Raw genomic sequence first — 57,046 nt, 5'->3', positions numbered from 1 at the left:
TGGAGCAGCTTGCCCCACTCCGCAAACTGGGTGAAAATCAGCGCGCGATCGCCCTCCGAGAAGACTTCCTCCAGCATTTCTTCGAGGCGCTGGAGCTTGCCCGATCGCTGGGTCGAGCTGAGCTGGGGGTGCTTGAGGAAGTGGGCCGGGTGATTGCAGATCTGCTTGAGCTTGGTCAGCAGCGCCAGAATGATGCCGCGCCGCTGAATCCCTTCCGCCGCGTCGATTTCCAGCAGCGACTGGTCTACCGTGTGCTGGTACAGACTGGCCTGCTCCGCCGACAATCCGCAAAAGACCGTCATTTCCTGCTTGTCGGGCAGGTCCTGGATGATTTCGCGATCGGTCTTCAGGCGGCGCAGGATGAAGGGCTGAACGAGCGATCGCAGCGTCCGCAGCGAATCCGTGTCGCCGTAGCGCTCGATGGGCACCGCAAAGCGCCGCTGAAAGAATTTGCGCGGCCCCAAATAGTTGGGATTCAAAAAGTCCAGAATTGACCACAGCTCCGCCAGGCGGTTCTCCACCGGCGTCCCCGTCAGGGCGATGCGAAACTGGGCCTCTAGCTGCCGCACCGCCTGGGACTGCTTGGAATCAGCGTTTTTGATGTTTTGGGCCTCATCCAGGACCACCCCGCGCCAGCGGACCTCCTGCAAGGTTTTGAGATCGCGGGGAATCAGGGCATAGCTGGTGATGACCAGCTGGTGACGGGCTGCTTCCTTGGCGAAGGCTTTGGCCTTCAGGCGTTTGTCGCCGTGGTGGACCCAGGCCTTGAGGCTCGGACCAAACCGCTGCACCTCGCGCTCCCAGTTCCCCAAAACCGACGTGGGACACACCAGCAGGGTCGGCCCCTGGAGATCGCCGCGCTCCTGAAGGTGCAGCAAAAAGGCAATCAGCTCAATGGTTTTGCCCAGACCCATGTCATCGGCCAGGCAGGCCCCCAGATTCCAGCGCTCCAAAAAGGCCAGCCAGCCCACCCCGCGAGCCTGGTAGGGCCGCAGCTGCCCCTGGAAGCCCGCTGGCGTGGTCGCCGTTTCGAGGGAGCGGCGGCCGGTTAGGGTGGTGACCAGTTCCTGGAGCGCCCCCGTCGCCTCGAAGCTGACCACGGGCAGGCGGCCAATGGTTTGGGAGTCGCCGGTGCTGATGCGCAGCGCGTCTTCTAGGGACAGGGTGGCTTTGTCCTTGCGGTTGGCAAAGAATTCTTGAGCGGCGCGAATGTCACTGTCTCGCAGCTCCACCCACTCGCCGTTGATTTCGACCAGGGGCGTTTTGAGGGCGACGAGGCGATCGAACTCTCGCTTGGAGAGGGTTTGGCCGCCGATGGACAGCTCCCAGGCCAGATTGAGCAGGCTCTGGAGCCCGAGGCGGCCATTGGCCTGGGGGTCTGGGGTTTGGGCCTGGATCTTGAGGCCGAGGCGGTTGGCAAAGCCATTGCGGTTGGTCAGGCTGGGGGGCAGCACCACGCCAAATCCGCTGTCCTGGAGCCGGAAGCTGGCGGTTTTGATGAAGTCGTAGGCTTCGAGGGGCGAGAGGACACAGTGGCTGGGGTGGGGCTGATCGAGGCTGGCCTCTAGGGGCACAAACAGGCGCGACGCCAGCCCCAGCCCCCGCAGCAGGGTTTCCTGGGGCTGGGCGATCGCCCGTCCCCGCTCGATCAGGGTCTCCACGGGGTGGTTCCAGATCTCCTCCGCCTCGACCCGAAAGTCTGGGTCATTCACCGCCTGGAGGCCGTAGGTCAGCAGCCAGCGATCGCTCGCTTCTGTGGGCGCGTGCAGCTGAAAGCAGGCCTGAAACGCTTGGTGGCCCGCCAGATGGTGCTGAATCGGGGCCATCCAGGTGGCCAGGGCGCTCTCGAGGGGGGCGATCGCCTCCGCAGACGCCTCCACCTGGACTGTCGGCTGCCCCAAGGCCGCTAGCCAAGCCCCCATCGGGACCACCGTTTCCGGCACCCCGCGATCGGTCTGAGCCGGGGCCAAGGAACGCACCTGGGCATCGAGCAGCGCTGCCAAAAAATGCTGGAGCAGGGGTCGTGGCTCGGCCAAAAACACCGCCGGAGCGCCCTTTTCAGCGCCGTCTGGGCCATAGCAGCGGCTCGCTGGGGGCATGTGGCGCACAAAGTGCTCCAGGCGGGCCTGATCGACCGCGCTGTCTAGCAGGGGCTGCCAGCGGGCCTGATAGGCGCTCTCTGTCGGCAAGAGGCGCGGCACAAACTTGGAGCGGGCCAAAATGTCCAGGCACCAGCGGGCGCCATGGGACCAGTAGCGCAAGTCGTCGCCCAGCAAGGACATATGGCCATTGACCAGGCCGAGGGGCAGCGACTGCAAAAAGGCCCAGGTCTGCGCGGCGCTCAGGCGAATCCCGGGCACCTGCCACGGGTGCAGCAGGAGCGATCGCCCGTCACCAAGGGCTGGGCTGTCTGGCCCTGGGGCAGCGCCCGACAGCCGGGGCAGCGCCGTCACCGGGGCCCCGTCAGACCAGTCTGTGGGCAAGGCCACCACCTGAATTTCTTGGACCGCCGAAGTCAGGCGATCGCCCTTCCAGAGCTCCGGCGGCAAGCTCACGCCATCGCGAGCCCCCCCACGCAGCCACGCCGCCAGTTCGCCGTGGGTCATCGCCAGAGGATGCACCAAAATCCCGGATTCAGGAGCGATCGCCGGAGCGCTCAAGCTGCGCCACGTTTCTCCCCAGAGAAAAAAGTAACCGCCTTGGTCAGAGGGTTGCCAGCTACCGTGTAGGATTGCCATGCAGACTTCGCAAACTCAATCGGTCTTAGACTCGAACGGTTGCCCCTGCCACGGCAGCGCCAACCCCATGTTTTTTGGTCGATCTCGCCTGAAGCGGCTCGCGGCGAATCGCGTGAGGAAGCAGCACCCAGGGGCGATCGCAGCTTGATAGGGCACCCTTGCCACAAGCAAAACCCAGCGGCCCGCCCCACCTAGCAGGACTCGGGCTGCGTTGCCCGTCAATAGTTTCCTATTTTAGAGAGAAACTTTAGGCGTGGCCGCTCCCAGTTGCGCAATATCACTCACCCGACCGGGTGAAAAAGCACCTCTTCAGTCGTCATCTTGCGGAAGGATGAGATTTGACACTGATTCAGGTTTTTAGTCCTCTCCCACAGCCCTAAGTTGCACATTTTGTCCTGGGGGCCATCAAGAAGGCACCTATCACTTCACCCTGAATTCTGGAGTTCCCCGCATGTCTCGTTCCCTCAGCTTCGCCGCGCTCCTGGGCCTGTTGACCGTTAGCAGCCTGAGCCTCCTGGCCCCTGCCACCCAAGCCGCCCCCGCCCCGACCACCCTCGCCCAAAATACCCGAGCCGTGCGCGTCTACTTCCCCAAAGAGCCCCGCAGCTTCAGCTCCGACCTGAGCTACGTGGAAGGGGTGACCCGCTACACCAGCTCTACCAGCGTGGCCAGCTACGCCGTCCAGCAGCTAATCGCCGGTCCCAACAGCCAAGAGCAGCGCCAAGGCCTGCGCAAGGCCGTCACGCTCCAAGGCAACTCCAACTGCGGCGCTGACTTTAGTCTCAGAATTCGCAATAGCGTTGCTCAGTTGCGCTTCTGCCGCACTGTCGCTTCTGCCGGTGTGGGGGATGACGCCCGGACCCTCAGCGCCCTCAACGCCACCCTCAAGCAGTTTCCCACCGTGAAGTACACCGTCATTCTCGACCAGAACGGCAACTGCCTCGGAGATATGAGCGGCGAAAATAACTGCTTCATTCCCTACTAGGGCTTAAGGGGCGATCGCGGTCTGTCTAGCCCCCACTCGGGCAAGCGGCGATCGCCCTTTCACTCCCCCTCGCGACCTTTCCCCTAGCTACTTAGTTTCCATCCAGTTTTGGCCCGCGTGCACCTCCGCCACCAGGGGCACCTTCAGCTCCACGGCGCTCTCCATGGTCTGGCGAATCTGGGGCGCCAGGGCGTCCCACTCCTCCGGCGGCACCTCAAAGACCAGTTCATCGTGCACCTGGAGCAGCAGGCGAGCCTGGTAAGGCTGCATCACCTCAGCCAGCTTCACCATGGCCCGCTTGATAATGTCGGCGCTCGACCCCTGAATCGGGGCATTGGCAGCGGCCCGCAGAAGCCCCGCGTCGTTGCGCCCCAGCTTGAGGCTTTCGAGGTCGATGGTGTCCGGATCGCGATCGCGCAGCGCCTTCAGCTCCGAGCTCTCGAACTGGAAGTAGCGCCGCCGTCCCAAAATCGTCTCGACATAGCCCCGGGCGATCGCCTCCTGCTCCATCCGCCGCAAATAGGCAAACACGCGCGGATAGCGTTCGTTGAAGCGCTCGATAAACACCTTGGCATCCTTCGACGACACCCCCGTTTCCCGGGCAAAGCGCTGCGCCCCCATGCCGTAGATCACGCCGAAGTTGATCACCTTGCCCAAGCGACGCTCCTCCGGCGTGATGGCCTCTTTTTCGAGCAGCAGGCGAGCCGTCAGGGCGTGGACATCTTCATTGTTGCGGTAGGTCTCCAGGAGCACCGGCTCCTCGCTCAGGTGCGCCAAAATTCGCAGCTCGATCTGGGAGTAGTCCGCCGCCGCCAATTGCCACCCCTCCTGCGGCAAAAAGGCCTTGCGGATCTGGCGGCTAAAGGCCGTGCGAATCGGAATATTTTGCAGATTTGGATTGGACGAAGACAGCCGCCCCGTCGCCGTGATCGCCTGATTAAAGTCCGTGTGAATGCGCTGATGCTCATCGGCCAGCAGCGGCAGCGCGTCCACATAGGTCGACTTCAGCTTGGCCAAGGAGCGATATTCCACGATCGCGTCCACCACCGGGTGATCGCCCTGGAGCTTCTCCAGCACCGCCGCGTCGGTGGAGTAGCCGGTCTTGGTCTTGCGAGATTTCTTGACGCTGAGGCCCAGCTTGTCAAAGAGAAGTTCGCTGAGCTGCTTGGGCGACCCCAGGTTAAAGGTTTCGCCCGCCGACGCATAGGCCCGCGCTTCGATGGCCTGGAGATCTTGCTCAAGCTGAGCCGAAAAGTTCTGCAAATAGGCCGGGTCGATCCGGATACCGCAAAATTCCATCTCGGCCAGCACAGGCTCCAGGGGAACCTCCACCGACTGGAACAAAGCCAACAGTCGCGGCTCCTGGGCCAAAGCCTGCGCCAAGATCGGCACCAGGCAATAAACGCCGTAGGCGTCCATCCCGCAGTAGTCCGCCACCACGGCAATGTCGAGGTCCTCGATGGATTTGCCCTTGGGGACAAGGTCGCTATAGCTCAGGGGCTGAATGCTCAGGTGGCGCACACTAAGATCGCCCAGGTTGTGGCGATCGTCTGGGTTGAGCACATAGCTGGCCAGCATGGTGTCAAAGACGACTCCCTGGAGCCGAACGCCCTGATGGCGCAGGACCAGGCGATCGAACTTGGTGTTTTGCAGGGCCTTGGGGTAGGCGGGATCCTCGAGAATCGGCCGCAGGGCGTCGAGGACCGTGGCGGTCGGCAGGGTGGTGCCCACCTTGTGGCGCAGGGGAATGTAGGCGACGTCCGATTTGCCGCTGCCCCAGCAGCAGCCGATCCCGACCAGCTCAGCCTTCAGGGGGTCTAGGGCCGTGGTTTCAGTGTCCCAGGCCACGGGGGCAGCGGGGTCCGTGTGGCGGCGCAGCTCGGCGACTAGGGCCGCGAGCTTCTCCGGCGTATCGACGATCTGGGGCTCGATCACGACGCTGGGCATGGCTTGGGCGGCTTCCGTTTCTTCTGCCGAGAAGAAGTCAACGCTGTCGTCGCTGTATTCTGGCAGCGGGGCTGCGGGAGCGGACGTCGGGGTGGGGGTCGCCTCGGGGGCGATCGCCTCTCCGCCCAAGGCTACCTGGATTTTGGACACCTGGCGCACAAAGGATTTTAGCTCCAGCTCCTCCAAGAGAGGCATCAGCGCCGTTTGGTTAAAGCCCCGAAGCTTGCAGTCCTCTAGCGCGACGTCCAGGGGCACATTTAGGGCAATCTGAGCCAAATACTGGGAATGCAGGGCCGCCTCGCGCCCTTCCTCGAGTTTTTTGCGCGTTGCGCCCTTGATCTCCTCCAGAGAGTTATAGATCGCCTCCAGGGAGCCGTAGGTGGTCAGGAGCTGCACAGCGGTTTTGGGACCGATGCCCCGCACCCCGGGAATGTTGTCGGAGGTGTCGCCGCACAGGGCCTTGTAGTCCACGACCTGGCTGGGCAGGATGCCGAGCTTGGCCTGGACCTCCTGGGGGCCGAATTCGCGGGAGGTGTCGTCCCCGCGTCGGGCATAGGCGCTGCCCAGATGCAGCACCGTGACGCCTTGGTCGGGGTCAACCAGCTGGAATAGGTCTTGGTCACCGCTGAGGATCTTGACGCGGTAGCCGGCGGTGCTGGCGCGGCGGGCCAGGGTGCCGATTACGTCGTCCGCTTCGTAGCCCGGCGCGGTCAGCACTGGCAGGTTGCAGGCCGCCAGTAGCTTCTGGAGATTTTGGATATCAGGAATGAAGTCTTCGGGAGTGTCGGGGCGGCCATCCTTGTAGGTTTCGTCGGCCTCGTGACGAAACGTGGGCAGCCCCAAGTCAAAGGCGATCGCCACGTACTGGGGATTTTCGCGCCCGATCATCTCCAGCATGGCCTTGAGGAAGCCAAAGCAAACGCTGGTGGGAATGCCTGTGGAGGTGCGCAGCCCCCCATCGCGCCCCTTCGAATACGCAAAGTAGGACCGAAACGCCAAGGAGTGCCCGTCGATCAGGACGAACACAGGCCGATGTTCTAGGGAGGTTTCAGGGGCAACGATCAAGGTCAGTCTACGGAGCGCATCGTCTTAATTTTAGCGGTCCGGCCAGTGGGCGAAGTCCTGGGTGAAGGCCGAGAGCGGCAGCAGGGTGATGGCGTCGGTTTGTTGGGCGCGCCGGCGATCGCCCTCGGTGTTGTAGCCCCAGTCCGCCAAAAAGAGCCGCACCATGCCCAGGTCCGGCTGCTGACGCACCGAATCGAGGGTTTTCAGCCGATCTTCGATGAACCAGACACAGGTCTCGGCCTCCTGGGCCACCACCAGCTCCCGCAGGGTCTGGTGCTTGGGCTGCTTGACCTCCTTGCCGAAGATCCGCTCCTCCGGCCAGTGAATGCCCTCCGCCGCCAGGAGTCGCTGAACAAAGCGGCCTTCCTTGGTGGTGATGATGTAGGGCGTGACCGCCGCCTCCAGAGCGCGCAGGCGATCGCCCACCCCCGGATAAAAGCGATGCTGGGCCAGCCAGCCCTCCAGGTCCCGCGCGATCCAGGCATCGCGCACGCTGTCTACGGCCACCGCCAGATCGGCGGGGCTGCGGGCTTCTTGGGTCACCAGCTGGTGGGCGATCGCCCACCAATCCGCCAAAATCTCCGCCTCACCCATTCCCTGCATCAGCGCGTGCAGCAGCACCGGCATCTCCCAGCCCGTCTCCACCACCGGCCGCAGCCGATAGAACTTCAGCGCCAAATCCGGCGGCGGCGTCGCTGGTCCCCCCGGCCAAATGCGCTGATAGGCCAGCCACGCCGTCTGAAAATACTCCACTAGCCCGTCACAAATCACCCCGTCAAAATCGAGCGCCAGGATCGTCGGCCTCTGCATGGCCATCTCCCCTCTCTCCTTCACCACCCACAACGCCTCTGATCCTACGCTGTCGCCCCAGCGAAACAACAAAGAAACCCCTCCCAATCAAGCCGGGAGGGGCAACCTCATGAGAGGTTTAGTAAGGCAGGCAAGTTGATTGATCTCGTTTGACTACATCGAGGTCGCAGGCTTGGGCGGCAGGATCGGGGACTCCGTTCCCTCGACCTCCGGCACCGCGTGGGGGCTCCGGAAGGTCTTCTGGGCGTCAGGCCGCTGACAAGCCACCATGGTCTTGACGTGCTCCATCTCGTCATCCCGGATATTCACGAACACATCATAGAGATGGCGAATCTCGGGGCGGCGAGTCTCTGGTTTCGAGCCCGTCTGGAACTCATCAAACATGTACAGGTCGCCTTCTCGGTAATAGTTGACTGCCACCGCTGGCGCAGGCTCAGCTTTTAGGGCAGCTTCATTCTCTTGCAAGAAGACATCGTAGGTGTGATAGGCGTGCTGCTCGACCAGCTCCATGAAGTGATAGGCCGATCGCGGCGAGAACAGGTACAGCAGCACCACCAGCCAGTAGTAGGCGAGGGCCGCATGGCGAGCGACAAAGCGGTCAACCCAGCGATCATTTCCGCCCAGGGATTCCATGATCAGCAGGTGGTGGAGCTCATTCCAGGATTCGGCAAAGTGCACTTTGAGCCAGTCAGCCTTGCGCCACAGGCCCAGGCTTTCGTAGAGGTGCAGCACCGACATGTAGGCAAAGTACGGAACGCGGGCAACGGTCTCCAGAACGTAGAAGCGAGGGTAGGGGCGATCGCGGTAGAGGGTATTGATCACAAACACCAAAATACCCACAAGAATTCGAGTCATAGGGGCTTCCCCTTGGAAAATCCGCGAGAACGATTAGAAGAGCCAGAAATCCAACGAGGCGAAGATTTCTAGGACTTCGCTTTCAATCCTAGCGATCCCTCTTCCAGGTTCTAGCGTGAAATCCACGAGGTTTTAGGTTGCAAAAATTGATGATCTGCCAGAGCTATTAAAACCAAGGATTTCAACTCTTTTAAGAGAAAAGAAAATTTTGTGAACCGTTGCGTTTTATGAAAAGCGTTTCGCGTGAAGTTTGAGTCTAGAGCTGAAAAAGAAGCGGTATCGCGTTCAGGAACTAGCCGAGCACCCAGGGCCCGGCCAGTCGAGGATTATCCTTCGGGGGAGCGATCGGTTGTGCCGCTGATTCCCAAGGCTTTTTTGCTGCGCTTGAGCTGCTTCCAGAGCTGCTTGATTTGGTCGTAGGCTTCCTGGGGAGACAGCTTGCCGCCATTTTCCAAGGCGCAGATATAGCCAACACGCTGGTTGAATTCCTGCAAATTGGCATCAAAGGCCATGTATTCCGGTTTGAAGGCTCCGTGATAACGGGCATGGGGATACAGAAAATTGCGCTTACTCGCTTGTTGTAAAGACTCCATCGTCACGCTCCAGTTAGTGAATGGAAGATGAATTAACCTAACCTTAACCTTTGGGCTGATAGTTAGCACGTATCTATTGGCACAGTTGGGGCTCTAGGCGCATGGCCTGAGCAAGGGATGGCAGAACTCCAAAATTGAGAGGATTAGGAGAAAAATCGCTCTCAATCTGGAATTCTCGGAATAGATCGAGGCTGAAATATCCGCAAAGGTTTCCCAGGGCCTTAAAAACTTTAGAAATCACTAGCCTCCCAGGATAGATTGTGAGCACAGAAATCTAAAGATTTTCTGGGGACGCCAGAAATTCTTGCTGCTCGGCGAGAGATTAGGTCAGAACGCTGATGGCGAGAGGATTGGAGGGTCGATCGCCCGTTGAGATCTCCAGCCTGCTGCATCAATCACATCACGAGTCGGACAGCCCAGATCCTGGATTGCCCGACGAAGCGTTGGCGGGGAAGGGTTCGATCAGTGTGCGTGACCGGGACTACCCCCTACATCGGTGCAAGTGCCGAGCTTCAAAGACGCAGCCAGAGGCGATCGCGCGGTTTTCCGGAGAGACAGTGCCCTAGGGGCGATCGAGCTGAAGGGCGATCGCGCTGTGGTGCAGCCCAGCTTCGCTGCCGTAGGTGCTGACGGTGAGGGCATGCAAGTGCTCAAACAGCGGTCCTGCGGCTAGTTCAGCCACGCGCAGGAGGGGCCATTGATCCTCGATCCAGGTCTGTCCCTGGGGCCAGTCGAGGTAGAGATAGCCGCCGTTGGGGGTGGGCAAGGGAGCGATCGCCCGCTGGAACTGGGGCTGATCGGCGAGGGCTTTGCCCTGGGAGGCCTGGAGCGATCGCTCCAGAGCAGCAGCGGAGGTCGCAAAGATTTCGTAGTTGCCCAGGGTGGTGTGGACACCCCGCACCTGGGCCTGGAGCTGGGGTTCAGTCGTCTCAGCGCTTTGGGCCGACGATTCGTCCGCTAGCTCGGTCCAGGCGGAGACGCTTTGCTTGCCGAGGGTGAGGGGGCCGACGCTGTAGCCCTGGGCCTGGGCGATGGTGTCTAGGCGAGCCAGACCCTCGCTCACAGCCAGAGGACTGGTGCGCTCTGCCACAAAGACCCAGTCTGGCGCAGCCTCAGGCGTCGTCGGCAGGAGGGCCAGGGCATACTCGCCCTGGACCCAGGGGAACACATCGGTCGCCAGATCCAGTCCCCACTGCTGCTGCAGCTGGTCTAGGGGCTGCCGAAGCTGGGTGGCGATCGCCCCACCGCGCTCTAGGCCCTGCTCCAGGCTGCGCCAAAGCGCGTGCATATCTCGTCCCGTTGCGACCAAGGGGCTACCGACCGGGATGTATTTCAGGGCGCGGGGCACCGCCGTGATCTGAGGCCGCCCGGACTGGGAGGTTTCGGTGGCGGTCAGCAGCGCCGTATCGGCCACGATGCCTTGGCGCTCGAGGGCCAGGGCGATCGCCCCCTGGGTGTAGGGCAGGGTCGTCGCAGAAGCGGGCTGCGGGTTGAGCCACTGCGTCAAGGCCGGCACATTCGAGTAGATCAGGCCAATGCGCTTGGGCGTCAGCGTGTCCAGGGCCGTCTGGTAGGCCTCGCTGTGCAGCAGGTTCAGCTCCGGAGCCTGGACATTACTGATGGCATCCTTGAGGACGGCTGGCCCATTGGCAAACAGCACAAAGCGATCGCCCACCAGCGCCGTCGCCTGGGTTACCGCTGCATTGTCTGTGTCGCCATAGATCAGCTGCGTGCCCTTATAGGCCTCAAAGGTCGGCAGTTTGCCCGCAGAGGCCTGCTTTTGCCAAAAAGCCTGCAAAAATTCTCGGCTGCGGACCGGATCGCGCGTGCTGAGGGCCAGCAGATACCCAGGCTGCAAGCCATTACTGGGATCGCGGTCTTGATCCGCCGTGGTCACCGCCCACGTCGCCTCGTCACCGAGCCACGGCCGCACATCCTGCTGATAGCTCAGGCCAGTCCCCGCCAGCAGGCTCTGGATCACTCGCTGCACCTCCTGGCGCGATTGCCGGCGATCGCCCGGCTGCGCCAGCACCTGGCGAAACGCTTCGAGCTTGGTCGGGTTGGTCAACAGCGAGGCCACCAGCGGCGCCTGGGGCGGCACAAACATCGCGGCCTGGGGACTGGCGATCGCCCCACCCTGCAACAGCGCCAAGGGACTCTGGGCCAAAATCCAGGCCAGCCCCCCAGCTCCAATCAAGAGGAGGGCAGCGGCGACGCTAGCCAGCACGGTGAAGAACGAACGGCGTTTCATGAAAGTCTCTTGACGCTGCAATGCTGCACACCCCGACGATAACGGATGGCAGCACTATTATCGAAGAAATTTGCCCATCGGCGTCAATTCGGCGACAGGGTAAGGGGCAGGGCAAGGGGGCGATCGCCTGGTTAAGAACGATTCAGCCAGGGTGCGCAGCAAAAACCCCTCTCCCGGACAGCACAATCTGGCGATGAGCAGGGCATCCTAGAACCAGAGAGATGGCGTGTCGGCGCATTTGTCACTAGCGCCTCGTTTGGGCGATCGCCCGCCCCTCTCCATCACCCGCCCGGAGCGTTCATGTCTTCTCCTCCTGAAAATCCCGCGACTGAGCAGTCCACCTCTCGCCCACCGTGGGCCGAGGAAGAGGTCCAAAACCTCAACGAGCAGCGGCTGAACCAAGAATTCGATCGGTGGATCACCGCCCTCCAAGAGTCCGATCGGGCCTTCTACAAGCTGATGGCCATTGAAGTGTGGTCCATTGCCAAAACCATGGACGGCATTTTGCCGGGCTTCTGGAGCCGCTTCATGGCCAATCGCCAAGTAGCCATGAAAAATTTTTTGACCCACAAGCACACCACCAAAGGCACCGAAGACGAAGAGCCCTCTTCGCATCAGCCTTGAGCCCCTTGAGGCGATCGCCCTTGGCCAGTCGCTCTGCGGACTTTGGCAGGACCAAACGGGGGCAAGATATGATGAAGTTAAGGTTTCTTGATTTCTTGGGGCTCGGGCCTGTTTGGCTCGGGAAACAGCGTCCTCACGCGGCGCAGATCAAGGGCGATCGCCCTTCCCCTCTCAGGCTGCATCCCATTCACTTCACAGTTTTGGCCCCCGCTACAGGCCAGTTCACTTGCGTTTTTGGCACCAGACCCTGAGGCGTCTGAATGATCCCTTTGACGCATTGTGTCGAATAATTTTTCTGTCTAAATTAAAATCGGGCTTTTTTGCATCCACTGGGGCAACACCACTATGCTGCGACGACTCTCTCTGTTTGTGGGCACGATGCTGTTGCTGGCCGCTTGCGGCTCGGGAGAACCGGAGGAGGAAGCGATCGCACCTCAGCCGTCTCCTAGCGCTCCAGCTTCCCCGGCCGCCCCACCGGCCACCCCGTCTTTTGCCAATCCCACCGTGCCCCCGGCCGCGGGCAGCACTGCTCTGATTCAGCCAACCAACTCGGGAGAGCGCGTTCGCCAGCTGCAGGCGAGCGCAGGGCGCGCGGATCCCTTCCGTACCATTTCCGTGACGCCGGTGATCGAGCGTGAACCGACCGCCGCTGGCGGGGGCGCTGCGGGCACACCGGCCCAGTCCCAAAGCACCGGGGGCAGCCAGCCAGGACGGCGTTTGGCTGCTCCAGCGGGTGTACCTGCCCGCATTCCCAACATTGCAGGTCAGCGCACCGCCACGGGGGGAAGCACTGCCACGGGAGGACGCACCGCCAGCGCCGGGGGCACGCAGGGGCGCACCAGCGGCGGCCAAGCAGGCCGACCCGGTACCGCTGGATCGGCCACAAAGCCTGGTTCTGGCTCCACCGACACAGCAGGCTCTGCAAGTCCCGGCGGTGGCACCACCGCCAAGCCTCCAGCGATCGCGGCCTTGCCGCCGCGCCCCTCAACGGCGATCGCCGATAGCGTTGCCGTCCTCGGCGTCATCGACTTCAGCAGCACCAGTCCCCGCGCCATCATTCAGGCCCCCAACGAGGCTTCGAGCCGCTACGTCGCCCCTGGGCAGCGCATTGCGGGCGGCACTGTCTTGGTCAAGCGCATCGAAATGGCTGGCAAAACCCCACAAGTCATCCTGCAAGAAAACGGTGTTGAAGTGGCTCGGGGCGTCGGCGAAGCACCTGCGGGCGCTGCGGCCACGACCTCCGGCGGCCCTGCCGCTCCTGGCCCCTCTGCTGCGGTCCCCACTACCCCTGCTGTCGTGAATCTGGCCGTCGCGAGCGATCGCGCCCCGTCGCTGAGCAACTAATCAAACTCCAACCACTCAAACTCACCAAAATCCCCGAGAAAAGTCTTTCTCGGGGATTTTTTGTCCAAGGGGGATTTGATTTTCCTTCAGGGCTCCGCCACCCTGGAGCAGTTAGAACTTCAGGCGCTGGCGGTGGTTGGCCACCGACTCCACAATGCCCAAGGCGATAAAGTTCTTCAGCATGGCCGATCGGCCGTAGCTCAGCCACGGCAGCGGAATGCCGGTGACCGGCGCCAAACCAATGGTCATGCCAATATTAACGACCACCTGGAAGACCAGCATCGACAAAACGCCGATCGCCAGCAGCGATCCAAAATTGTCCTTGGCATTTTGGGCAATGATCACCAGCCGGAAGCAGATCAGCCAAAACACCAGCAGGACCACCACCGCACCCACAAAGCCCAGCTCTTCGCCGATCGCCGAGAAAATGAAGTCCGTGTGCTGCTCCGGGATAAAGTCCAGCTGGGTTTGAGTCCCGTGGCCCAGGCCGCGGCCCCATAGCTCCCCAGCCCCGATGGCAATGCGCGACTGAATCAGGTGATAGCCACCCCCCAGCGGGTCCTTATCCGGATCCAAAAAGAGGATGATTCGGTCTTTTTGGTAATCGTGGAGGATATTCCACAGCACCTTACCCAGGATCCCTGAGAGCAAGTTGACCACCAGAGCACCGAAGGCCCCCAGCCGAGCCCAGGGCAAGGTTCGCCAACCAATAATGGTCATCAGGGCAACCCAGACAAACCATCCCGGCAGCAGGACGCTAAACAAAATGGCCGAGATGATCGGCGAGATCATCAACAGCAGCCAGCCAGGGTTGGTATTGGCCCAGTAGAGCATGCCAATGGTAACCGCGCCAAAGACTAGCGAGGTTCCCAAGTCCGGCTGCACAAAGACCAAGGCCCAAGGCACCCCCGTAATCAGCAGGGTCCGGCCAATGGACGGGAGCGTTGCGGATTGGTTGTGCAGCAGGGCCGCCAGGGTAATGATGACGCCAATCTTGGCAAACTCTGAGGGCTGCACGTTGAATCCCCCGATGGTGATCCAGCGCTGGGCACCCAGCGCTGTCACCCCCAAGAATTTGACGGCCAGCAGCGAGACAATGGTGGCACCGTAGATGATCCACTGCCACTGCAGCAGGTTTTCGTAGCGCGATCGCGCGATGCCCAGGGCCAGCACTAGGCCAATACCACCCACCAGCCAGTGCTGCCACCAGTCGGTGAGGCCCATGTTCATCTCAACGCTGCGAATCGTGACGCCCCCCAAGATGGTCAATCCAACCGGCAGCGCCAAGAGCAGCCAGTCCATTTCTTGCCAGGGCTGGATGAGTGACTGCCAGCGGATTCGCCAAAACGACTTTTGTAACATAGGCTCCTAGAGAGAGAAGGACGGCTGATCACCCCGAAGGCCGAGAAACCCTGCGTGTTTCCAGCCTTCTTGTCAGGCTTTACGGTCAGGTCAGAGCGGCGACCGAAACTTTTGCGGCGACTTGCTGGGCGATCTGGGTCAGGGCTTTGGCGGAGGCAGATTCTGGGTCGGCCAGCACGATGGGCACCCCGCGATCGCCCCCTTGGCGCAGCGACATCTCTAGGGGCACACAGCCCAGCAGGGGAATCCCCAGTTCTTCGGAGGTCTTTTGGCCACCCCCCGACCCGAAGATGTCGTACTGCTTCTCCGGCATATCGGGCGGGATAAAGTAGCTCATGTTTTCTACGATGCCCAGGACCGGCACGCCCATCTGCTGGAACATCTTCAGGCCTCGCCGAGAGTCGATCAGGGCGACGGTCTGGGGCGTGGTCACGATCACGGCACCGGCCATGGGCACGGCCTGAGCCAGGGTCAACTGAGCATCCCCAGTTCCTGGGGGCAGGTCCACGATCAGATAGTCCAGCTCGCCCCAGGCCACCTGGTAGAGAAACTGGCGAATGATGCCGTTGAGCATGGGGCCTCGCCAAATAACGGGCTGATCGGGATCGATCAAGAAGCCCATGGACACGAGCTTGACGCCGTGATTGAACACCGGTTGCAGGATGTCGCCCTGATCGCTTTTTTGCACGCTCACCTGGGCCTCTGTCAGGCCCAGCATGGTGGGCGCGTTGGGGCCGTAGATGTCGGCGTCGATCAGGCCGACTTTGGAGCCCGCTTTGGCCAGAGCAACGGCCAGGTTGACGGCGACGGTGCTTTTACCGACGCCCCCTTTGCCGCTGGAGACAGCGATGATGTTTTTGATGCCGTCGATGCCTTGGCGATCGGGCAAGGCTTTTTGCTGGGGCGTTTCGGCTGTCACTTCTACCGCCACATCCACGACGCCGGGAAGCTGCTGCACGGCTTTTTTGCAGTCCTCGACGATGAACTCCCGCAGGGGGCAGGAGGGCGTGGTCAGGACGAGGGTAAAGCGCACCTGTCCGTTGTTGGTCTGGACATTGCGGATCATGTTGAGCTCGACCAAGCTTTTGCGCAGCTCGGGGTCCTGCACAGGACGCAAAACCTCTAGAACGGCGGACGGGGTTAGGCTTTCAGACATGAGTTGATGATTGATTGTGCAGCGGGCAAGTGAACGCGGGCCGGGAGTAGCGGCTGTCTTTGACTGGGCGCGCGTGGGGTTCAGTTTGGAGAATCCTGCTCGATCTTACCGCCGAGCTTCCTGCCGTGGACGGGGGCGATCGCAGGTTCTGGGCGCAGCCCCGCCGTCCCTAAAACGGAAACTCCTCGCGGGGATGGGGTTTCGGCCCGTCCTGCTTCTCTTGCTCGGCGGCCTGGGCCAGCTGCGCGGCCACGCGCGCTGCGTAGTGGCGCAGCACCGACCACACCAGAGGAGCGAGCCAGCCCTTGAGGGCCACCGAGTAGGAAACGCGCGTCCCGTCGAGGGTAGATTCGATCCGGTAGATCACCCGCTCTTCGATGCCCAGGATCGCCAGGATGCGGATGCTCATCATTTCCATGGGCCGCACCCCCTCAACAAAGATGCGCACCGGCAGCAAAAAGCGCGTGACGGCTTGGTAAATCAGGCCGGGCTTGACGACTAGGCCCCGGGGCACGTTTGTTTTTACCAGCAGCGGATGCCAGGACACATCCGCCAGGTCAACGATTTTTTGCCACAGGTCTTCGACCGAGGCCGTACTGATGATGTGATAGGTTTTGGCCAGAGACCCTCGCATTCCGCGATCGCCGGATTGGACAAACTCCGAAGAAAATTCGCTCAAGGTCACCCTCCCTATCGACGCAAATCAGCTCGCTGGGACACAGCATTTTCTCTCTAAATTGGCAGCAAGCAACCAAAACCGATTGCGTCTGCCCTAGGCGATCGCCCGACTGTCAAAAGTTTTGCCTAACCCTATCAATATCGGTCTTTTGACCGAGGGTTTATTTCAAATTGATCGAGACCTTAAGGTCCTGGCGACGGATTTTTACGCGCCCGAAAAAAGCCCAATTTTTGGGCTTAAGTTTTCTATTTTAGCGACGGAGATCGCGTTACATTTCTTTATGCATTTTTTGTTTTCCGAGGCAGCCCTGCACTTCGCCTCAAAGCGCGCTTGCCTATGCACCAAGAGCGCGTTTTTCCCGAACGACTTTTTGATAAGATTGGCCATGGCTCAGGTCATCATCTGCGGCTCAGCCTCGCTCCATCACGCCAGCGTGAACCGCGAACGGGCGGGGCTCAAGATAGAAACACCAACGTGGTAGCGATCGCACGCTAAACAGCTCAGCACTCCGAACAGACTGCGATCCTCAAAGCATTTGAACCGCAGCATCTCCGGAACCCCCTCTCCAGCCCCAGTGCCCCCTTCCTTCTCGAAGATTTGGGTCTCTGGATTTTGTCAAACCATTTGACTAACTGGCGCAGCGGGTGCTGTTCATTTTTTGATTTCGCCTTTCAAAAGCGTTTTTGAGTTGATTGCAACGGGAATATGACAACGTCCTCGACCCCCCAGGTATCCACCACTAACACGCTGCCTCCCTCCGACTCTCGGGAGCGGGTCAGCCAGTTTATGCGATCGCTCCAGGACAAGATTTGCCAAGGCCTCGAAGCCCTCGAAGGCGGCGCCACCTTCCGCGAAGACTCCTGGGAGCGGGAAGACGGGGGTGGCGGGCGATCGCGCGTCCTCCAAAACGGGCGCATCCTCGAGCAAGGCGGCGTCAACTTCTCCGAAGTCTGGGGCAACACCCTGCCTCCCTCCATCCTGTCTCAGCGCCCCGAAGCCCAGGGGCACGGCTTCTACGCCACCGGCACCTCCATGGTGCTGCACCCCCGCAACCCCTACATCCCCACCGTCCACCTCAACTATCGCTACTTTGAGGCTGGCCCCGTGTGGTGGTTCGGCGGCGGCGCAGACCTCACCCCCTACTACCCCTTCGCCGAAGACGCGGCCCACTTCCACCGCACCTTCAAGGCAGCCTGCGACGCTCACCACGCCGAGTACTACCCCGTCTTCAAGCGGTGGTGCGACGAATACTTTTACCTCAAGCACCGCGGCGAAACCCGGGGCGTTGGCGGCATCTTCTTTGATTACCAAGATGCCAGCGGCAAGCTCTACAACGGTCCGAGCCCCACGGGCCCCGCTGCCCAGTACAGCGATCAGGTCGGCGGCATCGGTACGCGCAGCTGGGAAGACATCTTCGCCTTCGTCCAAGAGTGCGGCGACGCCTTCTTGCCGGCCTACACGCCGATCATCGAGCGGCGTCAAGGCATGGAGTACGGCGATCGCGAGCGCAACTTCCAGCTCTATCGCCGCGGCCGCTACGTCGAATTCAACCTGGTTTATGACCGGGGCACCATTTTCGGCCTCCAAACCAACGGGCGCACCGAATCAATCTTGATGTCGTTACCGCCCCTGGTTCGTTGGGAATACTGCTACCAGCCTGAACCCAACTCCCCCGAAGCCGAACTGTATGAGACGTTCCTCAAGCCCCAGGACTGGGCCAACTGGTCGCCGAGCCACGTCTAGCCTGATTTTGCACGGGCTTTTTCAGACCGTGACCCACTGTTCACTGACTCACCGGTCTTCCAAAGATGAACAGTGGGTTTCTTGTGTCGATGCGATCGCCCACCGGCAAACCGATCTCGTTCTCGCGGCCGGGGGAGCGGCCAAGCCCCAACCCAAAGCGCGGGATGTCGGGTCGCAGAAATTGCTGTAAGCTTCGATTGATTACGCTAATTTTTTTATTTCCGGGTCAATTATTTGCGCCTCAGCGCGCTCCTAGCGGTGCTGGGGTCTTGGGGGACTCGTCTCAAAACACGCTACGACTTCCGTTGAATGTTAGAAGATAGGTAGCAAATTCATTAAACCTTCCAGAGAGATTGGGTTGGCTCACGAGATCGCGCCCATGGCTTGCGCTGCAAGGTTAACAGCGAAGTCAACAGCAAGCCTTGAGCGGCGGCACCATCAAGAGTTATGAGCAGAGGGTCAGTAATTCACATGGAACAAAAAACCTACACAACGCGCGATGGTCAAACGGTCATTGTTTTGACCCCTGTTGGTCGGATTGACATTACGACAGCGTGGCAGTTTCGCCTCAAGCTCCAGGAATGTATCTCGAAGCTGAGCCCCCACATTGTGGTGAACCTGGGACAGGTCAATTTTATTGATAGCTCGGGACTGACGTCGCTGGTCGCGGGCATGCGGGATGCAGACAAGGTCAAGGGCAGTTTTCGCATCTGTAATGTCCATCCAGAGGCGAAGCTGGTGTTTGAAGTGACGATGATGGACTCGGTGTTCGAGATTTTTGAGACCGAAGAGGAAGCTCTAGAGGGGGTTCCTCGCAATATGGTGAGCTGAGCCCAAAGCCACGTCCAGCGGTCAGCGTGAGTTTATCGGGCAAAAACGACCGCTGCCGCGATCGCGCAGAAGAGTTTGGCAAGCGATCGCGGTTTGATTTGCCCCTTTACGAAATTTTTATAGAGCAAAGTGGGCAACCTGGATCTGTGGGGTTCAAGGGCGTGGCCTAGGAGGCCTTTGCTCTGGAAGCCATTGCGCTGAGAGCCGCCAAGGCTCGCGGTGAATGTTCTTCGCACTAGGTTGCCAATGATGATGCGTTACGTAGCTGCTCTGCTGGTCCCCGTGTGTCTGGGAAGCTTGGGAGGACAGGCGATCGCGGCAGATCCCGTACCGACGGTCGTTGCCCAAGAAACGGGCGATCGCGTTCTCCAGACTGAATTTTGGCCCCAGGCCTATCGCCTGGTCCAAGAACAAAGCTTCCTGATCGACCGGATCGAAGAGGCGCTGCTCTCGCCTGACCCCAATCGCGTCCGCGCAGCCGAAGGGCAAATCACGCTTCATTTGGGCGCTGTCGATCGCTTTTTGCGCAGCGCTTACCCCCTGCCGGATCTGCTGTGCGGTGACCTAGCCCCCAGTCTTCCGGCCACTGGCGCTAGCGCCAGCCTGCCCAGCGGCCCCCAGGTTCAGGCCTACTGCGGACTGTACGCCGCAGCAGACCGCCTCAAGGCCCTGCGGCCTGACCTCGACCGGCGCGTGATGGCCCTCGGGAGCGTGGCCGAGGTGGAGCCGCTGCCCCTGGTGAGTGGCGAGGTGACCGTCAATCGGGCCGGCATCCCTCAGATGCGCCATGGCAACCTGCGGGACGCCGCTGACCCTGTCCAGGGGAGAGTGCCAGCGGCGCCGATGGCGATGACACCGGTGGTCGAGCAGCCGATGAAGCCGCTGGTGAACTACTCGCCGCCCATGCAGCCGGCGATCGCGCCACCGGACGGCCTGCTGACCCAAGTCCGCAGCATTCGCGCCCTGAATGAGCAAATTCAGGCGGCATTTCCGGGCAGTCCCCGCTTCGCCAATCGTCAGGAAATGATGACGTCTCTAGATGAGCTGACCTACGATTTGTACGAGCCCGAGGCGGACTATTACCAAGCTTTTTTGGCCCAGCCCAACACCGGCATCGCGCGGCTGCTGCCCGCTGCGGTCTATCAGCCCGACCCCAATCAGCTGCGCAACCGGCTGATGCCCACGGTCGAAGAGCGCTACCCCTTTAGTCCGCTGGTGCCGCAGCGCGCCGAGGGATCGCCGCTGCTGGCGCTGCAAGTGGCGGGCGATCGCCTCCAGTTTGCGCCGGTGGGGCTGCACTACGGCTTCATGGCGGACCTGGGCCAGACGCCCCTCGACGCCCTCGATTCCCAGCTCAAAGTCGATCGCCAGGCGCTTTCACCGGAGCTGCGCTCCCTGTTCATGGGCTACCAGCCGCCGGAAACCTTGGCCGATCTCCAGCGCGATCAGCGGCGCTTCTTGCGCAACAAGGGCGACGAGAGGGCGCTCGAGACCTTTCAAAATGGTCAAATTCCGCTGGTGGTGGGCCACACCTATCTGGTGCGATCGCTCCAGTTCGAGCTGCCGGAGGCGATCGTAGAAGGTCGACCGCTGCCGGTGCGCGATCGCCGCTACCTAGAGCTGCGTCTCGACACCGACAGCAGCGATGTTTTGGTGGCCGTTCGCCCGATCAGCCGTCGGGTGGACGGCAGCTACACGGTGCTCTGGCAGCTGATCGAGGAGTTCCCCGACCCCACGATTCGCGATCTCGATCAGTACGTGCGCTTTGAGTGAGTAGCGCGGCGCGAGGGGCGATCGCTGCAATGGCGGCGGGTGAGGCTGCCGTTTTCAGGACGCCCCAAGAGAATCATTGGCAGCATTGTGCGTGTTTTAACCCAATTTCCTGGATGGTCTCAGTCCTGCTGGATCCGTATGAACTTTCGTTAAACAAGTCTTACTTGCTACCGATACACTGGCAGTAGCCAACGGCCAAGGTTTTGCAGTTTGGCCCTCTCTCGGGGTGAAATCGCGCTTCCTGGCTGGAGCCTGAGGTGTTTTCCGTAAATTCACGTGTTTGGGGCTAAAGAGCAGAGAAAATCGGCAATCTCGCTGATGAGCAAGGCTCCTCAGGATCAGTATGGTGCTTGATAGGGCATCTCCCAGGAATCCTGCGTAGCGATTGATACGAGCAGAGCGATCGCCACGGGAAGGCAGCTAACCTCTCAGGTTCTCCCAGGCCCCGCCTTCTCCCACGCCCACCACCCGCTCACGGTGTTTGTTCTTGAGGCATCTGCGGTTCGTACACTGGCGATTTAGTTCTAGGCTTCCAGGCAAATTCATCCCGGCAAAAGGAAGACATCTCTGATGCGAGTTTCCACCCAGCAAGCCCCCTGCAATGCCCTCCGACGGGCGATCGCGCCCACCACTCGCTCCCCCAAGCGCGTCGTGATGCTTGGCCCTAGCCTGGAGCAGCAGGGCGGCATGGCGTCGGTTGAAAACCTGATCATGGAGCAGTGCTACGACGGGGTCAGCGTGCGCCATATCAGCGAACACGACGAGGGGTCAGCGCTCCATCGCATCAAGGTCTATTTCCGAGCGCTGCTGCAATTTGCCGGTCTGCTCTTGGCCCAGAAAGTTGATGTGGTTCACATCCATCTATCGGAGCGGGGCAGCGCTTGGCGAACGGCTCTTTTGATCTTGCTGGCGGTCCTGTTCCAAAAGCCGGTCATCACTCACGCCCACGGCTGTGAGTTCCATCTGTTTTATGACAATTTGCCTCGGCTGGCCCAGCGGGTGCTGAGCCTGGTTTTCCGGCAGTGTGCTTACTTCATCGTGCTGTCCGAGAGCTGGCGCGACTACTACGTCAAGCGCTGCGGCCTTTCGGCTTCGCGGGTGGTGGTGATGCTCAATCCGGTCCAGCTGCCGGAGACGGTGCCCAACCGAACCAAGGGCGATCGCGTGCGGCTGGTGTTTTTGGGACGCATCGGAGAGCGCAAGGGCGCCTTTGACTTGCTCGAAGCCTTTGCCCGCATGCCCGAAGAAGTGCGCGATCGCACCTCCCTGACCCTGGCTGGAGACGGAGCCGTCGCCGAGGCCCGCCAGCTCGCCCAGCGCCTCGGCATCGGTGAGCAGGTCACCTTCCCCGGCTGGATCAACCGCGCCCAGCGCGACCAGCTCCTGGCTCACGCCCATGTATTTGTCCTGCCGTCCTACAACGAAGGGCTGCCCATGGCCATCCTGGAAGCCATGAGCTGGGCCTTGCCTGTGGTCACGACGCCCGTTGGCGGCATTGGCGAAATTATTACGTCCAACGACACCGGGATTTTGATTCAGCCTGGAGATGTCACCCAGCTGAGCGATCGCCTCCAGCAGCTAATCGAAAACCCCAGCCTGCGCCAGCAAATGGGCGATCGCGCTCGCCAGCGCGTTGCCCCCCTCAGCACCCAAAACTATCGCACCCAGCTCCAAACCCTCTACACCACCGCCCGATAATTCTCCCTGCCCAGCCCTTCACCTTTTGCCTGGTGCCAAAAAGCGAGCCGTTTCCGGCTCGCTTTTCGTGTTCTAGGCTTCTAGGCTTCTAGATGCCCAGGCCTAGGCGCTCCAGGTATCTCGCCACTGAATAATCCCCTCCTCCGCTACGATCCAGCGGCGAGCCACCAGGTTCTCGCGGACCGGCGATCGCCCCTCGCGCCACATCGCATACTTAAACAAAATCGGCTTACCAGCGCTCTCCTCAAAGGGAATCTCGCCAAACCACAAATTGGAGTTGATGTACTCCAGCGGGTACGCCTTTGCGATGTCCCAGTTGCCTAGCTCCGGACAGTCCCCCGTCACCACGATCGTCTCTCCCAGCTGCGTCGCCAGGCCGTCGAGCTGCACCCGCACGATCACCTTCCCTTTGACGCGCTCGCCCACGTGACTCAGGACCAAAACTTCCTTGGGCGCCAGCTCTAGATTGTTCAGGCGGCCTTCGACTACCTCCAGCTTCCGGCGCGTCAGCACACAGGTGTGCTCACCATCAGGCAGATCCGTCTCCACCGTCTCCAGGGTCGCGCCTTCCCCCCGATTCATCGCCACAAAGCAGCGAGAATCTCGGTAGCGCCGCACATAGCAGTAGATATCCGGCGTGAGATATTTTTGCCACAGGCTGCCCATGGACACCGCCGGGTTAAGGCGGCGCAGCCCCGACAGCAGGCGCACATCCCGATAGAGCACTGCATTGGTGTCCCACTGCTCCATCATCGGGCGATTGTAGGGGTCGTTATTGCCGTAGGGATTTTGGTCACCGTTGGTGTCGTCGTGGAGACCCTGCTCCGTGCCGTAATAGATGCACGGAATTCCCCGCGCCGTCATGATCAGCACCGTCGCCAGCCGCAAGACATCCAGATCCGGATTGAGGGTCTGGAAGCGGTGCATATCGTGGTTGTCGATAAAGGTCACCAGTTCCGTCGCCGCGCGGTAGCGGTGGTCTTGATCAAAGATCTCTTGGATCAGGTGAAAGCCGCCCTCGTGGTAGAGCCCTAGGGCATGGCGGATGGCCATACACAGCCCAAAATCGAGGATGGTCATGCCGGACTTGTTGGCGAACTCCACCGAGCGATCGTCGCTGGGGCTGCTGTAGATCCATTCGCCGAAGATGAAGACATCGGGCTTGTGGGCCTGGATATCCGCGTTGAACTCCTGCCAAAACCAGATCGGCATGTGCTTGACGGTGTCAACGCGCAGGGCATCGACGCCCCGATCCAGCCACAGCTTGATGGCCGACTTGATGTAGTTGCGATAGTCAGAGTTGTTTTCGTTGAAGCTGGCTAGACCGGCCAATTCGCAGTTTTGCACCTGCCACTCGTCGTCCCAGTCGGTGACTTCGCCGTAGTGGTGGTACCAGTGGTTGGCGTCGTTGTTGAAGTCCGCGATGAGGACTCCGTCATCGAAAAGGCGGCCTTTGATGCCGCCAGTGTCGGGGCTGCTGTGGTTGCAGACGATGTCCAAGATCAGCTTCATGCCGCGCTTGTGAAGCTCGGCGATCAGGCGATCGAAAACGGTCTCTTGCGTTTGGAATAGAGAGGGATTGTCGTCGGAGGCAATATATCGGGGGTTTATACGCTTAAAGTCTTTGGTCCAATAGCCGTGGATGGCGGCCTGCTTTTCATAAAAGAGTTTTTCGACTTGCTCGAAGAGGGGGGTGAGCCAAATGGCCGTGACGCCCATGCCCTTGAGGTAGTCGAGTTTGTCGATGATGCCCTGGATGTCGCCGCCCCAGTACTTGCCCCAGTCCTGGCGATCGGGGTCGTAGAGGTCTCCGTTGGGGCCTGCACTGTTGTCTGGATCACCATCATTGAAGCGATCGACGACGATGAAGTAGAGGGTTTCTTGGCGAAATTCGATAGAGCGAGTAAAGAGAAACTCAAACTCGTCAACGCCCTCGGTGTCGGGGGTCTGGCTGGTGGGCAGAGCTGCGCCCGTTCGGACGTCGAGAACTTCGGTTTGGCCCGAGTCGGGGACTTTGGCCTCGGAGATGGAGGAGGGGTCCATAGGATACCTGTGAAAAGATTGGGTGGACGAACCGCTGAGGGGACAAACAGGCGTTTTTGATCAATTAGGGCGATTTTTCGTCGGCTGATTTATTGGTGATTATTCACGAATCCTGGGGCCTTGCCTATCGGTAGAAAGGTAGAGGCCTCGGCAGAGCGGGTGTCCAAAATTACCGCTGGGTTTCAGGGCGGCTCGGGAGCCCTCGGCGGGGTGGCCGTTCTGCGCTAGCGTAGACATTGATTCTGATTTTTCGTCGTGTGGGTCTTGATCTGTGGTGCTGCTTCGTCGTTCTGGGCTTTCGATTGCTTTGGCGCTGGGACTGTTGGTGGGGCTGACGGCATGCGCCAATTCGCCGGGGAGTGATGCGTTGGAGCGATCGCTGCAAGCGGATCCCCAGCTCACCAACGGCGGCGAAACGCCGCGCCCGTCGCCCAGCGTCACGGCTCAGCTGCCGGAGGACTTCCCGGCAGAGCTGCCCCGCTATCCCAACGCCAGACTGGTGGCGGTGGAGCGGGCGGTCGGAGAAAACGCAGAGACGGTGACGCGCTGGGAAACGTCCGACAGCGGCGATCGCGTGCAGCAGTTCTATCAAGAGGTGCTGGCCGAAAATAACTGGGCGATCGCGCCCTCGACGGGCAGCAGCGGACTAGAGGCTCGCCAAGGCAGCTTGACCATGCAGCTAGTGCTAGAAGCGGCAGCACCGACAACGGCCTCTCCCAGTCCCAGCAGCCCGACCGCAAGCCCCCCAGCCTCTCCGGGCGCCCCTGCTTCCCCCAGCCCCAGCGCCCCTGCGGCCAGTCCCACCCAGTTTTCAATTCGCTATAGCCGCGGCAACGGCAGCGCTCCCGCGAGCCCCCCGGCCAGCCCCAGCGCCACCGAGACGCCCCAGGCTGGATCTGGTGCTTCTCTCGGAGAGATTTTGGGGGGTGGCTCGAGCGGCCAGCGCTTTACGGATCTCGATCAGGCTCCAGAACCCTTTCGGGGGGCGATCGCCGCTTTGGCAGAGCTGGGCGTTTTCGCGCCGCCCGCTGGCAAAAACGTCGCCCCCGCCAGCACTTTCAAGCCCAACGCAACCCTGACCCGGCGGGAGTTTGCCCGCTGGCTGTTCCGGGCCAACAACGCCCTCTACGCCAACCAGCCCGCCCGCCAGATTCGCCCTGCCGTCGGAACCTCGACCCCCGCATTCCAAGACATCCGGCCCCAGGACCCAGACTTTGGCGCCATTCAGGGACTAGCCGAGGCGGGCATCATTCCCAGCCCCCTAGCCGGGGATGCTGGGGCGACGACCTTCCGGCCCGAGGTGCCCCTGTCGCGGGAAACCCTGCTGCTGTGGAAGGTGCCGCTAGATTCGCGCCAGGGCCTGCCCGCGCCCAACCTAGAAACCTTGAAACAAACCTGGGGCTTCCAGGACGCAGCCAAAATCGACCCGCGGGTTCAGCGCGCCTTGATTGCAGACTACCAAAGCGGCGACCAGTCCAATGTCCGGCGCGCCTTTGGCTATACGACGCTGTTTCAGCCCAAAAAGCTGGTGACGCGGGCCGAAGCGGCGGCGGTGCTGGGGTATTTTGGCACCCAGGGGGACGGCCTCTCGGCCCAAGAGGCGCTGCAAACGGCCCAGTCCGCCGCCGAGGCCGAGGCATCGGCAGCCCCCAGCAGCCCAGCCCCCAGCAGTCCCGCACCCAGCAGCCCGGCAGCTTCGCCCGCACCCTAATTTTTCTTGCTCCTTTCGCTTTTTGACACCCTGCATGACCGCTGCGAACTTTGACTGTTTGGCCTACAATCGCCTGTTTGCGATCATCGAAGAACTGGTGCTTTGCCACTCTCCCAGCGGGGTCGAGACCGAGGTCGATCGCTGGCTCGAGAACCGGTTTGGGCAGCTGGGCCTGGAGGCGTGGCAGGACAGCGCGGGAAACTTTGTGGCGCGCATTCCGGGGCGCGATCGCGGACGGGCGATCGCCATCACGGCCCACAAAGACGAGATCGGCATGATGGTCAAGGCCGTCGAGCCCAATGGCCGAATCGCGGTGCGCAGGCTGGGGGGCGCGTTTCCATGGGTGTACGGTGAAGGCGTCGTAGATTTGCTGGGCGATCGCGAAACGGTCAGCGGCATTTTGTCCTTCGGGTCGCGCCATATTTCCCACGAGTCCCCCCAAAAGGCCCAGCAAGAAGACAAGCCCGTCCGCTGGGAAGACGCCTGGGTAGAAACCAAGCGATCGCCCGAAGATCTGGCCGCCGCCGGGATTCGGCCCGGAACGCGCGCCGTCATCGGCAAGCACCGCAAGCGGCCCTTTCGGCTCCAGGACTACATCGCCAGCTACACCCTCGACAACAAAGCGTCGATCGCCATTTTGCTGGCCCTAGCCGAGATTCTCGAAACGCCCGCTGTGGACCTCTATCTCGTCGCCTCCGCCAAGGAAGAAGTCGGCGCTCTGGGAGCCCTATTTTTCAGTCAGCGGCAGCGCCTAGACGCCCTCATTGCCCTAGAAATCATTCCCCTCGCGCCGGAATACACCATCGAGGGCGGCTCAGTCCCGGTGGTGCTGGCCCAGGACGGCTACGGCATCTACGACGAGGACTTGACGCGCCAAATCCGGCAAGCCGCTGAGCAGATGGCCCTGCCGCTGCAAATTGCCACGATTAGCGGCTTTGGCAGCGACGGCTCTATTGCGATGAAGTTTGGCCACGTGGCCCGGGCAGCCTGCCTCGGCTTCCCGACGGACAACACCCACGGCTACGAAATCGCCCACCTAGGGGCGATCGCCCACTGCGCCCGCATCCTCAAGGGCTTCTGCGAGACGGTGGATCTGCTGTGCCCCTGAGAGGGGCGATCGCCCGGTTTGTAACAACCTCTGCAATTGTGGCGGGATGCTGACCACAATTTCCTACAATTGATGCCAGAACACCCACACATCCTTGCATCCATGGCCCGAACTGTTGCCGACGTGATGACCCGTGACCCGATCACGGTGCAGCCTGACGCCCCTCTCAAAGACGCCATCCAAATCCTGGCCGACAAGCGAATCAGCGGCCTCCCCGTCGTGGATCAAAGCGGGAAATTGGTCGGCGTCATTTCTGAGACCGACCTCATGTGGCGCGAATCCGGCGTGACGCCCCCGGCCTACATCATGCTGCTCGACAGCGTGATCTACCTGGAAAATCCGGCCCGCTACGATCGCGACCTGCACAAAGCCCTCGGCCAGAGCGTCGGTGAGGTCATGAGCCGCGACCCCGTCACCATCAGCCCGGACAAAACCCTGGGCGAGGCGGCCCGCATTCTCCACGAGCGCAGCGTCCACCGTTTGCCGGTCATTGACGATCAGCATCGCATTGTCGGCATCCTGACCCGGGGAGATGTCGTGCGAGCCATGGCAGATGCAGAATAATCGCCTTTGAATTCTTGTTTGAAATTTTGTTTTTGATCCATGACTATTACCCCCGAATCGGTTCAGCAGCTTCTGCGCTCTGAGGACTTTGGCGATCGCCTGCGCGCCGTCAACCAAATCCGCAACCTCGAGCCCGCCATCGCCTTTCCCCTCTTGCAGGAAGCCGCAGCCGACAGCAGCGCCCGGGTGCGCTACGCTGCGGTGAGCCAAATCGCCAGCACCGGCCAAGCCAATATCGAAGTCGCCTACGAGCTGCTGCGCGATCGCCTGCTCCACGACAGCGAAGTCGATGTCCAGTCCGCCGCCGCTGACGCCATTGGCGCGCTCCACATCTCCGACGCCCTGCCCATCCTGACGGAGGTCTACCACGAAACCCCCGAATGGCTGCTGCGCTTTAGCATCGTGGCGGCCCTCGGAGAACTGGGCGATCGCCGAGCCCTGCCCATCCTCGAAGACGCCCTCCAAAACGGCAACGAACTCACCCAAACCGCCGCCATCAGCGCCCTGGGCGAGCTAGGAGACCCCGACACCGTTCCCCTGATCATCCCCCGGGCAACCGACCCCGACTGGCAAGTCCGCTACCGAGTCGCCCAGGCCCTCGGTGCCCTCGGCGGGGACGCCGCCCGCGCCACCCTCGAGACCCTCGCCCAAGACGAAATCGAGCAGGTCGCCCAAACCGCCCGCGACGGCCTCTCTCGGTAGGCAACGCTCTTCTCCCAGAGCATAGCCAGCCAAAACAAAAAACTCTCTAGGGTTTGGTTCTAGAGAGTTTTTTGTTTTGGCCCAGGCCCTGCCAGCCTGGAGAGACTCAGCCCAACCAGAGCCTTTCGCCATTCGCTCACCTCTCCGGAGCATTTTTCCAACTTTCTTTAGAAAAATGCTCCGGAGAGTTACGTATTTATTTGGAGATCAACTTAATTGAAGCCCTATAAAATCTAAAGATTCCGTATTTTTATTGATTAAAGCCGTATTTATACGCAAAAACTTTTCTAGAATCGCGCACTTTTTGTGAACGATTTAGGCAAGAAACCCTGAAAAGATCTGCTTTTTCACGATAAATACTGAGATGACCTTTTCTATCGGAAGGGGTGTTTTCAGGTGTTTTATTTTCTTTATTTAAGTGAGATTTAAACCAAAAGCTGGTTTATCTGAGGGGGGCTTTAAAGATTGGGTAAAGACCCGGAGAATTTATGGTCAGCTCAATTTGATCCTGAGTAGTATCTACTAGGAAAACCACCCTGGTTTTGTTTTTTCACCTTCATTCGTTTTTCGATGGAGGCGTTCGTTTGGATCACCTCGCAAGACCGTTCCGGGTGCACCGTCTATTCGCCTATAGACACACTCAGGGTGAGCAGCGAGTCTTGTGCGAAAATCAGCGGTCCGGCGATGTGGAATCAAATCAGGTTGCACTCAGGCTTGGATGACTGTGCAATTTGCACCAATAGGGAGAACCCGTATGAACCTTAAGCGCACTTCAGTTTGTTTGGGCATGGTGGCAGGCAGCCTGCTGACCATGGCCTCTGCTCCTGCCGAAGCGGCTACGCTGTTTGACAATAGCGGTATTCAGTTCGACAAAAATACTTTGATGGATTTTGACTTCCTGGGCTCCCAGGGTAAGTTTAAGTCCACCTTTGGCGTGTATGAAGTGATCGATGGCGTGCTGGGCAGCTTCAGCGCGCTCTTTAGCGAGACTCAGCGATCGGATGACGGCTCGACCAATGACTGGGAAGGCACCTGCCCGACGACTGTGCCCAACTGCAAAGCGTCCTTCGAGTTTCTGGCGGGCAAGACCTACACCTTTGGCCTTAGAAGCACCGGCAGCGACGGTACTGTGTACTCGACCAATGCTCTGAATACGGCTTTTGGCGGTACGCAGCAAGCGAAGTTCACGGGCTCTAGCCTGTCTCAGGGCATTGCGATCGCCTTTGACGATCGCGGCAACGACAACGACATGGACTTCAATGACTTCCGGGTCAATGCGTCTGTGCCGGAGCCTGCGACGGTGCTGGGTCTGGGTCTGGTGGGTGGCGCGATCGCCGTTTCTCGTCGCCGGAAGGCTCGCAACGCCTAGGCGTTTTTGAGGCTGGCCCTGAACGTTTCTTGCTATAGGTTGATTCACGCTCGAGCCTGGGTTGTTAAAGCTGCAATTCAGGCTTTGGGCAATGAAATCAAAAATGGTGTTGTCAGACAGACAGCGCCATTTTTTTGTCCGTACTATTGATACAGAGGGCCATCATGGGGCGATCGCGCCTGAGCTCTCTTGTGAGATTTCCCCATCGGCAGACAGCGCTACGCTTGGGCTGCGTCGGGTGGGGCGATCGCAGGGATCTAGAGACGGCGAGGCTGGATAAACGATGCTAGGTCGACCAAAAAATCGCAAGGTTGCTACGGTGCTGGCGCTGATCGGGGTGCTGGTGCCGGGGCTGCACAAGTTTTATTTGGGGCAGCCGCTGTGGGGGATTGCCTATCTGGCGCTGGCCTGGAATACGCCGATCTCGCGGGTGGCAAGCCTGGTGGAGGCGATTTGGTATCTGGCCCAAAACGAGGCGGAGTTTGACCTAAACTTCAACACAGACCCGGCGACCATTGGGGATGATTGGTCGGTGCCAGCGGTGGAGAAGAGCGACTGGTCGGTGCCGATGGTGCGCCCGAAGGCGCCGCCGCCGGATGTGCGGGCGATCGCCGATGCCATGCGTCAGCTCGATCAGCTCCGAGAAGATGGGCTAATCTCGGAATATGAGTTTGAACAAAAGCGCCGTCAATTGCTCGATCGCATCGCCTAGGGGCGCGCTAGGGCAGATGGCAGCGCCTCAGACTGAGAATTTTGAATGACGATGTTCAACTGGCTGAATGCACTGACGGAGGGGGGCGCGGCCCTGCCGACACGATCGCTGCGATGGCGACTGCTCAACGATCCGTACTACCGGATGCAGTCCCTGGCAGAGGTGGCGATCGCTGCTGAGCTGGGCCTGCGCCTCGACGTCAATCAGGCCACGGTGGACGACTGGCTCAAGCTGCCGGGGCTTTCGATCCGGCAGGCTCGTCTCCTGGTCGAGCTGTCCCAGTCCGGCATCTCCTTCTACTGCATCGAGGATCTAGCGGCAGCGCTGTCGGTCCCCGCCTCCCAGCTAAGGCCCCTAGAGCCCGTCCTGCGCTTTTGCTACTACGACGCCGAGGGCCTGGAGACCCAGCCCCTCCTGAACCCCAACTACGCCTCAGCGCAGCAGCTGCGCCGGGTTCCGGGCATCGATGGGTTTCTGGCGGACACCATCGTGCGGCAGCGCACCGCCCGAGGTCCTTTTCGAAATCTGGCAGATTTTCAGCAGCGGCTCGATCTACCGAGCCCGCAGACGGCGCAGCTCATGCACTATCTCTGCTTTCGCTAGGGCCTAGACAGGACCGAGGCGATCGAGGGGCCAAAAGCGCAGCCACGCGCGGCCGATCACGTTGGTCTCGGGCAAGAAGCCCCACACGTGGGAATCATTGCTGTTGTTGCGGTTGTCGCCCATGACAAAGAGGGTGTGCTCGGGCACGATCACCGGCGGCAGCGCATAGAGGGGCGGCTCGGCAATGTAGGGCTCTTGCAGGGGCTGCCCGTTGCGGTAGACGGTGCCGTCGCGGACTTCGATGCGCTGGCCCGCCTGACCGATCACGCGCTTGATAAAGGCTTGGTCGGCTTCGTAGCCAGCGGCTTGCAGCAGGGCCGGCGGCTCGAAAACGATAATATCGCCGGCCTGGGGCGGGTGTAGGCGGTAGGAGACTTTTTCGACGACGAGGCGATCGCCGATCAGTAGGGTCGGCCGCATGGAGTCGGAGGGAATGAAGCGCGGCTCTGCGATAAAGAAGCGAATAACCAAAGCCAGGGTCAAGGCGATGGCTAGAATTTGAACATTTTCGCGCTGCGATCGCCACAGGCGCTCCCACCAGGGAGCTTTGGCGACATCCTTGGGCTCAACGGTCATCTGGCTCTCCGCGTCTACTGTTCTCAAGATACCGCTTTCTCTAGCGGCCAAACCCTGGGGCGACTGCCCTCAAAAAGCGAAAAATTTCTCGCTGCGCAGGCGATCGGCGGCCACGCCCAGGCCCAGCAGGGCCATCTGCAAGGCTTCCACGCGATCGCCCACCCCGCACAGGTACACAGTCCCGCCAGGCCAGTCCCAGGGCACCTGGGCCAGCACATTCTCCAGGGTTCCCTGGGTGACCGGATAGTAGCGAAAGGCCGGCCAGCGATCGCCCAGAGCCTGCCAATGGTCTGCGTAGGGCAGGCAGTCTGGGGTCTCCGGGTTGGCCTGCACCAGGGCCACCGGCAGACGATGGCCCTGACCAGAGAGCCAGTCCAGATGGCTTTTGAGCGGCGCGATGCCCGACCCTTCGGCCACGTAGAGCACCGGGCGATCGGGCAGGCGATCGAGGGTCAGGAGGCCGTAGGGGCCGCGCAGCGAAATGTCTTGGCCCACGGGCAAATCTTGGAGATAGGCCGAGCTCCAGCCAACCCGCGACACGCACAAATCCAAATCCGGACAGAGGTCCGGACTGGAAGCCATAGAGTAAATTTTGGAGAAGGTGCGGCCCTCTCGGGTAAAGCGAGGCCAGACCGCCTGCCCCGGCAAGAAGCGAAACTCCGGGACATGGAGGCGGAGCCGAATGGTCTTGATCGTCGGGGTGACAAACTGGGAGGCGGTGACAGTGGCGATCGCGTCCATCACCACCGGCGGACGCAAAATAACCGGGCTGAGCATCAAACCAAGGGAGTCAAAACAAGGTCTTTCACTCTATCACTGACCCATCGATCCCTGGCCCCTCGCCAAGGCTGCGATCGCCTCGCCCCCAGCCCAAAACTCTCCGTGGCTTTAGCCCACTCAACCCGTCAACGTTTCTTTGGAGCCCCAGTCATGACTGAGAATCCCGGTTGGTACATCGTCCAGCAGCCCAGCGGCCAGTGCGAAATCGTGCCCGGCGATCGCCTGTCAGAGACCCAGAGCCCCACCAGCGATCGCGAACAGTGGGGTCCCTTTGAGACCCCGGATGAGGCGATCGCCCGTCGCGTCGGCCTGATTCGCGCAGGCAAGTGCAAACCCGCCTAGCGCGCCGTCATCGACTCGGTTTTCGGCTCTTCTGTCGCCGTTAGCCGCTGGCCCAAAACCTCTAGGGCTTTTACATACTGCGGATCTTGCGCCGTTCCAATGCGATCGCGGTTTTCCGACAGCTCCTCGCGCTTCTCCTCGGACATCTCCACCACGATATCCGGCACAATACCCGCCTTGTTAATGTCGCGGCCCTTCGGGGTCAGGTACTTCGCGATCGTCACCGCCAGCCCCGAGCCGTCTCCCAGGGGCCGCACCGACTGCACCAGCCCCTTACCAAAGGTCTTCGTCCCCACCAGCACCGCCCGCTCATTATCTTGCAGGGCGCCTGACAAAATCTCGCTCGCACTGGCCGAGCCACCGTCTACCAGCACCACCAGCGGCCGGTCCGTCAGGGCCGGTCGATTGGCTCGCTCGCGGTCCGTTTCGCCCGTCCGGCTCACCGTCGACACAATGCCTCCCTCGCTCAGCCACATCCGCGCGATCTCCACGCTGGAGTAGAGCAGCCCCCCTGGATTCGATCGCAGATCCAGGACATAGCCCGACACGTTCTGCTTCTCGAGGTCGCGAATCGCCTCCCGCATCTCCGACGCCGCATTGGAGCTGAACTGGGTCAGGCGAATATAGCCCAGACCGCCAAAGGGCTCCTTCCGGTAGGTGTAGCGCACCGGATGAATCTCGATCCGCGCCCGCTTGAGCGGATAGTCCGTCTCCTGCTGGCCCTCCCGGCGGATCGTCAGCGTCACCGTCGATCCCACCGGCCCGCGAATCAGATTCACCGCCTGATTCACGTCCATCCCTTCCGTGCTCTTGCCGTCAATTTTGACAATGACGTCCTTCGACTGGATCCCCGCCTCAAAGGCCGGCGTATCCTCGATGGGCGAGATCACCACCAGATTTTTGGTTTCCTCATCCTGCGCCAGCTGAATGCCCACCCCCGTCAGCTCACCGGAGGTGTCGATCTGCATATTCTTGAACTCGGTCGGATCCATGAAGCGCGTGTAGGGATCCTCGAGCTTTTCTAGCATCTCCCGGACAGCCTTGTAGGCGTCCTCTTTGCTGGTGTAGGAGCGATTGAGATAGTCTGTGCGCACCGATCGCCAGTCCACCTGGTTGAACGTGGCATCGACATAGCTGCGGTCAATAATTTGCCATACTTCATCCACCAATTCCTTGGGGCTCTCGCGAAAAAATGCTTGCCCTCGCGAGAGGTGAAGCCCAGCCCCGGTAATCGTGACAGCCGCAACCATGACTGCCGTTGTCCCGATAACGAGCCGAGTTTTGGTAATTGCCATGATGCCAGTGAACCGCAGGAAGACAGTTACGCCCAATCTAACACAGGCGCTAGAGCGAGGACCGCTCTAGCGCCTTTCTACCAAGGAGGGCGATCGCCTTCCGGAATAACGCCCTTTCTGGGGGCTCTAGATCGCTAGGACCTAGGGGTCAACCCAGCGGCCATCGGCCTTGATCAGATTGATCAGCTCCTGCACCCCTTGATCTTCGGGGACGCGCTTGATTTCATCACGGCCGCGGTACAGCGCAATGTATCCCGGCGTTTTGCCGACGTAGCCGTAGTCTGCATCGGCCATCTCGCCAGGGCCATTGACGATGCAGCCCATCACCGCAATGTCGAGACCGGTGAGGTGATTGGTTGCGGCGCGGACCTTGTGGAGCACTTCCTCTAGATTGAAGAGGGTGCGGCCGCAGGACGGGCAGGCCACGTACTCCACCATGGTCTTGCGGAGGCCGAGGGCCTGCAAGATGCTGTAGCACACGGGAATTTCTTTTTCGGGCGCTTCGGTGAGGGAGACCCGGATGGTGTCGCCGATGCCCTCGGCCAGCAGGGTTGCGATGCCAGCGGTGGACTTGATGCGGCCGTATTCGCCATCTCCGGCTTCGGTGACGCCCAGGTGCAGAGGATAGTCCATGCCGAGCTCGTCCATGCGCTTGGCCATCAGGCGGTAGGCGGCCAGCATCACGGGCACCCGCGACGCTTTCATGGAGATGACGAGGTTGCGGTAGTCAAGGGACTCACAGATCCGAATGAACTCCAGCGCCGACTCGACCATGCCTTCGGGGGTGTCGCCGTAGGTGAAGAGCATCCGCTCGGCCAGGGAGCCGTGGTTGACGCCGATGCGCATGGATTTGCCCTGGTCTCGCAGCGAGACGACCAGGGGCTCTAGGGTTTCGCGGATTTTTTGGCCGATTTCTTCAAACTCTGCCTGGGTGTAGGCGCCGCTGCCAGATTTGCGGTTTTCGAAGACGTAGAGGCCGGGATTGATGCGCACTTTGTCGACGTGCTTGGCCACTTCGAGGGCAATTTTCATGCCGTTGTGGTGCACGTCGGCCACCAGGGGCACGGGCTGATAGGTGTCAGCAAGCTTTTGCTTGATGACGGCCAGGGCTTTGGCGTGGGCCATGCTGGGAACGGTGACCCGGACGATCTCGCAGCCGGCTTCGTGGAGCCGCCGAATGGCGGCGACGGAGCCGTCGACGTCGAGGGTGTCCTCGTTGATCATGGACTGCACAGCCACTGGATGGCCTCCACCGATGGTGACGCTGCCGACGGGGACGGGGCGCGTCTTGCGGCGATGGATGGTGGTGTCGGTGAGGGCGTCGGCTGGGGTCGGGGTGGCAGAGGGGTTCGGCAGAGTCTGCATAGGAAATTCGCTCAATGGGCTCGCGAGGACGTCAGATGCACAGCGGCGAGGGGCATCCCAGGCGGTTGATGGCGCTGGGGCGATCGCGGACACTGCGGGCACGACTGTGTTCCCTGCTTTTCAGATTGCCACAGATGGTGGCGCTTTGAGCAGCTTGGGGAATACATTGGGGCGATCGCCCCAGGCCCCGAGTCGCGCCAAGGGCGCAAAGGCTTGCGGGCAGGCGATCGCGCCTTCTGCCCCTAGACAGTCGCGCAGCGCCCCCGATCGCGCTAAACCAGAGACAGCCACTGCGCAGGGGAGCAACCATGGTGTCGCCCGAAGAGCCTCAAGAGCCAGAATCCGAAGTGCGGGCCGTCCAGAGCCGTCGACAGAGGGGCGTTCGCATCCTCAACTTTGGGGCGGCGGCGATGGGCTTTGCGGTCTTTTTGAGCTTTTTGATCGGCCTGATTACCCGCAGTTTTGTGGTGGGCCTTGGCGACGGCTTCCAGAGCCTGGCGGCCAGTCTGGTGCCTTTTTTGGTGATTGTCTACGTGACGTTTTTCACCCGGCTGTTTCGGCTCCCTGCGACCGTTCCCCCGTTTAATCTCTTCGTGTGTAGCGGGCTGTGGACCCTGCTGGTGCTGATTTCGGCGGATTTATTTGCAGATGCGGTGCTGCCTGTTGTGGAGCTGCTGTGCTCTTTTTCTTTGGGGATTTTGCTGGCGATCGCAATCCACAGTCCGGCGCGTCTTTTTCTTTCCTGTGCCTACGGCACGGTGGTGGGCTTGCTGGTTTTTGTGGCCTTCTTTGGCCTGCAAATTCTTTGAGGCCGAGATTTACAAGGGCTCAGAGGGTGACTAGAAAATAAACTGTAGCTCGATGTGCCACGGGGCTGCGGCGGGCCGCACGATGTCGATGTGGCGCAGGAACTCCCGAAAAAAGAAGCGGCGCTCTGCCTCGGAGAGGTCGAGCCAGAACTGGGGAATCGAGACGGTCTGGGCGATCGCCCGCAGGTTGACCGGCGGCAGCTGCGCTAGCTGGGCCTGCAAGGCGGCAACTTCGGTGCGCAGGGTGTAGGCGCGCAGCTCGGCAGTGGACGCATCGAAAATGCCCTGGGCCAGCAGATCCGGGATCTGCTGCAAAACCGTCTGCTGGCGGGCGATCGCTCCTTCGATCTGCGCCTTGGCGGCGTCGAGGCCCGGCACATTGGCGGCGGCGGTGGCCGGGGGCAGCGTTTGGCAAATGGCCCGAATCGTCTGGTCGAGAACCTCACCGTAGGGCAGGGCGCGGCACTTGGGGCGGTGCGGGCAGGCCTGGGGCCGCAGATACAGATACTCGCCGGGCTGGCGGCGCGCGGTGACGCGGGTGACGGTCATGGGAGACTCGCAACTCTGGCAGCGCACCAATCCTGCCAGCGATCGCGGGGCACTGGCGGTGCGGGGGGCCAGGCGGCGGTTGCGGCGCAGCAGCCGATCCACCTGGGCAGCCTCCTCCCGCGCCAGGATCGGCGCGTGGGTCTCCGGCACGATGTCCCCATTGGCGTAGGCCAAGTCGCCCCGGTAAACCGGGTGGGTCAGCCAGCGCTGGCCCGTCGAGGCCGAAATTTTCTTGCCGTACTTCTTTTCGAGGTAGCGCACCGCTCCCCGCAGAGAGCCATAGAGCAAAAAGTGGTCAAAAAACTCTTTGACCAAGGGGGCCGCCGCGCGATCGATCACGTAGCGGTCCTTGCCCCGCCGATAGCCGAAGGGGGCCTTGCCGGGGGGCGGCAGCGCCTTGACGCGGTTGCGGGCGTGGCCGCGCCGGATCTGGCGGCTGCGCTGGAGCGCTTGGAGATCTTGCCACTGCTGGAGGGTGTGGACCTGGGGATCGTCATCGAGGGCGATGACCTGGATCCCCAGCTGACTTAGCTGCCGCAGGCGATCGCCCACCGACTCCACCGACTCCCCCAGATCCTCCAGGCGGCGCACCAGCAGATAAACTCCAGGCTCTCCCTGACAGTCCTCCAAAAGCTGCTGTAGCTGGGGCCGCTCGTCGCGCCGAGCCGTCCGGCCCCCCGCCACGCCCATGTCTTGGTAAACCCGATCCACGTCCCAGCCCCACTCGGTCGGGTCCGCCGGAGCGTCCAAAAGCGGATCGTTGTAAAGATACGCCAGGATTTTCATTGCAAGTTCTGCGGAATTCTGCGATTAATCTGGGGGAGTGTCCGTGTTTTCCGGGGATGACGACCACGGACTGTAAGGAAGAAAAGGCGATCGCCGCCTGCCCAAAAAGTCCCCTAGCGCTCTGGAAGCCCGTGTTTTTGGAGCTTCTAACAAACAGCGGCGATCGCCACAGGACTGCTTTCCTAGGGGATCTGAGTTTCTTTTTAGCCAAAGCGCTGAAACTTTTACCCCAAAACAACGTCCATTGAGCCGCTTATCTGCACCCGAGGTTCCCGCATGCATCAAAATCTTCTCGCGCTTTTGTGGAAGACGACCCTCTTAACCAGTTTGCTTGCGATCGCCGCTTCTCTGCCAGGGGTTGCAAATGCTGCAAATCCCGCGTCCACGGCAGCCAGCGAAACCGTCGCCACCGAAAAGCCCGTCGAAATGCTCCTCGCTGACGATCACTCCGGTGATGATAGCGACGACAGCATGAACGACATGGATGACATGGACGACATGAACAGCGATGACGACATGGATGCTGACGCATCTCTGCCGGACGCTGTCGCCACTGCCGTCATTGAGTCGATCGCCGAAACCGAGAACATCGAAGTTTCCAGCCTCCGGATTCTAGAAGCCCAGCAGCAGAACTGGCCGAATGGCTGCCTCGGTCTCGAAGCCGCAGGAGTCGGCTGCACCCAGGCAATTGTTCCTGGCTGGATCGTCGTCGCCACCAACAGCGAGCAAGTGTGGGTCTATCGCACCAACGCCACCGGCAGCAATGTTGCCTACGATGAGGCCGTTTCTCAGACGGTGCGCACCCGCATCGTCCGCACCACCGAAACTCGCACCTCCACCAGCTCCAGCACCTCTGGCAGCTCCACCGCAGTCGCAGGTTCTAGCAGCTCCAGCAGCACCACTGTCTCTGGATCTTCTAGCAGCACCAGCGGCAGCATGAGCAGCGGCAGCACGACCAGCAGCAGCAGCAGCTCTAGCGCCACCATCTCGGCTAGCCAGCTAGAAGCGATGGCATCGCGCATCAGCTTCTCGGACGTCAGCAGCAACTACTGGGCCCGAGGCTTCATTACGCGTCTGGCAGCCCTCGAAATCATTCGTGGCTTCCCCGATGGCAGCTACCGTCCCGCCGAAGCGGTTACCCGCGCTCAGTTTGCGGCCATGATCAACAAGGCCTTCGAGCGTACCATGGTGCGCGAAGCGGTGAGCTTTAGCGACGTGTCCAGCAGCTACTGGGCCTACAGCGCGATCCGTCGTGCTTACTCCATGGGCTTCCTCAACGCCAGCGGCGGCAGCTTCAACCCGACAGCTCGCCTGACCCGCCTGGATATTCTGGTTTCCCTGGCTCGCGGCCTGGGCTACACCAGCGTCACCACCAGCCGCTCTGTCGATAGCATTCTGAGCGTCTACAGCGACGCAGCCAGCATCCCCAGCGAGTACCGCGTTCTGATTGCGGCGCTGACGGAGCGGGGCCTCATGGTGAACTATCCCAACACCAACCGCCTGGAGCTGACTCGCGTGGCGACCCGCTCCGAAACAGCGGCCTACCTGTACCAGTCCCTGGTCAGCATCAACCGCGTGGAAGCCATCTCGTCTTCCTACATCGTGAACTCTGTGTCTGGCTCCATGACCAACACCTCCACCGATATGGAGATGGAAGCGGATGACGACATGGAAATGGAAATGGAGACGGATGACGACATGGAAATGGAGGGCGGCAAGAAAAAGCCCAACTGCAACCAGGGCATCGGGAACGGTGCTGAGGGATGCGATCCCGGCAACTCCGCACCTCGGGGCGGCAGCAACGACGAAACCGGCCGGACTCCTGGCAGCGGCAAGCCGTAATTGCAGCCTAGAGACTCGCGACGTTTAGGGGCGATCGCCCCTGAACGCACCATCTTCACCTTGTAATCCCACAAAGGGCGTCCGATTGGACGCCCTTTTTTCGTTCTTTCGCGGCGATCGCCTAGGCAGTGACGAGCAAGCTTTCGCCCGTCAGGCTAAAGGCGCGCACCTCGGTAATCTTGACCTTCACCACCTGGCCGCGCAGCTCCTGGATGTCGCCCGCGAAGAAGGTCAGCCGGTTGCCACGGGTGCGGCCCATGACCTGGCTGGGATCCTTGGGATTTTGGTCTTCGACCAAGACTTCTTCGATGCGGTCCTGGTAGCGCAGCGATCGCTCGGCGGCCTTGACCGACACTAGGTGATTGAGGCGCTGGAGGCGATCGGCTTTGACCTCTTCGCTGAGCTGACCCTCCCAGGTGGCGGCAGGGGTGCCCGGGCGGGGCGAGTAGGCCGCCGTGTTCAGCAAATCAAAGCCAATGTCATCCACCAGCTTGAGAGTATTTTCAAACTGCTCTTCGGTTTCTCCCGGGAAGCCCACAATGGCGTCAGCGCTGATGGACGCGTCGGGCATGTACTCCCGAATCATCTGGATGATCCGGCGGTATTTCTCCACCGTGTAGCCCCGCGCCATCGCCTTGAGCACGTCATTGTCGCCGGACTGGAAGGGAATGTGGAAGTGCTCACACACCTTGGGCAGCTCTGCGCAGGCCCGGATCAGGCGCTCGGTGAAGTAGCGCGGATGGCTGGTCGCAAAGCGGATGCGCTCGATGCCCGGCACATCATGCACGAAGTACAGCAAATCCGTGAGGGTGTGCTGGTGTCGCCCTTCCGGCGTGGCTCCCGGCAGGTCGCGGCCGTAGGCATCGATGTTTTGGCCTAGGAGCGTCACCTCTTTGTAGCCCTGACGGCTCAGCGCCTCCATTTCGGCCCGGATGGCTTCGGGGGTGCGAGACTGCTCCAGGCCGCGGACGCCGGGCACGACGCAGTAGGTGCAGCGCTCGTTGCAGCCGTAGATCACGTTGACCCAGGCGGTGACGGTGCTGTCGCGCCGGGGCTTGGTGATGTCTTCGACAATCTGGATCGGCTCGGTAGCGACCACCTGATTGCCGTCAAAGACCTGCTCTAGCAAGTCTTTCAGGCGGTTGGCGTGCTGAGGCCCCATCACCAGGTCCAGCTCGGGCACCCGCCGCAGGAGCGCTTCGCCTTCTTGTTGAGCGACGCACCCCGCCACGATCAGCGTCAAGTTCGGGTCGTCGTGCTTGCGGCGGGCCTGACGCCCGAGGTAGGAGTACACCTTTTGCTCGGCGTTGTCGCGAATGGTGCAGGTGTTGTAAAGAATGACGCTTGCATCGTTGGGGTCTTCAGAAAATTCAAACCCCATCTCCTCCAAAATGCCGGCCATGCGCTCGGAGTCGGCTTTGTTCATCTGGCAGCCGAAGGTGGTGATGTGATAGCGGCGAGAAGGGTTGTTCATGGTGGGCGACAAGCCGAGACGCAAGGTAAAAGAGTGCAAGGTGAATCAACATTATAAGTCGCTGATTCAGGGGCGTTGGGATCTGCTGGGCCGGGACGCTAGGGGCGCGATCGCCAAGTGCCGTGAAAGCCCATGGGGACAACGCTGGGCAGGGCCAGACGGGCCACCGGGCCAGCGGACAGGCGATCGCCTTCATAGATCCACACTTCGCTGGTTTCCGTAGCGCCATCAAAGACAACCGTCAGCACCCAGCCCCGGCTGGGGTCGGCGGCATCGGGGGCGTAGATGGGCTCCATGGGATAGCGATCGTCGCCGCAGTCTGCCACGTCGAGGTGTTCAGTTGCGGGATCAAAGCGGGCGATCGCCCCAAACATCTCTCGGCCCACCTCAGCGCCCTCCCGGTGGATGGACAAGTAGGTCGGCGCATCCGGCTGACCGCTACGGGCCAGCGGAACCACCGGAAACTCACAGGTACGATCGACCAAGGTCGTGGTGGAGAGCACCTTGCCCGTTTGGGGATCGAGGCGCACCTGCTCGAGGCGGCTGGGCGCAGCGGTTTGGGTGAGGCCCGAGGCCACTTCCTGGAGATACCGATTGGTCTGGAAGTCCTCGTAGCGCACCAAGTCCAGCACCACCGAGCCGTCACTGGCCTCGAAGCCATGGCCAAAGTGCCACTGATACCACGGATCTGTATCCGCCCAGCTTACGACCTCCAGGGTGTCGCGATCGACCACCACGATCTGGGTTCCGTATTTGGGCTGCCAGCGCAGGGCATCACTAAAGCTGCTGAGGCCAAACAGCGCCGGCAAAGGATTCATGCGCACCGGCGGAATGCAAAACACCAGGTAGCGCCCCGCTAGGGCAAAGTCATGGATCAGCGGCACGCCCCGCAGCTGCACTTCGCCTTTTTGCAAGATTTTCCCTGTGCGATCGCTCCGATACAGATTCAGCGTCGAGTTTGCCCCCGCCGCCACCCCGAAGTTGTAGATCTCGCCGCTCTGGGCGTCGACTTTGGGGTGGGCCGAATAGGTCAAGCTACCGGTTAGTTCCGCCAGGTCATCAATGCCCTGGGTTTCCAGGGTCTCCAGGTCCAGGGCGTGGGGCTTGCCGCCCTCCCACAGCGCCAGCAGCTTCTCGGGCAGCGCCAGCACCGACGTATTCGCCGCATTCTTGATTTGCTGCGTCCAGCGCTCCCAGATCGGCCCCGGCGCCATCATGCCGTAGTTGCCGTAGAGAAACTGGTCTGCGGCCGCCTCATCTTGGTAGCCCGCTGACTGCACATAGCGGTACACCGCCGCTGCACCCTCCTCGCGAAAGTGCACGCCTAGGACCGCTCCGTCCCCGTCAAACCAGTGACCGACCCGCAAGCCCCCCCGCTCTAGGCGGGCTGGACCGTTGCGATAGAGAGACCCCCGCAGCCCTGCCGGAATCTGGCCCGAGAGCACCCGCAAGGGCTGAAGATCAAACTCTTGGGCGGGACGGGCGATCGCCTTAGCCCAGGCTCGCGCCCCTATCTGCTGCTGTGTCGCCACCATCCTCTTGCTCCCAGAACTCAAGGCCAGCTTCCATTGTGGCGCACGCTGCCCGTATCTCGCCCTAGGCGATCGGCGGCATCGTCTTTTGGGCCTGGAGCTCCTGTTGCAGCTTGGGCTTGATCCGATCAAACTCCACCCGCAGCAGATCCTTACTCATCGAGGACTGGGCCGTAGGCGTCCAGCTTTGGCTCGTGACCAGCCACTGCTTGAGCAGCGTACATTGATGGGGGTTCACCGTCATCGAGATCACGTTGCCGCAGCGAGAGGGATCCTCGAGCGCAAACAGCAAGATGCGGTAGTTGCCCGTCTCCGCCAGGTGATGCACCACCTCGCGCCCTTGGGGAGACTTGAGATCCAGAAACGACCGAAACCAGCGGGGTCCTTGCTCCTCATGGATGAAGTGGTTAAACAGGCCCGTAATCCACAGCAGCATCGGATGGGGCGACATCGTACACAGATAGTTGTGGTAGAGCCGGTTGTAGAGCTTGCTCAGCACCAGATTGTCGATTTCCTGCTTGGGCAGCATCGCCCACAGCGTCACCACCGTCTCCGTCTCGGTCTTGAGCAGCTGAGGGAAGACAATCTGGGCAATGGGCTTGTTGGCAGGCCAAGCTTGGGCACGACAGATCATCTCTGTAGAAGTAACCTGGGCAGAGGCCGGCAGGGGCGGAATCGAGGGCGGCGACACCGGCTGTCGCATGGTTTCCTGGGAAGGCTTGGGCTCCGAGGAGGTAGGCGTCACCGGGATCTTGGAGAGCGCAGCGCCAATCCGCTGACCCAGCTGACGCCCCATGCCAAAACGCTGCTCTAGAGGCTCGATGGCCCGCAAAATTTCTTCGACGGTCTGGGGCCGGTTTTCCGGCTGCTTTTCCAGACACGCCATGACCAAGTGCTCAAGCATCTTGGGCAGCTTCAGGCTGGGAGAGATGGACTCGAAGGTGCGCGGCCGCTGGGTATGGTGGGCTTTGTACCAGCCACCAAAGGTGTGAACGTCGGCCTGGAGCGGCATTTTGGTGGTCAGCATCTGGAACATCATGACGCCGAGACTATAAATGTCTGAGCGATTGTCCAGTTCGCGACCTTCCATCTGCTCGGGGGAGGCGTAGGCCAGGGTTCCCATGAAGCAGTTCGTCTGCTGGCTGTCCTCTTGCAGCAGCTTTGCAATGCCAAAGTCGAGGATTTTGGCGAGCTCTCCGAAGGAGGAGTCTTGGGTGACGAGAATGTTGCTGGGCTTGATGTCCCGGTGAATGATCGGACAGAGCTTTTTGTCGATGAGGATGCCTTCGTGGGCGCACTGCAAGCCGAGGCAAATCTGGCGCGCCAGCCCGAGGAAGCGAGGTACAGCGAGCGGTGCCTCATTGATGATGTCGCTGAGGCTATCTCCCTGGAGAAACTCCATGACGTAAAACGGAATCTCGTCTTCGTCAACGCCGTAGTCGGTCACACGGACAATATGAATGCTTTTTTGGCCGAGCTGGGCACAGGTTTTGGCTTCGTCAAAGAAGCGGGTCCGCATTCGCTGGCTGAGCAGGGTATGGGACAAGAATTTGACGGCGACGGAGCCGCCTAGCAGCACGTGCTGTGCGCGGTAGACGCGGCCCATCGCTCCTTGCCCAATCAGTTCCACCAACTGATACCGCTTATCGAGCAGTCTGCCGACGCTGGGATCTGGCCTGGAGTCTGTCATTTTTTGGGTACCGTTGCCTTGGACCATCTGCGTGGTTGGGGGACGCATCTATATGGTTGTCCAGTGCTAAAAGCGAGGGGATAGGGGGAGAGCGCCTCCGTGAAGCTACGGAGTAGCCCCTGGCACTGCATTAGTCTTTATAAAGATAACTGTTCTATCAGAATCTACAGTGGCGCAAACCCTAGAATGTTTGGCGGCTGCCGCTGGCTGTACGGAGCATGAGTCTGAGCGATCGCACAGGAGTCTAGTGAGGCGGTTGGCTGGATAGTTTGGAGAACCCAGCCGTCGCGATTTTATCGCCTAAGAAGCGTAGTTTTGTCGGGAGAAAAAGCTCAGGAACGCGCCGAGCAGCAGAACATCGGTTAGGGTATGGCGAGAGTTAATTTTATTTAGGAATTTTCTCTACTTTACTGCGATCGCCCTTAGAAATTGTCAGCTCTATCACCCTGTATCACTACCTTACTGTAACTTTTGGCAGGGATTGAAAAGTGGCGTATGGCCCAGAGGGGTCCCTCGGGCTCCAAAAGTTTAGCCGCCCCCGCCCCAGATCAAGTAGGGACAGAAGGCGGCTGGTAGAGGACGATCGCGTGAGCAGTGAAGAGAAGCGCCAAGAACCCAACGGAGATTCAGCGGGCACGCGATGGGGATATCAAGACTGCCAAAGACGAAGAGTGAATCATCTCAAACGCTGAAGTTCACGCTGCAGTCAAAACCCAGCAGTCGAGATCGCTAGACTTCTGCGGTTTCTCGGTCAATTTGGCGCAAATGAATGTGCTTGCGACCGAGGGAGATTTCAAACTCGTCTCCGGGCTTGAGATCCATTTGCTTGGTGTAGGCTGCGCCGATGAGCAAATTGCCGTTGGACTGGACGCTAATGCGATAGCTTGCGCTTCGCCCGCCGCGGCCGCTGCCGTTTTGTTTGCCATCTAGCTGAATGCCTTCTGCATCAATCAGGGCATTCAGAAATTTCATCATATTGACGCGCTCTACGCCGTTTTTGGTAACGGTGTAGTAACCACACGCTTTGGCCTTGTCTTCTTTACTGAGATTTTCTAACTCCTTCACCTTCTTGAGGAGTGGTTCACCGACAAGCGGCTCGATCTTTTTCTTTTTACTCATCAACTTGCGTCTGGGATGATTAACAACAATGATGCAGCAAGCTGCCGGTTACAAAGTGTTAGAACTTTTCCTAATATCAGCCTGTGAACCCATACTACACTAAATAGAATTATATTCTTCCTGATAACTACTGTATTCCTGCTGAAATTAAATTAGTTTTTGGGATGTTTGTGCAAATTCCTATATCCCCACTTCCTCAGAAATATGGGTCTGCTGGTTGGGCTCTGGGGAGAAGGCATTCCTGATTCATTCTTTGATGGCACGATTGGGGAGAGATGGGCGGGTCTGTCAGTCTCTCAGGGACCTTGATCAAGGCTAGAAATCAATCTCTATGAAGCTAACAACCCGTGGGCACTACAGTGTGAAGGCGCTGTTGGATTTGAGTCTTCAACCGGGCTATGGACCGGCTTCGGTAAAAGCGATCGCTCAGCGTCAAGATCTGCCGGCTCCTTACCTTGAAAAGCTATTAATTGAGTTGCGGCGAGCCGGTTTGGTGCAGTCAATTCGAGGGGTTCATGGGGGCTATCAGCTGGCGCGATCGCCCGTTGAGATCTCCTTGGGCCAAATTTTGGATGCGGTGGGAGAGACCGTCGATCCTCTCTCTCGACTGACGCCCGATGCAGAATTGGCAGGAGACTGGGTGACCTTCACGCTGTGGAAACGACTCTCTCAGAAATTGCGGGAGGCTCTCTACAATATTTCCCTCGAAGATCTCTATTATGATGCTCGCAGTTGGCAGGCTTCTCAGGGAGAAACGACCAGCTTTGTGGTGTAGGGGATCGCGATCTGGGGGGGCTGTTAGTGGGTTGATTTTTGTTGCCATCGCAGCAGTTGATACAGGGCGATGTCAGATCGAAGGGGGATCTTCGGGGCTGGAGAATGGCCTTTGAAGGGGGAGCAGTCTGGCCGAAAGAATGGGGGACTGAGGGAGATTTGACGGCGCGTTTTTGGCGGGGCGCGATCGCGTTTTGGGGCGATCGAAGTGATGGGGGCAAGGCCAAAAGATGGGCGGTGGAAGGGCTGAGAAAGGACTGGCTCGACCACGGTGGCGGGGACCAAAGTCGGGCAGGTTTGTTGATGATTGGAGGGCCAAAAGCGGGCGATCGCGGGGAAATTTGGGGTGCGCCTGCGCGACGATAATGCTTGAGAAGCGCAACTGATGGGAGTGATGGAGAGTGTGGGTCTGACTGTGGGGGCAGAGCATCCGGCCGTGATTTTGGCGATCGCGGCGCTGCTGGACTACGCCATTGGCGATCCGTGGGGGTGGCCCCATCCGGTGCGGGTGATGGGCTGGGCGATCGATCGCTACACCCGCGCGGTGTGGGCCTGGGGCCAAAAACCCTTTGAGGGCTGGATCTATCGCTGGGCCGGGGTCGGCCTCACGGTGACCCTGGTGGGGGGCAGCGCTCTGGTGGCCTGGGGCCTGATTGCCGGGGCGACGCGGCTGCACCCGCTGCTGGGTCTGGGGGTGCACAGCGTGATGCTGGCGTCCTGCTTTGCGGGGCGCAGTCTGCGGGCGGCGGCGATCGAGGTGCTGACGCCCCTGACAGCAGGCGATCGGGCGGCGGCGCGATCGCGCTTGGCGATGTACGTGGGCCGCGACACCGACAACCTCTCTGAGCCGGAGATTCTGCGGGCGCTGCTGGAGACCGTGACCGAAAACGCCACCGACGGCGTCACCGCGCCGCTGTTCTACGCCCTTGTGGGCGCGTTTTTGCCGGGGGTCGGTAGCGCGCCCCTGGCGATCGCCTTCAAGGCGGCCAGCACCCTCGACTCGACGGTCGGCTACCGGCGATCGCCCTACACCGATCTGGGCTGGTGCAGCGCCAAATTGGATGACCTGCTCACCTGGCTACCCTGCCGCGTCACCGTGGGGACGATCGCCCTACTGTCGGGCCGCCCCGGCCATGTCCTGGGGCTGTGCCGCCGGGATGCGCCCCAGGACCCGAGCCCCAACGCGGGCTGGAGCGAATGCGCCTACGCGGCGGCCCTGGATGTGCAGGTGGGCGGTCTGAACTATTACCAAGGTGTGGCCAAAGAAAAACCCCGACTGGGAGAGGCGATCGCCCCCATTACGCCCGCCGTGATTCAGCAGGCCCTGGGGCTGACGCGCCGCTGCGTGCTGCTGTGGCTGGCAGGGGCGATCGCCGCGCTGCTCTGGCCCACCCTTCCCCTCTAGTCCCCTCCCGCCGAGAATTGGGGGACAATGGCTGCAACTCCTAGACCTTTTCTATCGCCTGCGCCTATGCCGCCGGAAGTCATCGAAATCCTGTCTGCCGAAGAAGTGCGCCGGACCCTCAACCGCCTCGCCTCCCAGATCGTGGAGCGGGTCCGCGACCTGTCCCAACTGGCCCTCCTGGGCGTCCACACCCGAGGCGTGCCCCTGGCCCACCTTTTGGCCAATCAGATCCAGCTCCTGGAAGACGTGAAAGTGCCGGTGGGAGCCATTGACATCACTTTCTACCGGGACGATCTGGCCCAGATCGCCACTCGCACCCCCGCCAAGACCAACATTCCCTTCGATCTGGCGGGCAAAAAGGTCGTGCTGGTGGACGATGTGATTTACCGAGGCCGCACCATTCGCGCTGCCCTAAACGCCATCAGTGACTATGGCCGTCCAGAGGGGATTTTGCTAGCGGTGCTGGTCGATCGCGGTCACCGAGAGCTGCCCATTCATCCCGATTTCACCGGCAAAAAGCTGCCCACCTCCGCCGAAGAAAAAGTGAAGGTGTTTCTACAGGACATCGATGGCCGGGACGCCGTTGAGCTGCTGAAACCCAATAGCCCCTGACTTGAGCCTTAGCCCACGGCCCCTCCGTAGGAAATCGTTACGGGGAAGCTCCGGGCAAGCGTGGGAAGATAGCGGATGGCAATGGTGCGATCGCCCGATCAGCTGCCAAAACAGAGCCCTGAGTGGTGTCTGAATCGTTTTGGAGCGCCAGGCGATGCCGGTTGCCGTTGTTGCGTTGTGAGAGAACCCGTTAGTCAAGGTGTCTGCCCTCAATCTGCCCGTCTCTGCGGAGACCGAAACCCAAACGCGCAAAGCCGATCACATCCGGATTTGTCTTGACGAAGATGTGCAGTGCCGCCAGGTGACCACCGGGCTAGAGCGCTATCGGTTTACCCACTGTTGCTTGCCTGAGATCGATCGCGAAGACCTTGATCTGCGGACCCCATTTTTGGGCAAAACCCTCCGGGTCCCTTTGTTGATTTCCTCTATGACGGGCGGCACCGAGCAGGCCCAGCAAATCAATCAGCGCCTCGCAGCGGTGGCCCAGCACTATGGCCTGGCCATGGGGGTCGGCTCCCAGCGGGTGGCCATCGAAAAGCCGGAAGTCGCGCCGACTTTTGCGGTACGGGCGATCGCCCCGGACATTCCCCTGTTTGCCAACCTGGGCGCCGTCCAGCTCAACTACCGCTACGGCCTCGCCGAATGCCAGCGCCTGGTGGATCTCCTCGAAGCAGACGCCCTGATTTTGCACCTCAATCCGCTCCAGGAGTGCGTCCAGGCGGGCGGCGACACCAATTTTCGCGGGCTCCTCGACCAGATCGCGCTCCTCTGCGCCCATCTGCCGGTGCCCGTGATCGCCAAAGAAGTCGGCAACGGCATCTCGGCGGCCATGGCCCAGAAGCTGCTGGCGGCGGGGGTGAGCGCTATCGATGTGGCGGGGGCCGGCGGCACGTCCTGGGCCAAGGTAGAAGGCGAACGATCGCCCAATGCCTTGCAGCGCCGCCTGGGGACCACCTTTGCCGACTGGGGGTTGCCGACGGCAGACTGCCTGGTCCAGGTGCGGCGATCGCTCCCTGAGGTGCCGCTGATCGCCTCTGGCGGCCTGCGCAATGGCCTGGACGCCGCAAAGGCGCTGGCCTTGGGCGCTGATGTCGCAGGATTGGCGTGGCCCTTTTTGCAGGCGGCCTGCGACTCCGAGGCGGCCCTGTTTGAGCTCGCAGATCTACTGGTTGCCGAGCTGACGACGGTGATGTTTTGTACCGGCAGCGCCACCGTAGCGGACCTGCGGCGATCGCAGGTTTTGGAGGCTGTAGCGCCCTAGAAATGGGCCTTGGGGGCGATCGCTCAACCTGCCAAAGATGGCTCCAGCGACTAGCATGGAAAAGCCATCTCCACGATGCCTCCATCTGCCTCTCCCCACCATGCGTAACTTTCTAAAGCAGACCTTTGCCAGCGCCCTGGGAACTGTGATTGGCCTTGGGATGTTTGCCACCCTGGGCGTTGTTGGTCTATTTGTGCTGATCTTGTCTGCGGCCTCCTCCGGCGAGACCGAGCCCCAGATCAAAGACAAATCGATGCTGGTGTTTGATTTTGCCCTGACCATCGCCGACTCGCGGCCCAACGCCAGCACCTCCGAGGCCCTGGGCACCATCCTCTCGGGGGACAGCGAAGCGGGCGTCATCACCCTGCGCGAAGTGGTCAACAGCATTGACGCAGCGGCCAAGGACAAGCGGATCGCCGGTATCTATCTTCACGGCAGCTCCACCCCGGCCCTCAGCGGCTACGCCAGCTTGCAGGAGGTGCGCCAAGCCCTAGAGCGCTTTCGCCAGAGCGGCAAGCCCATCATTGCCTACGACATGGACTGGGATGAGCGGGAGTACTACCTGAGCTCGGTGGCCGACGAGATTTTGCTCAATCCCCAGGGCCTGATGGAGCTCAACGGCCTGAGCGCCGAGACGACCTTTTACACGGGCGCGCTGCAAAAGTACGGCGTGGGGGTGCAGGTGACCCGCGTCGGCAAGTATAAGTCAGCGGTCGAGCCCTTCCTGCGCCAAAACAACAGCCCCGAGAACCGCCAACAAACCACCCAGCTGCTGCGGGATGTGTGGGGCGAATTTGTGGCGACGACGTCCAAGGCCCGCGAGATCCCGCCCAACCAGCTAGAGGCGATCGCCTCTAGCCAGGGACTCCTGATGGCGCCTGAGGCCCGCGATCGCAAGCTGGTAGACCGCCTGGCCTACTTCGACGAGGTGATCGCCGACCTCAAGAAGCGCACCGGCGTCACCGAGGCCGATCAGTCTTTCAATCAGGTGCATTTGCCCACCTACGCCAGCTTGGAGGTGGCCAACAGCCGCAAAGGCCGCGGTGAAATCGCCGTAGTCTATGCCGAAGGAACCATTGTTAGTGGCCAGGGCAGCCCCGGCCAGATCGGCGGCGATCGCATCGCGCGGCAGCTGCGCCAGCTGCGCCAGGACAAGGACGTCAAAGCCATCGTCCTGCGCATCAACAGCCCCGGCGGCGGCGTTTCGGCCACCGAAGTCATGCGCCGCGAAGTCGCCCTCACCCAAAAAACCAAGCCCATCATCGTCTCCATGGGCAACATCGCCGCCTCCGGCGGCTACCTGATGGCCATCAACGCCAGCCAGATTTTCGCCGAGCCCACGACTATCACCGGCTCTATTGGGGTGTTTGGGCTGCTGCTCAATGTCCAAAGGCTCGCCAACCAAAACGGCATTACCTGGGACACGGTCCAGACCGGCCCTCTGGCCAACCTCAACACCATTTCTCGCCCGCTGAATGCCCAGGAGCTGAGTCTGCGCCAAAAAATCGTCGACAGCACCTACAGCCACTTCCTCAAGGCCGTTGCCGACGCTCGCAAGCTGCCCCAGGCCAAAGTGGCGGACATCGCCCAGGGTCGGGTCTGGTCCGGGCAGTCGGCCCAGAAGCTGGGCCTGGTGGACGAGCTCGGCGGCCTGGACGATGCGATCGCCGCGGCGGCGATCGCCGCCAAGCTCGGGGAAGACTGGCGAGTCGAGGAATACCCCAAAGCCCGCACCCTCGAAGAAAAAATCTTGCAGCGGCTCCTGGGCGCCCAGGCAACAGAGCCCACGCCCCCCGATGTGCTGACCCAGCAGTGGGACCGCCTGCAAGAAGACCTCAGCCTGCTCCAGGATCTCAATGATCCCAAGGGGCTCTATTCGCGGCTGCCCCAGCTCCTGCGCCTCGAGTGAGCCCGCGAGAGCACAGGCGCGGCCCTAGGGCTCGCTGTAGCTTTCGACCTTGCAAAAGCGAAAAGGCCCCATGAGCGCGCCCCAGATGGCCCGCCCCGTCTCCGGATCAATGCCCTTGTCGTAGCTGAGAAATTCGACGCTGCCCTCTGCCGTCGTCCCGACCTCAAAGCCCAGGGACACCTGGCGCAGGGACCCTTCGACAGTGAAGCAGCAGCGGCCCTCTGGGGGGAGACTGGCCTGGAAGTAAGGCCCCTGGGGCGATCGGGCGATCGCGATCGTCAGGCCGCAGCCCGGCAGATCCACCAAATCATCGGCACAGAGCGATCGCAAGCGCTCCGGGTCCTGACCGCCACCCCGCACCGCCGCCGCATCCCGCAGCTGGTAGTACCGGCCCAGCAGAGCATCCGGCTGACTCGGGTGCTCTGTGATGCGCAGCACCCGAGGCCGGTAGGGCTGATCGAGCTTGAGGAGATTGGACTGCTCCAGGTACAGCGTCCAGCTATCTTCGCGAAACAGGGGAATCGGGCGCTGCCACAGGCGCAGGGGCACATACCAGGCCGGTTCTTCGCGGGCCTGATCGCCATTTTCGAAGGCACCGGCCAGCAGATGGCCTAGGGCCACCACATCAGGAGAGAGATTCATAGCGGTTTACGCAGGTCACTCCTCTTAGCATCTCAGAGGTCGCTTCAAACGCTTGCCTCTTTTTGGGGCGATCGCCCAAGGGATCAGACGCAAAGGCACGCTTTTGTGCGATCGCCCCTCGTCCTCCTGCCTTGGCAAACGTCCCGTCAAAGGTGAGAATGAAAATACCCTCATCCTTCTAAGGTTCTCGTGAACAACGTCCGAACTGTCTCTGATACCAAACGTGCTTTCTACAGCATGCACACTCGCCCGATCAACTCCATTTATCGGCGAGTGGTAGAAGAGTTGATGGTGGAAATGCATCTGCTCTCGGTCAACGTTGATTTCCGCTACGACCCCTTCTACGCTCTGGGCGTGGTGACTTCCTATGAGCGCTTCATGCAGGGCTACCGTCCAGAACAGGACAAAACGTCTATTTTTGAGTCCCTGTGTCGAGCCAACGAGGGCGACCCCGGCCACTATCGCCACGACGCTGAGCGCCTCGCCGAATTTACCAAGAATCTGTCGGCTGAGGAGCTGATTAGCTGGCTGAGCCTAGAAACGCCTCGGGGCGACGATCAGGGCCTCGGAGAGTCTCTGCAAGCGATCGCCAACCACTCCCAGTTCAAGTACAGCCGCTTGTTTGCCATCGGTCTGTTTACCCTGGTCGAGCAAGCCAACCCCGACTTGGTCAAAGACGAGGCCCAGCGCACCGCCACCTTCGAGAAAGTCGTGGCAGCGCTGCATCTGCCCGCGGACAAGCTGCAAAAAGACCTCGAGCTCTACCGCAGCAACCTGGAAAAACTCACCCAGGCCCGCATCGTCATGGAAGACATCCTCAAAGCCGATCGCAAAAAGCGCGAGGAGCGGGAGCAGGCCCAAAAAGCCTCAGAAACGTCCTCCGACTCCCAGGCTTCTACCTCAGCCTAGGCGCGTCCAGGGACCCACAACGAAAATTTCCGAGTGCTGGGGCAAATTGTCCCAGCACTTTGCTGTGGGGGCGATCGCCTGCTAGAGCGATCTTCCCGGATGACAAAATCGTCGCCCCGGATACGATCGGTACATCCCAGGTGTGGTAGCAAAACTGGCAGGACCTTCTCCAAACCAGCGCCCATCGAGAAGGGTCTGTAGTGATGTACTGTTGTGAGAATCGCTATTTTGTCCACTGCCCTTGGGAGTGAGGCAAACGTCAGAAGACTTGTGGGATAAGGGATTATGGCACTAATCGTCCAAAAATACGGGGGAACCTCAGTCGGTTCAGCGGAGCGCATCCAGGCGGTCGCTCAGCGCGTGAAGCGCACCGTGGATGCCGGGAACTCAGTGGTGGTCGTCGTTTCGGCCATGGGCAAAACCACCGACGGTTTGGTGAAGCTCGCCCACGAGATTTCTGCCAATCCCAACCGCCGCGAAATGGACATGCTCCTGTCGACAGGGGAGCAGGTGACCATCGCTCTGATGAGCATGGCCCTCCAAGAACTGGGACAGCCCGCGATCTCCATGACCGGCGCCCAAGTCGGCATCGTCACCGAAGCCGCCCACACCCGGGCCCGGATCCTGCACATCAAAACCGATCGGCTAGAACGCCATCTCCAGGCGGGCAAAGTCGTGGTGGTTGCAGGCTTTCAGGGAATTTCTAGCATCGAAGATCTCGAAATCACCACCCTGGGCCGGGGTGGCTCGGATACCTCAGCGGTGGCCCTAGCGGCGGCCCTGCGCGCCGACTGCTGCGAAATTTATACCGATGTTCCTGGCATCTTGACCACGGACCCGCGCCTGGTGCCCGAGGCGCAGCTCATGGCGGAGATCACCTCCGACGAAATGCTCGAGCTGGCCAGCCTCGGCGCCAAGGTCCTGCACCCGCGCGCCGTCGAGATCGCCCGCAACTACGGCATGCCGCTGGTGGTGCGATCGAGCTGGACCGACGATCCTGGTACTCGGGTGGTGTCTCCCGTGCCCCAGCCGCGCCCCCTCGAAGATCTCGAAATCGCGCGGCCCGTGGACGCGGTGGAGTTTGATGTGGACCAGGCCAAGGTGGCGATGCTGCGGGTGCCCGACCGGCCCGGCGTGGCGGCGCGCCTGTTTGGCGAGATCTCGGGCCAGGATCTAGACGTGGACCTGATCATCCAGTCCATCCACGAGGGCAACACCAACGACATCGCCTTCACAGTGAGCCAGGCGTCTCTGAAGCGGGCCGAAGCGGTGTCTTCGGCGATGATTCCGGCGCTGGCAGCGGGCACCGGCAGCGCGGCAGAAGACGCTGAAGTGATGGTGGATGGCGGCATCGCCAAGGTGACCATCGCCGGGGCAGGCATGATCGGGCGGCCCGGGGTGGCGGCTCAGATGTTCAAAACCCTGGCTGAGGCGGGCATCAATATTCAGATGATCTCGACTTCTGAGGTGAAGGTGAGCTGCGTCGTGGAGGCGGCAGACTGCGATCGCGCTTTGGCGGTGCTGTGCGAAGCCTTCGAGGTCAACTCGTCCCCCGCTCGCATCGACACTGCGCAGGCGGCGGCCCAGAGCGATGCGCCCCCGGTGCGCGGCGTGGCCCTCGATCGCAACCAGGCCCGCCTCGCCATTCGTCAAATTCCCGATCGCCCGGGCATGGCGGCCCGCCTCTTCGAGCTTTTGGCCCAGCACAACATCAGCGTGGACATGATCATCCAGTCCCAGCGCTGCCGCCTGATGAATGGCCTGACGGCCCGCGACATCGCCTTCACCGTGTCCCAGCTCGACGCCGAGCACGCCCGAGAAATCTTGGCGGCGGCCGCCGTCGAGCTGGGCTGGGGCGAGGTGGTCGTGGACACGGCGATCGCCAAGGTCAGCATCGTCGGCTCTGGCATGGTCGGCCAGCCCGGCGTGGCGGCGCAGATGTTCGCGGCCCTCGCCCAAGAGAAAATCAACATCCAGATGATCGCCACCTCGGAGATCAAGGTAAGCTGCGTCGTGTCTGAGGAAGACGGCGTCAAGGCCCTCCAGGTGATTCACGCGGCCTTTGGGCTGGCGGGTCAGCAGCGCATTGAGGTGCCAGCTTAACAACCGCCATTGCTCCAGGCGATCGCCCTTTAGACGCGCAGCCGCTAGGGATCCCCGCAAGAGACCCCCTCAGCGGCTTGGGCGCGACGGTCTCCCAGACTGGCGCGATGTCCATATGGGCAAATCCTGACCTACTGCCCTGAGACTGCCGCAAACCGCAACGCGATCGCACCAGCCGTGGTGGGTAGCTTTGGGCTGCGATCAGTACGCTAGCTATCCGTGAAGTGTCAAGTACGATACCGCTAAATTATGCAGTTTTTGCATAATGCAAATGCGAAAAACACAGCGCTTGATCCCCTTCACGAGAGGGAAGTGCTACAAATCGGAAAGGTGATATATTTTTCGAGCCTTTCCTCAGTGGAGTCAGCATCATGAATCGAAATACACAAAAACAGCGGGGCGATCGCCCGGAAAACAACGCTCAGAGCGAATTTGACTTTGATACATGGGCGATCGCCGTCAAGAAGCAAATGTTGACCGCGCTGCGTCGCCGTGGCGCTCAGTAATTTCAGCAAAGACTTTTAAATACGCCAGATAGCCCGCTTCAAGATGCGTCGTTTTGGAGCCAAAAATCGCGGAAGGCCAGCAGCATGCACGCCTTCCGTTTTGCCGTTTTGGGGCTGTAGCGAAGCCGTTCTCGCGCCGAGTGTGGGAATGAGGCGGCTAACGGGGCGGGTTGGTGACAATAGAGCTAGGCGGTTCCGGCCTGGGCGCCTGCCCTTAGAAGCGATCGCCCCCTAGGCTAGATACATCACCATTGTTAGGAGACACACCATGACTATCTGGAAAAAATTGGCTGGCCTATTAGCCATGCTCACCCTCACCACCAGCCTCGCCGCCTGCGAGTCTCCCGTCGAGCCCGGAGAGACCGAGAGCGAGCAAGAAGCCGAGCAGATGGAAGAAAACCTCGGTGACAAGGTCCGAGGCGCCGACGAAAATATTCAGCAGTCTGAGCAGCGCGTCAACGAGGCCGAAGACGAGTCCGACGGCGACGATGGCGACGAAGACGGCGACGGCGACGGCGACGAGGACGGCGACAACAACTAGGCGATCGCCCGTGCGGGGCTCCGGAGACCTCTAGTTGCCGGAGCTGCCCGCCGGAGCCTGCTCCGCCGGTAGCTGCTGCGCGCCCCCAGCGGGCGGCAGATCCAGCAGCGGATTATCGCTAGCGCCGCCGGGAGCTCCAGGCCCCGGCTGAGTGGGAAATTGATAGGTGCCAGCACCGCCATTGTTGAGGCCGCCGGGCAGGCCGTTGGAGCCGTTGGGCGCCAGAGAGCCATTGGGCAGCGGGAAGCCCGGATTGGCCGGGGCCTGGTTGCCGCTGGGCTGCAGCGTCGCCAGGGCCACGCGATCGCCCCCGACCGATCGCAGCAAGTCCAGCACCCGCACCACGTCGTTGTAGCTGGTTTCCCGAGCCGCGTAGAGCACCATTTGACCCGAGGGGTTGATCTGCTGGTAGCGCTGCAGCGCCTGATAGAGCTGGGTCAGAGACACCCGCTGATCGTCAATGTAGGTTTGGCCAAAGGCATCCACGGCCACGAGCAGCCGCGCCTCCTGGGCCTGGGGAGTACTCGTGCGGGCCTGGGGCAAATTGAGGCTGATGGCCTGCTGACGAGTGAGCTGGAGCGCCGCCAAGATAAAGAACGTCAGAATGCAGAAAATCACGTCGATCAGCGGAATGATCTCGATCCGTGTGTCCTCGGTGGGAGCGTCAAACTTGAGCTTCATGGCGTCCTAAGAAATGAAGAGGGCGGTGCAGAGGCGATGGAAAGGGGGAGCGATCGCACTCCCTCCTATTCTGAAACTTCAGCCGGACGATCGGGACTCAAGGGGCGATCGCCCTGGGCCATCAGGCGCTGGCGCTGAGGCCAGTGCTGACGATAAAGCAGTTCTAGCTCACTACCCGCCTTCCGGAAAATCTTTGCCTGGGAAAACAGAAAGCCCTGAAACAGTCGATAAAACGCCAAACTGACGATCGCCACAATCAAACCAGCAGCGGTACTGAT

The 57,046-nt window shown here is 60.9% G+C and carries 50 protein-coding genes (2 of these 50 cut by a window edge); 27 read left to right on the top strand and 23 right to left on the bottom strand.

Annotated elements, in window-relative coordinates; genetic code table 11:
* On the bottom strand, positions 1-2,738 hold the 5' portion of the coding sequence (locus GEI7407_RS00765; RefSeq protein WP_015170221.1) for a DEAD/DEAH box helicase. Its footprint begins 448 nt before the window's first position; only the first 2,738 of its 3,186 coding nucleotides appear in the window; it begins with the start codon at positions 2,736-2,738; its stop codon lies off the left edge, out of view.
* A gap of 451 nt (positions 2,739-3,189) precedes the next feature.
* On the opposite strand from GEI7407_RS00765, the gene GEI7407_RS00760 reads away from it, so the two are divergent.
* Positions 3,190-3,723: a GerMN domain-containing protein gene (locus GEI7407_RS00760; RefSeq protein WP_015170220.1), complete on the top strand. Its 534-nt coding sequence runs from the start codon at positions 3,190-3,192 to the stop codon at positions 3,721-3,723.
* Between the two features lie 87 nt (positions 3,724-3,810).
* Here the strand turns inward: GEI7407_RS00760 and polA are convergent, their stop codons facing one another.
* From polA to GEI7407_RS00735, 5 genes are all read right to left on the bottom strand, one after another.
* Positions 3,811-6,735 (bottom strand): DNA polymerase I, encoded by a 2,925-nt coding sequence (gene polA / locus GEI7407_RS00755; protein ID WP_223294460.1) that lies wholly within the window; start codon positions 6,733-6,735, stop codon positions 3,811-3,813.
* A 30-nt stretch (positions 6,736-6,765) separates the two neighbouring features.
* A complete protein-coding gene (locus tag GEI7407_RS00750) occupies positions 6,766-7,551 on the bottom strand; it encodes an HAD family hydrolase (protein WP_015170218.1) in 786 nt (261 codons plus the stop codon).
* Positions 7,552-7,698: 147 nt separating this feature from the next.
* Positions 7,699-8,400, bottom strand: a complete 702-nt coding sequence (locus tag GEI7407_RS00745; protein ID WP_015170217.1) for an alternative oxidase — start codon at positions 8,398-8,400, stop codon at positions 7,699-7,701.
* A gap of 326 nt (positions 8,401-8,726) precedes the next feature.
* The gene (locus tag GEI7407_RS00740) at positions 8,727-8,993 is read right to left on the bottom strand and encodes a hypothetical protein (protein WP_015170216.1); all 267 of its coding nucleotides are present in this window, start codon (positions 8,991-8,993) and stop codon (positions 8,727-8,729) included.
* Between the two features lie 562 nt (positions 8,994-9,555).
* Entirely contained in the window at positions 9,556-11,244 is a 1,689-nt protein-coding gene (locus GEI7407_RS00735; protein WP_015170215.1) for a DUF3352 domain-containing protein, read from the bottom strand.
* A gap of 300 nt (positions 11,245-11,544) precedes the next feature.
* Here GEI7407_RS00735 and GEI7407_RS00730 point away from each other — a divergent pair, with 300 nt between their 5' ends.
* Both GEI7407_RS00730 and GEI7407_RS00725 read left to right on the top strand, forming a co-directional pair.
* Positions 11,545-11,868 carry a hypothetical protein gene (locus GEI7407_RS00730; protein WP_015170214.1) on the top strand — a complete coding sequence of 108 codons (324 nt, stop codon included), beginning with the start codon at positions 11,545-11,547 and terminating at the stop codon, positions 11,866-11,868.
* A 345-nt stretch (positions 11,869-12,213) separates the two neighbouring features.
* Positions 12,214-13,212 carry a hypothetical protein gene (locus GEI7407_RS00725; RefSeq protein ID WP_015170213.1) on the top strand — a complete coding sequence of 333 codons (999 nt, stop codon included), beginning with the start codon at positions 12,214-12,216 and terminating at the stop codon, positions 13,210-13,212.
* Between the two features lie 111 nt (positions 13,213-13,323).
* Here GEI7407_RS00725 and rodA read toward each other — a convergent pair whose 3' ends face one another.
* The 3 genes from rodA to GEI7407_RS00710 form a co-directional block, all read right to left on the bottom strand.
* Positions 13,324-14,574: a rod shape-determining protein RodA gene (gene rodA / locus GEI7407_RS00720; protein ID WP_015170212.1), complete on the bottom strand. Its 1,251-nt coding sequence runs from the start codon at positions 14,572-14,574 to the stop codon at positions 13,324-13,326.
* Between the two features lie 85 nt (positions 14,575-14,659).
* Positions 14,660-15,730 (bottom strand): Mrp/NBP35 family ATP-binding protein, encoded by a 1,071-nt coding sequence (locus GEI7407_RS00715; RefSeq protein WP_015170211.1) that lies wholly within the window; start codon positions 15,728-15,730, stop codon positions 14,660-14,662.
* 169 nt (positions 15,731-15,899) lie between these two features.
* The gene (locus GEI7407_RS00710) at positions 15,900-16,409 is read right to left on the bottom strand and encodes a hypothetical protein (protein WP_015170210.1); all 510 of its coding nucleotides are present in this window, start codon (positions 16,407-16,409) and stop codon (positions 15,900-15,902) included.
* A gap of 121 nt (positions 16,410-16,530) precedes the next feature.
* Here GEI7407_RS00710 and GEI7407_RS00705 point away from each other — a divergent pair, with 121 nt between their 5' ends.
* From GEI7407_RS00705 to GEI7407_RS00685, 5 genes are all read left to right on the top strand, one after another.
* Positions 16,531-16,890, top strand: coding sequence for a hypothetical protein (locus GEI7407_RS00705; RefSeq protein ID WP_041268220.1), 360 nt, complete (start codon positions 16,531-16,533; stop codon positions 16,888-16,890).
* 224 nt (positions 16,891-17,114) lie between these two features.
* Positions 17,115-18,152, top strand: coding sequence for an oxygen-dependent coproporphyrinogen oxidase (gene hemF / locus GEI7407_RS00700; protein ID WP_015170209.1), 1,038 nt, complete (start codon positions 17,115-17,117; stop codon positions 18,150-18,152).
* A gap of 471 nt (positions 18,153-18,623) precedes the next feature.
* Positions 18,624-18,983 carry an STAS domain-containing protein gene (locus GEI7407_RS00695; protein ID WP_015170208.1) on the top strand — a complete coding sequence of 120 codons (360 nt, stop codon included), beginning with the start codon at positions 18,624-18,626 and terminating at the stop codon, positions 18,981-18,983.
* 246 nt (positions 18,984-19,229) lie between these two features.
* The gene (locus tag GEI7407_RS21265; protein WP_015170207.1) at positions 19,230-20,756 is read left to right on the top strand and encodes a hypothetical protein; all 1,527 of its coding nucleotides are present in this window, start codon (positions 19,230-19,232) and stop codon (positions 20,754-20,756) included.
* A gap of 570 nt (positions 20,757-21,326) precedes the next feature.
* Positions 21,327-22,454 (top strand): glycosyltransferase family 4 protein, encoded by a 1,128-nt coding sequence (locus GEI7407_RS00685; RefSeq protein WP_015170206.1) that lies wholly within the window; start codon positions 21,327-21,329, stop codon positions 22,452-22,454.
* Positions 22,455-22,556: 102 nt separating this feature from the next.
* Here GEI7407_RS00685 and GEI7407_RS00680 read toward each other — a convergent pair whose 3' ends face one another.
* Positions 22,557-24,497 carry an alpha-amylase family glycosyl hydrolase gene (locus tag GEI7407_RS00680; protein WP_015170205.1) on the bottom strand — a complete coding sequence of 647 codons (1,941 nt, stop codon included), beginning with the start codon at positions 24,495-24,497 and terminating at the stop codon, positions 22,557-22,559.
* 274 nt (positions 24,498-24,771) lie between these two features.
* On the opposite strand from GEI7407_RS00680, the gene GEI7407_RS00675 reads away from it, so the two are divergent.
* From GEI7407_RS00675 to GEI7407_RS00645, 7 genes are all read left to right on the top strand, one after another.
* Positions 24,772-26,208: an S-layer homology domain-containing protein gene (locus tag GEI7407_RS00675; protein WP_223294459.1), complete on the top strand. Its 1,437-nt coding sequence runs from the start codon at positions 24,772-24,774 to the stop codon at positions 26,206-26,208.
* 34 nt (positions 26,209-26,242) lie between these two features.
* The gene (locus tag GEI7407_RS00670) at positions 26,243-27,316 is read left to right on the top strand and encodes a M42 family metallopeptidase (protein WP_015170203.1); all 1,074 of its coding nucleotides are present in this window, start codon (positions 26,243-26,245) and stop codon (positions 27,314-27,316) included.
* A 102-nt stretch (positions 27,317-27,418) separates the two neighbouring features.
* Entirely contained in the window at positions 27,419-27,880 is a 462-nt protein-coding gene (locus GEI7407_RS00665) for a CBS domain-containing protein (protein WP_015170202.1), read from the top strand.
* A 39-nt stretch (positions 27,881-27,919) separates the two neighbouring features.
* Complete coding sequence (gene nblB, locus GEI7407_RS00660) at positions 27,920-28,582, top strand: phycobilisome degradation protein NblB (RefSeq protein ID WP_015170201.1); 663 nt, start codon at positions 27,920-27,922, stop codon at positions 28,580-28,582.
* Between the two features lie 754 nt (positions 28,583-29,336).
* On the top strand, positions 29,337-29,951 hold the full coding sequence (locus tag GEI7407_RS21260) for a PEP-CTERM sorting domain-containing protein (RefSeq protein ID WP_015170200.1): 615 nt from the start codon (positions 29,337-29,339) through the stop codon (positions 29,949-29,951).
* A 283-nt stretch (positions 29,952-30,234) separates the two neighbouring features.
* Positions 30,235-30,663: an SHOCT domain-containing protein gene (locus GEI7407_RS00650; protein WP_015170199.1), complete on the top strand. Its 429-nt coding sequence runs from the start codon at positions 30,235-30,237 to the stop codon at positions 30,661-30,663.
* Positions 30,664-30,708: 45 nt separating this feature from the next.
* Positions 30,709-31,266, top strand: coding sequence for a ComEA family DNA-binding protein (locus GEI7407_RS00645; protein WP_015170198.1), 558 nt, complete (start codon positions 30,709-30,711; stop codon positions 31,264-31,266).
* 3 nt (positions 31,267-31,269) lie between these two features.
* On the opposite strand, the gene lepB is transcribed toward GEI7407_RS00645, so the two are convergent.
* Positions 31,270-31,842 (bottom strand): signal peptidase I, encoded by a 573-nt coding sequence (gene lepB, locus GEI7407_RS00640; RefSeq protein ID WP_015170197.1) that lies wholly within the window; start codon positions 31,840-31,842, stop codon positions 31,270-31,272.
* A 69-nt stretch (positions 31,843-31,911) separates the two neighbouring features.
* Positions 31,912-32,619, bottom strand: a complete 708-nt coding sequence (locus GEI7407_RS00635; protein ID WP_015170196.1) for a ferredoxin--NADP reductase — start codon at positions 32,617-32,619, stop codon at positions 31,912-31,914.
* A gap of 153 nt (positions 32,620-32,772) precedes the next feature.
* On the opposite strand from GEI7407_RS00635, the gene GEI7407_RS00630 reads away from it, so the two are divergent.
* Positions 32,773-32,964, top strand: coding sequence for a hypothetical protein (locus GEI7407_RS00630; RefSeq protein WP_015170195.1), 192 nt, complete (start codon positions 32,773-32,775; stop codon positions 32,962-32,964).
* Here GEI7407_RS00630 and ctpC read toward each other — a convergent pair.
* The 3 genes from ctpC to GEI7407_RS21255 all read right to left on the bottom strand — a co-directional run bounded on the left by ctpC (position 32,961) and on the right by GEI7407_RS21255 (position 35,915).
* Complete coding sequence (ctpC, locus tag GEI7407_RS00625) at positions 32,961-34,259, bottom strand: carboxyl-terminal processing protease CtpC (RefSeq protein ID WP_015170194.1); 1,299 nt, start codon at positions 34,257-34,259, stop codon at positions 32,961-32,963. The genes GEI7407_RS00630 and ctpC overlap by 4 nt on opposite strands.
* A gap of 141 nt (positions 34,260-34,400) precedes the next feature.
* On the bottom strand, positions 34,401-35,624 hold the full coding sequence (ispG, locus tag GEI7407_RS00620; protein ID WP_015170193.1) for a (E)-4-hydroxy-3-methylbut-2-enyl-diphosphate synthase: 1,224 nt from the start codon (positions 35,622-35,624) through the stop codon (positions 34,401-34,403).
* Positions 35,625-35,744: 120 nt separating this feature from the next.
* Positions 35,745-35,915 carry a hypothetical protein gene (locus GEI7407_RS21255; RefSeq protein ID WP_190274163.1) on the bottom strand — a complete coding sequence of 57 codons (171 nt, stop codon included), beginning with the start codon at positions 35,913-35,915 and terminating at the stop codon, positions 35,745-35,747.
* A gap of 17 nt (positions 35,916-35,932) precedes the next feature.
* Between GEI7407_RS21255 and GEI7407_RS00610 the strand changes: the two genes are divergently transcribed.
* Positions 35,933-36,433, top strand: a complete 501-nt coding sequence (locus GEI7407_RS00610) for a hypothetical protein (protein WP_015170192.1) — start codon at positions 35,933-35,935, stop codon at positions 36,431-36,433.
* Between the two features lie 30 nt (positions 36,434-36,463).
* Here GEI7407_RS00610 and GEI7407_RS00605 read toward each other — a convergent pair whose 3' ends face one another.
* Positions 36,464-37,768 (bottom strand): recombinase family protein, encoded by a 1,305-nt coding sequence (locus GEI7407_RS00605; RefSeq protein ID WP_015170191.1) that lies wholly within the window; start codon positions 37,766-37,768, stop codon positions 36,464-36,466.
* Between the two features lie 276 nt (positions 37,769-38,044).
* Here GEI7407_RS00605 and GEI7407_RS21250 point away from each other — a divergent pair, with 276 nt between their 5' ends.
* The gene (locus GEI7407_RS21250; RefSeq protein ID WP_015170190.1) at positions 38,045-39,610 is read left to right on the top strand and encodes an S-layer homology domain-containing protein; all 1,566 of its coding nucleotides are present in this window, start codon (positions 38,045-38,047) and stop codon (positions 39,608-39,610) included.
* Between the two features lie 121 nt (positions 39,611-39,731).
* On the opposite strand, the gene miaB is transcribed toward GEI7407_RS21250, so the two are convergent.
* From miaB to GEI7407_RS00575, 4 genes are all read right to left on the bottom strand, one after another.
* Positions 39,732-41,084, bottom strand: coding sequence for a tRNA (N6-isopentenyl adenosine(37)-C2)-methylthiotransferase MiaB (miaB, locus tag GEI7407_RS00590; protein ID WP_015170189.1), 1,353 nt, complete (start codon positions 41,082-41,084; stop codon positions 39,732-39,734).
* 98 nt (positions 41,085-41,182) lie between these two features.
* Positions 41,183-42,619 (bottom strand): carotenoid oxygenase family protein, encoded by a 1,437-nt coding sequence (locus GEI7407_RS00585; RefSeq protein ID WP_015170188.1) that lies wholly within the window; start codon positions 42,617-42,619, stop codon positions 41,183-41,185.
* A gap of 61 nt (positions 42,620-42,680) precedes the next feature.
* Complete coding sequence (locus tag GEI7407_RS00580; RefSeq protein WP_015170187.1) at positions 42,681-44,354, bottom strand: serine/threonine-protein kinase; 1,674 nt, start codon at positions 44,352-44,354, stop codon at positions 42,681-42,683.
* Positions 44,355-45,035: 681 nt separating this feature from the next.
* Entirely contained in the window at positions 45,036-45,425 is a 390-nt protein-coding gene (locus GEI7407_RS00575; protein ID WP_015170186.1) for an AbrB family transcriptional regulator, read from the bottom strand.
* A 331-nt stretch (positions 45,426-45,756) separates the two neighbouring features.
* Here GEI7407_RS00575 and GEI7407_RS00570 point away from each other — a divergent pair, with 331 nt between their 5' ends.
* From GEI7407_RS00570 to sppA, 5 genes are all read left to right on the top strand, one after another.
* Positions 45,757-46,200 carry an RrF2 family transcriptional regulator gene (locus GEI7407_RS00570; protein WP_015170185.1) on the top strand — a complete coding sequence of 148 codons (444 nt, stop codon included), beginning with the start codon at positions 45,757-45,759 and terminating at the stop codon, positions 46,198-46,200.
* A gap of 393 nt (positions 46,201-46,593) precedes the next feature.
* Positions 46,594-47,604 (top strand): adenosylcobinamide-phosphate synthase CbiB, encoded by a 1,011-nt coding sequence (cbiB, locus tag GEI7407_RS00560; RefSeq protein WP_150109832.1) that lies wholly within the window; start codon positions 46,594-46,596, stop codon positions 47,602-47,604.
* 66 nt (positions 47,605-47,670) lie between these two features.
* A complete protein-coding gene (gene pyrR, locus GEI7407_RS00555) occupies positions 47,671-48,216 on the top strand; it encodes a bifunctional pyr operon transcriptional regulator/uracil phosphoribosyltransferase PyrR (RefSeq protein WP_015170183.1) in 546 nt (181 codons plus the stop codon).
* Between the two features lie 199 nt (positions 48,217-48,415).
* Positions 48,416-49,477 carry a type 2 isopentenyl-diphosphate Delta-isomerase gene (gene fni, locus GEI7407_RS00550; RefSeq protein WP_015170182.1) on the top strand — a complete coding sequence of 354 codons (1,062 nt, stop codon included), beginning with the start codon at positions 48,416-48,418 and terminating at the stop codon, positions 49,475-49,477.
* 100 nt (positions 49,478-49,577) lie between these two features.
* Positions 49,578-51,386 carry a signal peptide peptidase SppA gene (gene sppA / locus GEI7407_RS00545; RefSeq protein WP_015170181.1) on the top strand — a complete coding sequence of 603 codons (1,809 nt, stop codon included), beginning with the start codon at positions 49,578-49,580 and terminating at the stop codon, positions 51,384-51,386.
* Positions 51,387-51,410: 24 nt separating this feature from the next.
* Here the strand turns inward: sppA and GEI7407_RS00540 are convergent, their stop codons facing one another.
* Entirely contained in the window at positions 51,411-52,028 is a 618-nt protein-coding gene (locus GEI7407_RS00540; protein WP_015170180.1) for a chromophore lyase CpcT/CpeT, read from the bottom strand.
* A gap of 189 nt (positions 52,029-52,217) precedes the next feature.
* Between GEI7407_RS00540 and psb29 the strand changes: the two genes are divergently transcribed.
* From psb29 to GEI7407_RS21245, 4 genes are all read left to right on the top strand, one after another.
* Entirely contained in the window at positions 52,218-52,937 is a 720-nt protein-coding gene (gene psb29, locus GEI7407_RS00535; protein WP_015170179.1) for a photosystem II biogenesis protein Psp29, read from the top strand.
* A gap of 285 nt (positions 52,938-53,222) precedes the next feature.
* On the top strand, positions 53,223-55,040 hold the full coding sequence (locus GEI7407_RS00530) for an aspartate kinase (RefSeq protein ID WP_015170178.1): 1,818 nt from the start codon (positions 53,223-53,225) through the stop codon (positions 55,038-55,040).
* Positions 55,041-55,411: 371 nt separating this feature from the next.
* Positions 55,412-55,546 (top strand): hypothetical protein, encoded by a 135-nt coding sequence (locus GEI7407_RS21745; protein ID WP_015170177.1) that lies wholly within the window; start codon positions 55,412-55,414, stop codon positions 55,544-55,546.
* A gap of 268 nt (positions 55,547-55,814) precedes the next feature.
* Positions 55,815-56,087: a hypothetical protein gene (locus GEI7407_RS21245; protein ID WP_015170176.1), complete on the top strand. Its 273-nt coding sequence runs from the start codon at positions 55,815-55,817 to the stop codon at positions 56,085-56,087.
* A 30-nt stretch (positions 56,088-56,117) separates the two neighbouring features.
* On the opposite strand, the gene GEI7407_RS00520 is transcribed toward GEI7407_RS21245, so the two are convergent.
* Together GEI7407_RS00520 and GEI7407_RS00515 are read right to left on the bottom strand one after the other, a co-directional pair.
* Positions 56,118-56,768 (bottom strand): biopolymer transporter ExbD, encoded by a 651-nt coding sequence (locus tag GEI7407_RS00520; RefSeq protein WP_015170175.1) that lies wholly within the window; start codon positions 56,766-56,768, stop codon positions 56,118-56,120.
* Positions 56,769-56,833: 65 nt separating this feature from the next.
* A protein-coding gene (locus GEI7407_RS00515; protein WP_015170174.1) for a MotA/TolQ/ExbB proton channel family protein crosses the window boundary here: on the bottom strand, positions 56,834-57,046 show its end. It continues 477 nt past the right edge of the window; only the last 213 of its 690 coding nucleotides appear in the window; its start codon lies beyond the right edge, outside the window; its stop codon occupies positions 56,834-56,836.

Source organism: Geitlerinema sp. PCC 7407, assembly GCF_000317045.1.
Lineage (GTDB): Bacteria > Cyanobacteriota > Cyanobacteriia > PCC-7407 > PCC-7407 > PCC-7407.
The sequence above is the reverse complement of the archived record's forward strand: the minus strand, read 5'-3'. Positions and strand labels throughout refer to the sequence as shown.

Coding starts and splice junctions, on each gene's coding strand:
- GEI7407_RS00540 (WP_015170180.1), bottom strand. CDS start 52,028: ATGAATCTCTCTCCTGATGTGGTGGCCCTAGGCCATCTGCTGGCCGGT.
- GEI7407_RS00730 (WP_015170214.1), top strand. CDS start 11,545: ATGTCTTCTCCTCCTGAAAATCCCGCGACTGAGCAGTCCACCTCTCGC.
- GEI7407_RS21265 (WP_015170207.1), top strand. CDS start 19,230: ATGATGATGCGTTACGTAGCTGCTCTGCTGGTCCCCGTGTGTCTGGGA.
- hemF (WP_015170209.1), top strand. CDS start 17,115: ATGACAACGTCCTCGACCCCCCAGGTATCCACCACTAACACGCTGCCT.
- GEI7407_RS00635 (WP_015170196.1), bottom strand. CDS start 32,619: ATGCTCAGCCCGGTTATTTTGCGTCCGCCGGTGGTGATGGACGCGATC.
- GEI7407_RS00740 (WP_015170216.1), bottom strand. CDS start 8,993: ATGGAGTCTTTACAACAAGCGAGTAAGCGCAATTTTCTGTATCCCCAT.
- GEI7407_RS00645 (WP_015170198.1), top strand. CDS start 30,709: ATGACGATGTTCAACTGGCTGAATGCACTGACGGAGGGGGGCGCGGCC.
- cbiB (WP_150109832.1), top strand. CDS start 46,594: ATGGAGAGTGTGGGTCTGACTGTGGGGGCAGAGCATCCGGCCGTGATT.
- GEI7407_RS00605 (WP_015170191.1), bottom strand. CDS start 37,768: ATGAAAATCCTGGCGTATCTTTACAACGATCCGCTTTTGGACGCTCCG.
- GEI7407_RS00760 (WP_015170220.1), top strand. CDS start 3,190: ATGTCTCGTTCCCTCAGCTTCGCCGCGCTCCTGGGCCTGTTGACCGTT.
- GEI7407_RS00575 (WP_015170186.1), bottom strand. CDS start 45,425: ATGAGTAAAAAGAAAAAGATCGAGCCGCTTGTCGGTGAACCACTCCTC.
- GEI7407_RS00685 (WP_015170206.1), top strand. CDS start 21,327: ATGCGAGTTTCCACCCAGCAAGCCCCCTGCAATGCCCTCCGACGGGCG.
- GEI7407_RS00630 (WP_015170195.1), top strand. CDS start 32,773: ATGACTGAGAATCCCGGTTGGTACATCGTCCAGCAGCCCAGCGGCCAG.
- GEI7407_RS21245 (WP_015170176.1), top strand. CDS start 55,815: ATGACTATCTGGAAAAAATTGGCTGGCCTATTAGCCATGCTCACCCTC.
- GEI7407_RS21250 (WP_015170190.1), top strand. CDS start 38,045: ATGCATCAAAATCTTCTCGCGCTTTTGTGGAAGACGACCCTCTTAACC.
- ctpC (WP_015170194.1), bottom strand. CDS start 34,259: ATGGCAATTACCAAAACTCGGCTCGTTATCGGGACAACGGCAGTCATG.
- GEI7407_RS00715 (WP_015170211.1), bottom strand. CDS start 15,730: ATGTCTGAAAGCCTAACCCCGTCCGCCGTTCTAGAGGTTTTGCGTCCT.
- GEI7407_RS00585 (WP_015170188.1), bottom strand. CDS start 42,619: ATGGTGGCGACACAGCAGCAGATAGGGGCGCGAGCCTGGGCTAAGGCG.
- lepB (WP_015170197.1), bottom strand. CDS start 31,842: ATGACCGTTGAGCCCAAGGATGTCGCCAAAGCTCCCTGGTGGGAGCGC.
- miaB (WP_015170189.1), bottom strand. CDS start 41,084: ATGAACAACCCTTCTCGCCGCTATCACATCACCACCTTCGGCTGCCAG.
- GEI7407_RS00580 (WP_015170187.1), bottom strand. CDS start 44,354: ATGCGTCCCCCAACCACGCAGATGGTCCAAGGCAACGGTACCCAAAAA.
- GEI7407_RS00680 (WP_015170205.1), bottom strand. CDS start 24,497: ATGGACCCCTCCTCCATCTCCGAGGCCAAAGTCCCCGACTCGGGCCAA.
- GEI7407_RS00610 (WP_015170192.1), top strand. CDS start 35,933: ATGGTGTCGCCCGAAGAGCCTCAAGAGCCAGAATCCGAAGTGCGGGCC.
- GEI7407_RS21260 (WP_015170200.1), top strand. CDS start 29,337: ATGAACCTTAAGCGCACTTCAGTTTGTTTGGGCATGGTGGCAGGCAGC.
- pyrR (WP_015170183.1), top strand. CDS start 47,671: ATGCCGCCGGAAGTCATCGAAATCCTGTCTGCCGAAGAAGTGCGCCGG.
- sppA (WP_015170181.1), top strand. CDS start 49,578: ATGCGTAACTTTCTAAAGCAGACCTTTGCCAGCGCCCTGGGAACTGTG.
- GEI7407_RS00520 (WP_015170175.1), bottom strand. CDS start 56,768: ATGAAGCTCAAGTTTGACGCTCCCACCGAGGACACACGGATCGAGATC.
- rodA (WP_015170212.1), bottom strand. CDS start 14,574: ATGTTACAAAAGTCGTTTTGGCGAATCCGCTGGCAGTCACTCATCCAG.
- GEI7407_RS00750 (WP_015170218.1), bottom strand. CDS start 7,551: ATGGCCATGCAGAGGCCGACGATCCTGGCGCTCGATTTTGACGGGGTG.
- GEI7407_RS00650 (WP_015170199.1), top strand. CDS start 30,235: ATGCTAGGTCGACCAAAAAATCGCAAGGTTGCTACGGTGCTGGCGCTG.
- GEI7407_RS00530 (WP_015170178.1), top strand. CDS start 53,223: ATGGCACTAATCGTCCAAAAATACGGGGGAACCTCAGTCGGTTCAGCG.
- GEI7407_RS00725 (WP_015170213.1), top strand. CDS start 12,214: ATGCTGCGACGACTCTCTCTGTTTGTGGGCACGATGCTGTTGCTGGCC.
- ispG (WP_015170193.1), bottom strand. CDS start 35,624: ATGCAGACTCTGCCGAACCCCTCTGCCACCCCGACCCCAGCCGACGCC.
- nblB (WP_015170201.1), top strand. CDS start 27,920: ATGACTATTACCCCCGAATCGGTTCAGCAGCTTCTGCGCTCTGAGGAC.
- GEI7407_RS21745 (WP_015170177.1), top strand. CDS start 55,412: ATGAATCGAAATACACAAAAACAGCGGGGCGATCGCCCGGAAAACAAC.
- GEI7407_RS00695 (WP_015170208.1), top strand. CDS start 18,624: ATGGAACAAAAAACCTACACAACGCGCGATGGTCAAACGGTCATTGTT.
- GEI7407_RS00570 (WP_015170185.1), top strand. CDS start 45,757: ATGAAGCTAACAACCCGTGGGCACTACAGTGTGAAGGCGCTGTTGGAT.
- GEI7407_RS00670 (WP_015170203.1), top strand. CDS start 26,243: ATGACCGCTGCGAACTTTGACTGTTTGGCCTACAATCGCCTGTTTGCG.
- GEI7407_RS00745 (WP_015170217.1), bottom strand. CDS start 8,400: ATGACTCGAATTCTTGTGGGTATTTTGGTGTTTGTGATCAATACCCTC.
- GEI7407_RS00665 (WP_015170202.1), top strand. CDS start 27,419: ATGGCCCGAACTGTTGCCGACGTGATGACCCGTGACCCGATCACGGTG.
- GEI7407_RS00735 (WP_015170215.1), bottom strand. CDS start 11,244: ATGAAACGCCGTTCGTTCTTCACCGTGCTGGCTAGCGTCGCCGCTGCC.